Raw genomic sequence first — 44118 nt, forward strand, 5'->3', positions numbered from 1 at the left:
CGCGCGTTCGAGGCGCACGGCTTCGCCACCGTCGACCTGACCAGCGACGAGCTCTCGAAGCAGCACATCCGCTATATGGTGGGTGGGCGCTCGCCGCTCGCGCACGACGAGCGCCTCTTTCGCTTCGAGTTCCCGGAGCGCCCGGGCGCATTGATGCGTTTTTTGTCGTCGATGGCGCCGGACTGGAACATCAGCCTTTTCCACTACCGGAACCAGGGCGCGGACTACAGCTCGATCCTGGTCGGCATCCAGGTACCCGTTGCGGACAACGAGGCGTTCGTGCGCTTTTTGTCGACGCTCGGGTATCCGTATTGGGACGAGAGTAGCAACCCCGTTTATCGCCTGTTTCTGGCCTGAGCGCGCTTTCGCGTGCCGGGCACCGCGTATCGAGCATCGTCATGACTCCCGACCAATCGCCGCTGGGCAAACCGGCCGCCTATACCGAACAATACGATTCGTCGCTGTTGTTTCCGATCGCTCGCGCGCTCGCGCGCGAGGCGATCGGCATCGGCGCGCAGTTGCCGTTTTTCGGCACGGACATCTGGAACGCGTACGAGCTTTCGTGGCTCAACGCGCGCGGCAAGCCGCAGATCGCCATCGCGACGTTCCTCGTGCCGGCCGAATCGCCGAACATCGTCGAATCGAAGTCGTTCAAGCTCTATCTGGGATCGTTCGCGCAAACCCGCATCGAGTCCGCCGATGCGCTGCGCGACATGCTCAAGCGCGACGTTTCGGCGGCCTGCGGCGCGAGCGTGTCCGTGCGTCTCGCCACACCGGCGGAGTTCCACAAACTCGCGATGGACGAACTCGAGGGGCTCTCGCTGGACAGGCTCGATCTCGAAGCCGACGTCTATCATCCCGAGCCCGCGCTGCTGACGGCGGCGCATGGCGAAGCGCCGGTCGAAGAGACGCTCGTCTCGAATCTGCTGAAATCGAATTGCCCCGTCACGGGCCAGCCGGACTGGGGCAGCCTCCAGATTCATTACGTCGGACCTCAGATCGATCACGCCGGGCTCTTGCGCTACATCATCTCGTATCGCAATCACACGGGGTTTCACGAGCAGTGCGTCGAGCGCATCTTCGTCGACATCGTGCGCGAATGCCGGCCCGTCAAGCTCGCCGTCTATGCGCGCTACACGCGCCGCGGCGGGCTCGACATCAATCCGTTTCGCACCAACTACAACCAGCCGATGCCGGACAATGCGCGCACTGCGCGCCAGTGACGCGCGCGGCGCTTGAAAGGCCTGCGGCGCGCGGCGCTTAGAAGGCCTGCGGCGCGTCGTCGCCGGTCGCCCGCGGACCACGTGCGACGAAGCAGCCGGCCCGCTCCCCGGTCGGCTCGCCGCCACGATAGCTCGCAACGCCGTTGACCCAGACGGCATCGATACCGACGGCAGCCTGCTGCGGACGCTCGAACGTCGCCGCATCGAGCACGCGCGCGGGATCGAACAACACGAGATCGGCGTGCGCGCCGCGCCGCACCTCGCCGCGCCCCTCCAGGCCGAAGCGCCGAGCCGGAAGACCGGTCATCTTGCGAACGGCCTCCTCGAGCGGCAGCAGCTGCTCGTCGCGCGCGTAATGGCCGAGCACGCGCGGAAATGCGCCCCATAGACGCGGATGCGGCAGCGGATCGTTCGGCAACCCGTCCGAGCCGATCATCGTCGCGGGATGCGACAGAATCCGGCGTACGTCGTCCTCCGACATGTTGTGATACACGGCGCCCGCCGGTTGCAGGCGCGCAGCCGCTTCCCGTTCGCTGACGCCCCATTCGCGCGCGATTGCCGACACGCGCTTGCCCGCCTGCTCCGGATGCGGCGTCGACCACGTCACCGTGATCTCGATATCGCCCGTCACCTGCGCGAGGTCGAGCGTCGTGGAGCTGCGATCGTAGGGATAGCAGTCGCAACCGATCGACTGCAAGCGCCGTGCGGAGTCGAACGAAGCGAGGACTTCTTTGCTGCGGCCCCAGTTGCGCGGGCCCGCGCATTTCAGGTGCGAGATGACCACCGGCACGCGCGCATGCCGGCCGATGCGGCAGGCTTCGTCGAATGCCTCGAGGATCGCGTCGAACTCGCTGCGCATATGCGTCGTATAGATCGCGCCGGCCGCCGCGAGCGGCTCGGCGAGCGCCATCACCTCTTCGGTCGGGGCCGCATTGGCCGATCCATACGCAAGCCCCGAACTCAGGCCGAGTGCGCCATGCGCAAGCGCTTCTTCGAGCTGCGCGCGCATCGCCGCGAGCTCTTCTTGCGTGGCGGCGCGATCGAGCCGGTCCATGTGATTGTTGCGCAGCGCGGTATGACCGACCAGCGCCGCGACATTGACCGCCGGCCGCGCCGCATCGACGGCGGCGCGGTAGGCCGCGAAACTCGGATAGCAAAAGGCGTCGGCGCCGCCGAGCAGATTCATCGGGTCCGGCGGATCGCCCGCGAGCGTGACGGGCGAAGCGCTGATGCCGCAATTGCCGACGATCACCGTCGTCACGCCCTGCGTCAGCTTGGGCAGCATCTGCGGCGAGCGGATCGCGTGGATGTCGTCGTGCGTGTGCACGTCGATGAAACCGGGCGCCAGTGCGCGCCCTTCGGCCTCGACGAACTCCTCGGCAACCCAGTTCGACAGGTTGCCGATCGCGGCGACGCGGCCGTCGCGCACGGCCACGTCGCGCTCGACGGGCGGGTTGCCGGTGCCGTCGTAAAGCATCGCGCCGAGGATCAGCGTATCTGCGGCTTCTGGATGGGAATGCATGAACGAGCTCCTACGGCGGATGCGGCGCCGGCAGGGACACGGGCGCGCCATGCGCACGATCGTACTCGACCATTACGCCCGATGCACGCAATGCGCCCTTTTCCGCTGGCGGATCGCCGGCCGGCCTCGTACCATCGTCGTCTGAGCGGCGTGCCTCGAGCCATGCCAGCGCCGCGTTCGAACGCTCCACCAGGATCGCCATGAAAATCGCCTACCAAACCGCCACGATCGACCCTTACGGCAAAGGGCTGGGCTCCGTGCCGAGCGCCAGCGTGCCGCTGAACCAGGCCGTCAACCTCGAGTGGAATCTGTTGGCCGAGGACGTGAGCCTGCCCGCGGCGGTGTTGCGCGCCGACCGCATGGAGCACAACCTCAGATGGATGCAGGCCTTCATGGCCGAGTACGGCGTGAAGCTCGCGCCGCACGGCAAAACGACGATGGCGCCGCAGCTCTTTCGCCGCCAGCTCGCGGCGGGCGCCTGGGGCATTACGCTCGCCACCGCGCACCAGACGCGCGCGGCCTATGCGGCCGGTGTGCAGCGCGTGCTGATGGCGAACCAGCTGGTCGGACGACGCAACATGGCCATGATCGCCGAGCTGTTGACCGATCCGGATTTCGAGTTTTTCTGCCTCGTCGATTCAGCTGACGGTGTCGATCAGTTGGGCGCGTTCTTTCGTTCCGTGCGCAAGCCGCTCCCGGTGCTGCTGGAGCTGGGCATACCCCGCGGACGTACGGGCGTGCGTGACGACGCACAGCGCGACGCCGTATTGTCCGCGCTCGAGCGCAACGCCGACACGGTCAAGCTCGCGGGCGTCGAACTCTACGAGGGCATTCTTGCCGACGAGCAGGCCGTGCGCGCGTTCTTGCGCCGAGCGCTCGATACCACCCGCCTGCTCGCGGCGCAAGGACGGTTCGCCCGCACGCCGGCCATTCTCTCGGGCGCGGGCTCCGCATGGTACGACGTCGTGGCCGAAGAATTCGCCCACGAATCGGCCAGCGGGCGCGTCGAAGTGGTGTTGCGCCCCGGCTGCTATCTGACGCACGATGCCGGCGTCTACGCGAAAGCCCAGGCGGGTGTACTCGCGCGCAACCCGATCGCCCGCAAAATGGGGGAAGCGTTGCTGCCCGCGCTGCAACTGTGGGCCTACGTGCAATCGATTCCCGAACCGGATCGCGCGATCGTCGGCTTCGGCAAACGCGATACGGCGTTCGATGCGGGCGCCCCCGTTGCCGCGCGCCACTACCGTCCGGGAACACAGGCGCCGCGCGATATCGCGCCCGAGGAAGGCTTCGAAGTCACGAACATGATGGATCAGCATGCCTACCTGCGCATTGCGCCGGGTACCGACCTCAAAGTGGGCGACATGCTTGCATTCGACATCTCGCATCCGTGCCTGACGTTCGACAAATGGCGGCAAATCCTCGTCGTCGATGCCGACTATCGTGTGACGGAGGTCGTGGAGACCTGCTTCTGAGCCGGTTCGACGGTTTGCGCGATGCGCGTTTCGAGCTGGCACAGCGCTGACGACAATGCGGCCCGCGCATCGGCCGGTAGTGCTCCCATCGTCTCGCGCAAGAACGCGTTGCGCCGCGGCAGGCTCTCTTCGACGGCGGCGGCGCCCGCGCGCGTCAGCACGACGTTGGTGATACGGTTGTCGCGCGTATCGGTGCTGCGCGCCACCCAGCCGAGCAGTTCGAGCGCCTTCAACTGCCGCGTGAGCGCGCCCGGATCGATACGGAGTTGCTCGACGAGCCGCTTTTGCGACCACTCCCCCTCGTCCGAAGCCAGCGCGCGCAAGATGCGCCAGCGCGTCATCGGATGCCCGACTTGCGCTTCGAACGCGGACATGAATGCGCGGTAGGTCCGCCCGAATTGCTGGACGGTGGCGACGTAATCGTGTTCTTCCATGGAGCGTGGTGGCTGACTTCCAAATTCATTCTGCGGCGGGCACCGGCTCGGCGGCCCTCGTGATCTTGATGCGCGGCACGCGCCGGCACTGCCAGATCGAAAATACGGCGACCACCATTGCGACGGCGATGCCGGCATGGATGGCCGCGACGAGTGCCTCGCGCGAAGCTTCGATCAACGCGGCGCCGTCGAAGCCTCGAACGGCCAGCTCTCGCGCGAGCGCGCGCTGAGCATCGATATTCACGAGGATCTGCGGATCGCGAAATCGGGCGATCCATGCCGTGGCACGGTCCGTCGCAAGCGCGTCGCGCACGCCATGCTCGTACATCCGCGTGACGAGCGTCCCCGTAAACGCGGTGCCGATCATACCCCCGATCATGCGCAACGACTGCAAAAGCGCCGTCGCGATTCCGAGATGCTCGCGGCCCGCGGTCTGTTGCGCGAACACCGTCAGATTCGGCAGCACGAAGCCCAGGCCGAGCCCGCCGGCCATCATGAATGCCATCAGGACTGCGTGCGGCATGGTGCGCGTGGCGAGCACAGTGCCCGAACACGCCAGCGCAACGAGCGTGAAGCCGACGTAGAGCATCGTATTCGGATTGCGAACGCGCGTGACGATCCGCCCATTCACGATGCTGCCGATCGTGATGAACACGACCAACGGCGTGACGACGAGGCCGGCATCGCGCGGCGAAAGGCCGAAGCCGCCTTGCAGCAATAGCGGCGCATAGAACAGCAGCGAAAACATCGAAAAACCGCCGAGCACCGAAAGCGAGAACAGTGCGGCCAGCGAGCGATTGCGAAACATGTCGAGCGGAAGGATGGGTTGGGCGTTCGAGCGTTCCCACTTCAGCAGGCCAAACGCGCAGCCGAGGCCGACCACGGCCAGCGCAACGACGCTCGGCGTGAATCCGTCGTGCGCGACCCATTCGACGAAAAGCTGCAGCGCGCTGAGCGCCACGGCGATCAAAAGCGCCCCGACCCAGTCGAGCCGTACGCGCACGGTATGCGCGATATGCCGGAGATGCGGCAGATAACGCCACACGAAGACGAGCGAGAGCAACCCGACGGGCAGATTCACGAAGAATGCCCACCGCCATCCCCAGTACTGCGTGAGAAAACCACCGAGCGAAGGACCGATGGCATTCGCAATGCCGAAGGCCGAACTCATCATGACCTGCCAGCGCAGGCGCACGACCGAATCGGGGAAAAGATCGGCGATACAGGCGAACGCGGTGCCGACGAGCATGCCGCCGCCAATGCCCTGCAGCCCCCGCGCGAGCACGAGGAACAGCATGCTGTTGGCCGCGCCGCATAGCGCCGACGCGCCGGTGAAAAGCGCGATCGATACGAGGACGAAAGGCTTGCGCCCGTAATAGTCGCCGAGCCGGCCGAAGATCGGGACGGTAATGACCGAGGTGAGCAGATACGACGTGGCCACCCACGCGTAGAGCTCGAAGCCTTTGAGTTCGGCCACGATGGTAGGCAAAGCCGTGCCGACCACTGTCTGATCGAACGCGACGAGCATTGTCACGAAAGAGATGCCGAGCATCGCGAGCAGCGACTCACGAAACGGCAGTACCTGCGCACGTGAATGTTGAGCGGCGGTATGGACAGCCATTTTTTGTCGATACAATCGTTGATCCGTCAAAGATATCGTAATGCTAGCATGAGGCAGGCGACGGCGCTGCGAGCGCGCGGACCGCCGCTTGCGCAGGCCATCTCGTATTCGAAAGAGTTTTTCTGACGATGAAAACGATTCCAATCGCTACCACAGCGCTGACTGAAGACGACCGCGCCGCTTTGGCGCGCGCGAAGGAAGCGTTGGAGCGCCAGCCGCTTGCCATGAAGCTTGCCGCTGCCGTCGGTGCCCCGATCGAGCGGCTGATCGAGCGTCTGCCGGCGGCAGCGCACGATACGGTCGCCGCCGCGACGCGCGTTGCGCTCGAAAAATGCCTTCATGTGGCGCTCGCGAGCGTCCCCAAATCGGGGCGGAGTGCGCCCGGCCCTCTCCGGCCCGCGCGGGACATCTGGCACAAGGTGGCCGTAGCGACGACCGGCGCGGCAGGAGGCGCATTCGGGCTGATGGCGCTGCCAGCGGAACTGCCGGTGACGACGGCCCTCATGTTTCGCTCGATCTGCGACATCGCGCGCAGCGAAGGCGAAGACCTGAACTCGGCCGAAACACGGCTTCAATGCTTATCGGTTTTCGGGCTGGGCGGCGGTGCGGCGCGGCACGCCAGCACCGACGAGGATGCCGATTTCGGCTATTTCATCGCACGCGGCGCGCTCGCACAGGCGATCTCGAAAGCGTCGTCCGAGCTCGCGTCGAAAGGGGTTGCGGCGCACGGCGCGTCCGCGCTGATGAGGCTCACCAACGCCATTGCGGCGCGCTTTTCGGTGCAGGTCAGTGAACAGGTGGCGGCCAAATCGATTCCGGCCATCGGCGCAGTGCTCGGCGCACTCGTCAATACGGCCTTCATCGATCACTTTCAGCAGACCGCCCACGGTCATTTCACGGTGCGCCGCCTCGAACGGCAATACGGCTCCGATGCGGTGCGCCTCGCCTATGAGGCGATCGAGCGCTCGGCACGCGGCTGAACACGGCACGCCTTCGCGTGGCGGCACGCGAAGGCGGCGGCCCGCTCGAGCGCCGCGCGCCCCTCCGGGATGAACGGCACGAACAATTGCCAGACATGCGGCATCTTCGGCCAGATTTCGAAATCCACTTCGACCTGCACCGCGCGCGCCCGCTCGGCCACCCGCCGCGCATCATCGAGCAGCACTTCCGTGCTGCCGGCCTGGATCAGCAAGGGCGGCAGGCCCTTCAGATCGGCGTAGAGCGGCGAGGCGTAAGGATGCGTGGTGCTCGTGGTGCCGAGATAGAACCGGGCCGCGCGCGCAATGGCGGCGCCCCGGAACATCGGATCCAGACCATCGTTGCTGACGAGCGTCGCGCCCGTCGCGGCGAGGTCGGTCCACGGGGAAAACAGCAAGCCCGCCGCGGGCAACGCATCGCCGGCATCGCGCAGCGCCACGAGCAGCGCCAGCGCGAGGCCGCCGCCGGCAGAATCGCCGGCCACGACGATGGATTCCGGCGGTATGCCGTCCCGGACCAATTGCCGATAGGCTGCCAGCGCGTCGTCGAGCGCTGCCGGAAACGGGTGCTCCGGCGCCAGCCGATAGTCGAGAGAAAACGTGCGGGCGCCCGTGTGCACCGCGAGCGGAAAGACGAGCGACCGATGCGACTTGGGCGAGCAGAAGTAATAACCTCCGCCGTGCAGGTAAAGCAGTGTGCGCACCGGTGCCGCGCGGGCCATATCGGCGATCGGCTCGAGCCATTCGCCAGCAAGCGGCGCGTGGTTGCGCCCGCTGCTGTCGATGAAGCGCCACCCGGCCGGCACGCGCGGCGACCATATCCGCGCGGCCGTCCTGGCCCGCGCGCGCTCCACGCTCGCATGCGGGTTTTCGGTCTCCGGGCGAAACTGCCGCTCGAGAAGCCAGCAGGCGACCCGGCTTTGCCAGCTCAAGGATTCACCGCTCAGTGCGACGGCTGCAGTTGACCGCGGATCTCGCCACCTTTGTTCTTCGCCGTATGCACGTTGAAGTACCACTTGCCGTTTTCAAGGTCGGCGATCTGCGCATCGGTCAGCGTCTGCGTTCCGGACACGTTGCCGGATGCCGCCTCCGGCACTTTCACCGGGACCACGGGCGCTGCGTTTTGTCCGACCGCCGCCGGCCCGTGAAAGTGCGCCGCCGTCGCGGGCCCGGTCAGTCCTTCATAGCTGATCGTCCATTTGAACGCTTTTGTCGACGTGTCGAGTGTAGCGTCGACCGAACCCTTGCCCGGGCTCGTTGTCGGCGGCACCTCGGCCGAACCCGTCAGCGTCGCCTTATATGCGACTTCCTCGGCATACACGGCGCTCGTCGCCGCGGCCGAAAGCAGGACGGCCATGCTCAGTTTGCGCATAAGTCCCATCTTGTTCTCCTGTCAGTGGATGCCGCCCACGCCGGAACGACGCGCCCGCGAAGCGGTGTCCACATAGTAGGCCATACCCCGGAACATTTCTCGACGCGCTTAGGCCCTTAGACCGTCCGACGGTTCGCGCTGCGCCTCAGCAGACTTTGCGGAACATGATGTCGACGACGGTGCCGGGACCGATTGCAGTCCACTCGGGGCTGGTGGGATGGACGAAGCCTGCGGGGGTGCCGTCGGCGGCGAGATAATGCGTATCGACCGCGCGCCATCGCTTGTGGCTGCAATCGATCTGATAGCGGGTGAGCGAAACGGCGACGGGCTGAGCGGCGCCCTGCACCTTCTCCGGGACTTTCCACGTCGTCTTTCCGATGTATTCGATGTAGCCGTCGGCGTCGGTGGCGACACTATCGGTATCCACTGCATAGGAGAGATCGCGTTCGCCCGACAGGTAGCTCCACTGCGTGGCTTCCGCATGAACCATGGCGCCCATGGGCATCAGACAGACGAGCAATCGACGGAGCAATTTCATTGGTGGTTCCGATTGTGCGAAATTGGCCCAGGTACGTCGATTGAATTATTGTTTTTACTGCTTTTCGCTTATGCGCGCGGCGCACGACGTCGACCGATTCTAGCAGAGCGATCTGCCACGACATCCCGGGATACGAGAAATTCACACGAAACGCGAAGCGCGGCAATGCCACGGCGCAAAGCCGTTTTAGCGGTCGGCGCTTGCGGTTGTGGCACTCGCGCCGGCGTTCAATTCGAAATCATGCGCATGCAGGCTCACTTTGCGGGCATAAGCCGTCGAGCCGCCATAGTTCTTGAGTGCAGCGACCACATCTCCCTGAGCGGATTCGATATAGCCGCGCAGGATGGCCGAGCCCGCATCGATATTGGCGGCCGGCTGGGTGAGATCGATATGCTGCACGAGCCGACGGTGCGCCGCGGGAACGACCTGCATGAGGCCCGTCGCGCCATGCGCGCCGCGGGCCGTCTCCTTGAACCTCGATTCGATCGAGATGATCGACAGCACCAGTGCCGGAGGCAGCGAGTACTTCGAGGCCGAAGCCATGACGGCCCGAGCGATCTGCTCCGCCTTGGCTCGCGCAAGACCGAATTTGCGCACGAGCATGCCCGATAGCTTGTGCGTTTCGCTGTCGGCGGCCGAATCGCTTGCAGCGGCCGGGGCAGACGCGAGCGCATCGCCCGGTGCCTTGGGCGACGAAGCGGCGATAGCGCGAATCGTTTCGGGCTCCTCAGCAATCGCGTGCGTGAAAGAGCCGAACAAAAGCAGCGATGCGCAAAGGATTCGGAGGGTTCGGAGCATGAAACATAATATGAATGAACGCTCCGCATTATAGCGATATCGATCCTTTTGGATAGCGCGCCCTTTGCCATTCAATGCCGACATAGCGATGCGCTAAAGGACCGTTTAGATCGATTTAAGTAGTAGCTTACCTCCTGGAGGCGGCAAAAATCGATCGCCGAATTGGCGAGGGACTCGTCAGGCCGCGACAGTTTCGCGCGCGGCCGCAGCCAACGCGGGCCTTCCTTCGAGCCACGGCGCGGCGCGCTCCACGGCCAGCGCAATCCGTTGCCGCAGGGCCGTGCTCGCTATTTCGTAGTGATCGAAGTCACGCTCCGAGGCATAGACCCCGAGGGGCAGCGTAAGCGCTTGAAAGAAGGCGAAAAGCGGCCGCAGCTGATGTTCGATGACGAGCGAATGACGCTCGCTTCCGCCGGTGGCGGCAAGCAACACCGGCTTATCGACGAGTGCATCCTGGCCGACCAGATCGAACAGGTGCTTGAAAAGCCCCGTGAAAGAGCCGCGGAACACGGGACTCGCCACCACGAGCGCATCGGCCCCTTCGATCGCTTCGACATGCGCCCTCGCCTCCGGTGGCAATTGGTTGCGATACACGGTCCGTCCCAGCGCCGGAGCGATTTCGCCAAGCTCGACGAGCCGAACGTCGAGCGCGACGACCGCACTCAACGCCGCCACGATCTCTTCGACGAGCACCAGTGTGCGCGAAGGCCGCTGAAGTCCGCCGGATACGGCAACCAATTTCAATTGCTTCGTCATCGCTCATGTCCTCTTGAATGCCGGATGCAGCACACGCTGCAACACATCGTTTTCGATCGCGGCGAAAGCGGCGGCGCCGCGCGCCCGCGGTCGCGGTAGGTCGACTGCTCGCTCGAGTGCCACGCGCCCGTGCTCGATGAGCACGATGCGCTGCGCCAATGCCACCGCCTCATGAACATCGTGCGTGACGAGCAGCGCGGTGAACCCGTATTCGCGCCAAAGCCGCTCGATGAGTTCATGCATTTCGATGCGCGTCAGCGCATCGAGCGCGCCGAGCGGTTCGTCGAGTAACAGCAGGTCGGGGCGGTGAACGAGTGCGCGCGCGAGCGCCACGCGTTGACGCTGTCCGCCGGAAAGCTGCGCCGGCCAATCGTGTTCGCGCGCGCCCAGCCCGACTTCCTGGAGCGCCGCGCGCGCATCGTCGCGCGCGGCGCGAGGCAAACCGAGCATCACGTTGCCGAGCACGCTCTTCCACGGCAGCAGGCGTGCGTCCTGGTACATGATCCGGGTACGCGGCGGCGCCCCGTCCTCGTCGCGCGCCGAGTCCTGCGCGCGCGCACCGATATCGACTTCGCCGTCGTCGGCTGTGTCGAGCCCGGCCACGAGCCGCAGCAGCGTCGACTTTCCACATCCGCTACGGCCGATGACCGCTATGAAACTGCCTTTGTCGATCGTCAGATCGAGACGGTCGAGAACCGTGCGCGATCCGTAGCGCTTCGTCACCGCGCGCAACCGGACGGCGGCTTCCAGTGCGGTCGCCGTCATGCCTTCGCTCCCTTGAACGAGCCCGATGGCCGCCGGATCGCTCTCGCCCAGTGCAACACACGGCGCCGCGTGCCGGCACTGCGCGCCGATGCGGCGAATGCGGGATGCCACGGCATCAACTGCCGCTCGAGCCAACGGGCGAGCACATCGGCCAGCTTGCCCAGCACCGCGTAGAGCAGGATGCCCAATACGACGACATCGGTTTGCATGAATTCGCGCGCATTCATCGTCATGTAGCCGATACCGGACTGCGCCGAAATGGTCTCGGCGACGATCAGCATCGTCCACATGAGACCCAACGCAAACCGTACGCCGAGCAGTATCGTCGGCAACGCGCCCGGCAAAATCACGTCGCGATAGAGCGCGAATCCGTGGACATCGTAGCTCTTCGCCATTTCGACGAGATTCGCGTCGACCGAACGGATGCCGTGAAACGTATTCACGTAGATCGGAAAAAATACGCCGAGCGCGACGAGAAAAAGCTTTGCCTGCTCTTCGATGCCGAACCAGAGTATGACGAGCGGAATCATTGCCAGCGCGGGAATGTTGCGAATCATCTGGACGGTCGAATCGAGCGCCGCCTCGACCGGCTTGAAGAGTCCGCAGGCCAGGCCGCATACGAATCCGGCACCGCCGCCGATCGCAAACCCCGTGAGCGCGCGCCACGCGCTGACTTTCACGTCGGCCGATATCTCTCCGCTGCGCCAGAGCCTCCATGCCGCATCGGCCACTGCAAGCGGCTCGGGCAACACGCGCGCAGCGAGCCACCCGGCGCGTGCGCTCGCCTCCCATAGCGCAACGATCAGCGCCGGCACGATCCATGGCGCAACGCGTTTGATCAGGACTCCTTGCCATTTCACGATGCTTTCTCCCAGGTTTGCAGTTGCGGTTATCGGCCCGTCATCAGCTTTGCGAAACGTTCGGCAAATAGCTGTTACCCACCACCTCGCCGAATGGGCCGGACAATGGCGCCTCGATACGTTCCCGAACGCGCCCGGGCAACCGCGGAAAGACCAGCTCCGCGAAGCGATAGGCCTCCTCGAGATGGGGATAGCCGGACAGAATGAATGTCCCGATGCCGAGCTCGGCGTACTCGCTCATGCGTGCCGCAACTTGCTTCGCGTCTCCGACGAGTGCCGTCCCCGCTCCGCCTCGCACAAGTCCGACGCCCGCCCAGAGATTGGGATAGATCTCGAGGTCCGCCCTTGTACGCCCCTTGCCGCCATGCAGTGCCGCCATGCGGCGCTGCCCCTCGGAATCCATCTTCGAAAAGGCCGTTTGCGCGCGGCCGATCGTTTCGTCGTCCAGGCGGCTGATGAGCCTGTCGGCTGCAGCCCACGCCTCGTCGGCCGTCTCGCGCACGATCACGTGCAAGCGAATGCCGAATTGAAGATCGCGGCCTTGCTCCCGCGCCTTGGCGCGCACCTCGGCGATCTTTTTTTCGACGGCTTGCGGCGGCTCGCCCCAAGTAAGGTAAGTGTCGACGTGCGAGGCAGCGATAGTGTGAGCGGCCGGCGAGGAACCGCCGAACCAGAGCGGCGGATGCGGGCGCTGCACGCTCGGGTAGAGCAGCTTGCCGCCCTTCGAAGCGAGATGCGCGCCTCGATAGTCGACTGTGCCGCCTTCGTGGGCCGTCCGAAGCTGTTCTCGCCAGATCGTCAGAAACTCGTCCGTGATCTCGTAACGTGTGTCGTGATCGGCAAAGACACCGTCGCCCTCGAGTTCCGCCGGGTCGCCACCCGTGACGACGTTGATGAGCAATCGCCCGTTCGAGAGGCGATCGAACGTTGCCGCCATGCGCGCCGAGAGCGCCGGCGAACTCAACCCCGGCCGTATCGCGACGAGAAACTTCAGGCGCTGCGTGACCGCGATCAAGCTCGATGCGACGACCCATGCATCCTCGCAGGAGCGCCCGGTCGGCAGCAGCACGCCGTCGTAGCCGAGCGTGTCGGCCGCCACCGCGACTTGTTTGAAGTAATCGTAGGTCGCCGCCCTCGCGCCGTCGGACGTCCCCAGGTAACGCGTATCGCCATGCGTCGGAATGAACCAGAACACCCGCATCATCGTTCTCCTTCTCGTCTCACGGTTTCATGCAAGCCACTGTGCGTCATGCACGGCGATGCGCTTCGGAATCAATTTGAGTTCGCCGAACGTATCGGCGATCGTCTGCTGCGAGGCCAGCACCTGAGCGGTGACCGGCGTCGCGCCATAAGCCGCGCGGCGAGCCGCGAGTTCGACCGTGGACGCGTCCAGGCCGACGAGCGGCGCAAGCTCTCGCGCCACTTCCGCCGGGTGCGCCTTGGCCCACGCATCCGCCTTGGCGAGCTCTTCGAGGACCGCATGCACGAGCTTCGGCTCGGTCGCCGCGAACTTGCGCGCGGCGAGATAGAACTGCGTGTTGTCGACGAGGCCCGTTCCGTCCACGAGCACGCGCGCGTCGGCCTGTCGCTGGATAGCCGCAAAATACGGGTCCCAGATCACCCAGGCATCGACACTGCCTTGCGTGAAGGCCGCGCGCGCATCCGCCGGCGCCAGGTAGGCGGGCTGAATGTCGGCGTAATCGAGACCGGCATGCCGCAGCGCACGTACGAGCAGGTAGTGCACGTTGGAGCCCCGGTTCAGCGCGACTTTCTTGCCGCGTAGATCGGCAACCGTCTTGATCGGCGAATTGCGCGGGACGACGACGGCTTCGGACGTCGGAGCCGGCGGCTCGTTGGCGACATAGACGAAATCGACCCCTGCCGCTTGCGCGAAGATAGGCGGCGTTTCGCCCACCGTGCCGAAATCGATGGCTCCCGCGTTGAGGCCCTCGAGCAATTGCGGCCCGGCGGGGAACTCGAGCCATTTCACTGTGACGCCCTCGCTCGCGACGCGTTTTTCGAGCGTGCCGCGGGCTTTCAGCAGTACCAGGGTGCCGTATTTCTGATAACCGATCCGCAATGTTTTCGCGGGTTTCTGCGCGAATGCGGCGGGACCGAAGCCGATGGCAGCCGCCCCCGACGCGAGCATCGCACCGCCTACCGCCGCGGCTTTGAGCCAGCGGCGGCGGGCCGCCACGTGTTGGTCGTCGTTTTCTGAAGACATAGATTCCCCAAGGAGCGTTTTTACGCGCCAGTCAAAATATTCAGGTGTGCAAATTGATCGGAACAAGGGCACCGTTGCGAGCGCAACCGGAAGAGCCAGTCTAGAAAACGATTCGCTCGGCGTGAACGATTGATTTCAGCTTTGCTCGTGACGAATCGTCATAACCGGCGCGTGCTTATTTCTTGTTGGATTTTTATTTTGGATACTTGCACGTCGAACTTATCGAGAATCTCGGGGACCACGACATGCGCGCTTTGGACCCTCATGAACGCGACAACCGCCCGAACACAGCCAGCCCGCCCCCTGCCAGCGTTGCGGCTCGGGAACGACCGCCCTCGCCCGGCAACGGCCGCATCGATGCGCGCCTGCTGAAGGCCGTTTTCGCGACTTCGCTCCTCAATGGCCTCGAACTCTTCGACTTCACCGTATTTGCCTTTTTCGGTGCAATTATGGGAGATCGATTCTTTCCGTTCACCCAACCGATGACTTCGCTGCTACTCGCCGCGGCGACGTTCGGCGTCGGTCTTCTCGCGCGCCCGCTAGGCGGCTTGCTGCTGGGCGCCTATGCCGATCGCCGCGGACGGCAGCCGGCGCTGTTCTTGAGCTGCTGGTTCGCCACGCTCGGCACGGCGGCGATTGCCCTCTCCCCGACCTACGAGCAAATCGGCATTGCCGCGCCACTGCTCGTCGTCGTGTCGCGCGTGCTGCAGGGCCTTGCCGTTGGCGGTGAAATCGGTCCCGCCGCGGCGCTTGCGATGGAAGCGGCGCCGCCGTCGAAACGCGGCTTCGTCATCGGTTGCCAACTGGCCGGCCACGGCATTGCACCGCTCTTCGGCGCATCGCTCGGCGCGCTGCTGAGCGGCATGCTGACGCCCACCCAGCTCTTCGATTGGGGCTGGCGCGTCGCGTTCGCCATGGGACTACCGCTGATCGGCATCGCCTACTATCTGCGCCGCAAACTACGGGAAGGCGGCATCTCCGACAGGACCGCCACGGGCGACGCACGACGCCGCCCGGTCGCGCAACTCTTTCGGCATCATCGCCGCATCATTGCAATGGCGACATTGCTGATGGGCTTTCGTACCGTACCGCTTTACGCGGTCGTCTATTTCCTGCCCACGTATATGGCGCACGTCATACACCAGCCAATGGTGAACGGCTTTCTCGCATCGACACTTTCGGCCGTGCTGCTGATCGCATTGTCTCCGGCGGCCGGCATCGTCATCGACAAGCTGCCGCGGCGCAAACCTCTGCTTTTCGCCACCGCCTGCGGGACCGCGATCGGCGTCTATCTGCTCTTCGTCGCCATGACGCCCGCCGCCACTGCGGCACGGCTCTTGATAGGCATTGCTTCGATCACCGCGTTGATCGTGCTCGGCGGATGTGCCGCCACCGTATTGGTTTTGGAAGCCTTGCCGCACAACGTGCGTGCAACGGGACACGGCTCGACCTATGCGCTCGGCGCGGGGATGTTCGGTGGCACCGCGCAACTCGCCGTGGCCGCGTTGATGAAATGGACGGCCAACCCGATGTCGGTCGCCTGGTATGTCGTGCCCTGTTGCCTGCTCAGCGCGGGCGCGGCAATCGCGTTCAACGAGCGACGTGCTGAACGCTGAATATCGGAACGATGCGCCAGCATGCTCCGATGCCGACGCGCTTCCCGCAAAAACCCGCACTGCGTCGCAACGCCCGAGTGCAAATTGGAGTGCCCTGCCTCGTAAGAGGTCGCAATCGCGGTACATTTGCCTCGGACATCTCCTGAGGGGCACCCATGGCAGCGCAATTTGACGACGACACACTGATCGCCGACATCTTCCGAGAAGCCGCGCGAAAAAATCTGCCGCAAAAGGAACTGGCGTCGCGAGCACAGCTCTCCGAAAAAGCGCTATCCCGTATGAAAAAACGGGGCTCCGCGCGCCTGTCCACAGTCATGAAACTGGCGCGCGCTGCCGGCGTGCGTATCGCGATCGTCCCGGAAACGTCGGACTTGACGGCGATGTGTGCCACATCGGAAGGACCCGCGACAATTCGAAGTCCCAAACGGTTTCGCGATCGACATCCTGAACTCGTATGGTCCAATCGCGGCGCCGACGATGCCGTTTATATCCAACGCGCCTTGCTTGATCCTCGGTTCACCACGCTGCTCGACGCAGCTCAGGAATTCGGGATCGCCCGGCTCGAACAGGAATCGGACAAATTGGCGGCCTCGCCAAGCAAGGAGGTTCAACGCGCACAGCCAGCGACAAGCCGTATGTTGAGGAATATTCGCCATGGATTCGAGCAAGCTTCGCGTTGATACGCGTGTGGTCTGGGAGCAATTGGATGGTCACCCGCTTCTCCCAAATCCCGAATGCAGCAGAGCCGGTTGCCTCATCAAAGCAACCGGCTCTTGCCCGAGTGAATAGCCGGCCCCCACGGCCTCTGGCTGTGCCGTCAGTATCGATGCGGCTCGTCATCGTCGCGATGATGGCGAATGCGACGTTCGTGTTCGTGGAGCCAAGGGTCGCGATCTCGTGGGTGGTCGCGACGCCATTCGTCATGCGCCCAATAGCGGTGACCATCCCAGTACCGGTCGTTATGCACGCCAATTTCGATACTGGCACCGACCGGGATCAACCGCGCCTGACCATATGCGGATTGAAATGGTGAGTTTTGTGCGAACGCAGTTCCTGTAGTGAACGCTGCCCCTGTAGCTGCGACCGAGATCAAAGCTGAATAAATGATGGAACGTGCTTTCATGATAGAGCCCTCCCTGTTCATTTCAGCCCACCGACGCGCGCGGCCCCATCTGCAGATGGAATGCCCGTCGCCATGGCTTGCGATTCACTCTAGCGGCGATGGTTATGAGGACTTGTGCCAAGTTGTAAGGATAGATTTATCAGGTGCTTAGCCTTTGCGCATGTCTTATGTCTGCTACGTCGGAGCATAAGGGGCTACAGCCGATGCGAGAAGAGAAGTCCCACGGGCTCTGTTAATCCCCGGTTACATCCCGGTCCTTTTTTCCCAAATGGTGGGATGAAAGACATGTAAGGCGAACGTTAAAACGGCAGACATTCAGATCCGCTTTTTACCCCATGCCGGCGGACAAGCAATTGCAGCCATCCGCACGCAATTTGCAGGATTCCCTTACACGCGCAAACGTTAAAACGCAACGTTCGCGCGAATACAATTTCGTGCGGAACGAATTGTAACGGTTCACCTCGGCGCATTGTCTTGCGCTCAATAAAACGAAGTACAACAACAGGTGGGTGTGGCAATGACGATAAAAAGCAAATTAAGCTTCCTCTTTACTGGATTTCTCTTCGCCGCCGGATCCGCGCACGCACAGACGCTTGCGACGGGCGATAGCCGGGCGGTAACGGAGCCGACTTACCCTGTCGTCTGCAAGACGCTTTACGCGAATTTCTCCAGTTCGATGCGTTCATCGCCGCCGAGCACCGATGATACGAGCCGCATTCAGGACGCGTTAAGTGCATGCGCGGGTACGGGACAAAGCGTGGTGCTTGCACCGTCCGGCTCCGACGACGCCTTCTACACGGGAAGCCTGACGATCAAGGGAGCAGGCCTCGTCATCGGTTCCGGCGCAACGCTGATCGGGAACAACTATGCGAGCAAGGCTAACCTGCTGGCATTCTCGGGCACCAACGCATCGTTGATGGGACCGGGTACGGTCGATGGGCGCGGCGACATCATCTCCGGAACGCCGAGGCTCGTGCAGGCCAGCAAGATTTCTAACTTCATCGTCTATAACATCACGCTGACACAGGCCGCGCACCCGAACTTGTACGTCGAGGGCGGCAACGGGTTTACAGCGTGGGGCGTGTCTATCCGTACACCCGCGACGCGCAAGAACGCAGATGGTATCGACATCGATAGCCTGACCAACGCCACCGTGATCCATTCGACCATCGAAGCCGGCGACGACGGCATCGCCATCAAGACCAATTCCGGAAACATTTCGAACGTCACTGTATCCGACACGAGGCTGTACGGCACCCATGGTTTGTCCGTCGGCAGCATCGACAAGAACACGGTCTCGAACATTCTGTTCAAGGACAATTACGTGTACGGCTACGACTTGAATGGCACGCTGTCGACGAACGACAACGGCATCAACGTCAAGACTGGACCGTGTTCGCTGACAGTGAAGAATGTGAGCTACGTCAATACATGCATGATCCATGTCAAGCACATGATCGTCATGGATACGAACTACAACAGTTGCACGACCGGCGGTAGTCCTGCGCTGTCGAACATCTTCGTCAATGGGGCTTACTCGATCCAATCGGTGTCGGGCGCGTATACGAAGATCGCCGGGCTCAACGCGAGTTACCCGGTCGGGGCATATCTGGCCAACGTCAATCTCGATGCCACTGCGCAAAGCGGGGATCAGTATGCCAAGGTTGGTTTATATAACTCGAACGACGTTCCAGCGGGAACGGGCGTGACTACGTCGAACTTTACGACGTCGGGCAGCGTGCCGAGTTGTTCGTTCTAATGCCGTTACTGCATCGGTGACGCTTCTGCAAACGTCATGAGGCGGCGCGGCGAGACGCATCGAAGCATTGCCGCTTCTACGTCGGACTCCCACCAGATTTGGGAGTGAGCAACACGCGCCGTCGACGTCGTATTTGCCGTAGCATTCGGATTCGTAGTTCTCGAATACGGCTTCATGGCTCCCGAACAGACGAACCTGCCTGCTTCAAACGACCGCCAGGCGCTCGAACGAGCGCTTGCCGAGCTGCAAGGATCGGCCTCGCAATTCAGCGCCAGCTGCATTCGCGACGCGCAGGCGCGAATGCGCTACGCCCATGACATTGCGGCAAGCTCAACGGAATTACGCGAGGCGGTCCGCGCCGGGTAGCATATGGCGCCGATGCGGGCTTCAGCGTGCTTTACCCTCGGCCCACGCGGTGACGATAGTGCGCGAACTACTGGACACCCAACGTCGAGCACCTGTGTGGGAAGCACTCGCCGAACTATTCGTCGGCCGGGAGTTACAGGAATACGATTACGTTGCAATTGCTCAGACGCTGCGTGCGTCGGGGTACGGACGCGAAGAACTCGAACGGATACTCAGAGATGAAGTCGCGCCGGCGTTGCGGGGCAACCTCTCGCCATGGGCCGTGCCGGAGATGGAAGGCTGGTCTCAAGAGACCGTGGTAGCAGTCGTACGCGGGTATATGGAACGTCGACCTGGCGGTCTGTCGAGACTGCTGAACCGCCTGTCGGGACGTCGTGCAGTGCCACAAGTTGCCCATGCTCGATGGCTTCGTGTGCTTGCGCGGCTGATCTAAGCGAATCGCCGCTTCGCGTATTCCATTGTCATTTCCAGCGGCCCGCGCGATAAGCTGGCAGATCGCATCGCGCCAGTAATCGGCAAACGCGGGACACTCCGTCCGTAGGGTTCATCGCTGCGGTAGCGGCGCGCCTTGCGGCGAGCGCGCCGGACATACCGCCGACTCACTAGCCGATCTTCTTGCTCACCTGGTTTTCCTGCTGGTTCAGCGTGCGCCGCTCCTGTTTGGTGATGTGGCCATTGTTCTGGCTTGCCATCATCCGCTCTTCGCGACGAATTTTCCGGTCGTCCTTGTGGAGCTTGGCCGCCTGAGCGCGCGAGATGTCGCCTTCACGGACTTCATCATGGATGCGGCGATTCTGACCACGCGTCGTGAGCGTGTTGTGGAAAATACAACGGCAGTTGTGCAATCTACAACAGAGCTCGCAAAATCGGGGACGCAGGCGTTGTTGGTTTCAACGGGGGTGCCCAGGCCTCCTCAAATAGTCGTAGCCTTTCCCCTTCGATGAACCTTTCTCTGCATCCCCTATCAGGAGAATCGAAATGGCCAGCAAAAACACGATCTGTCTTTGGTACGACGGCACCGCGTTGGACGCCGCGAAGTTCTATGCCGAAACGTTCCCGGATAGCGCGGTGGGCGCAGTCCGTCGCGCTCCCGGCGACTACCCGGCTGGCACGCAGGGGGATGTATTGTTGGTCGAGTTCACGGTGATGGGCATCCCCTGCCTCGGCTTGAACGGAGGCCCGGGAATCAAGCACAACGAGGCATTCTCGTTCCAGGTTGCGACCGATGACCAGGCTGAAACGGATCGCTTATGGAATGCGATCGTTCAAAACGGTGGCCAGGAAAGCGAATGCGGCTGGTGCAAGGACAAGTGGGGAGTGTCATGGCAGATTACTCCACGCGTTCTGATGGCCGCGATCGCCGATCCTGATCGAGCGGCGGCCAAGCGCGCGTTCGACGCCATGATGGGCATGAAAAAGATCGATATAGCGACAATCGAAGCTGCTCGACGCGGCTGACGTTGCAGCCTCCAAACCGTCCGCACCCGAAGGGGTGCGGAGCAAGCAGTCGGCCAGTCGGCCAGTCAGCCGAAAGTGAAGGCAAATGCGCCGACGCCGGGATCAAGGAAACGAATGTCGAACACGTGTTCCTTCACCACGCCGGACTGGCGCACGAGCTGGTAAAGACGCGTCTGGGTAACAATGCCATTGCCTGCGGGATCGGTGTCCGAACCGTGATTTTCGCCGGGCGCATGTCCATCAATCCTGACTTTAAAACGCACTGGCGTGCGATCGGCACTGGGCCCGAGAACCAGGTGCAAGTCGCGTGCAGCGAACCGATAGGCGATGCTGCCGCCAGCCCGGTTCAGCGTCGTGCGTTCCGCGCCGACAGTCCAATTGCCACCGAGGCTCCATTCGTTCAATCCCGGATCGCTGATCGAGTACTCATAGGCAACGTCCCGCTTCAAGCCGCTACGCGAAACGAAGTTCGATGCTTGTTCGTAGCCGACATAGGTTTCCCCGGAACGCAGGTGCGCGATGTCGGGCGCGGCCTGTTCGCCGCTGGCCTGCGGGGTTGTCAATGCGCCCATCGCGTCGTGCTTGCCGGCTTCCGCCAACAACGATTGGATGATCTTCTCCGTCTTGTCATAGTTTCCTTCGCCGACGAAATGCGCCCGTATCTGTCCTTGCGCGTCGGCGATGTAGAACGCAGGCCATACGTTGTTGTGAAAGGTGTCCCAGACGCGATGCTCGGTGTCGACGGCGATCGGATAGTCGATCTTGAAACGCGCGATCGCCTTTTCGATATTCGCGGTGTCTTTCTCGAAACTGAATTCCGGCGTGTGCACGCCGATCACAACCAGACCCTGATCGCGGTATTTCTCGGCCCAGGCGCGCACATGCGGCAAAGTGCGGATGCAGTTGATGCAGGAGTAGGTCCAGAAATCGACCAATACCACCTTGCCGCGCAACTGTGCCGTATCGAGCGGCGGCGAGTTCAGCCATGTCGTCGCGCCTGCCAGCGAGGGAAGCGCGCCCAGAAAAGGCAGGCCGCTGCGATAGGCCTGGCTTGCGTTGAGACCGCCTCCGGCGGCGTCGGCTACCGGCATGTTCTGGAACGTTGCAGCACCCGCACCCAGTGCGACGAGAGTGGCACCGGCGACCCAACCAAGGCGCTCGCGAAAAAGCTTTCGGAGATAAGACATCATGATGAATTCCCTCGGACGAAGCAGACAAACCGATGCGATCGGCTCGATGACGAGTGACCCGGGGGGCGACGATCAGTGCTGCCCGCCCGCGTCATGCAGCTCCGCCGGCCACGGCTTGAATGCTCTTACTTGTTGTCAGCGGCCTCTTCGATCACCTTCGCCACCGCATCCGGGTGCGAGACCATGACCACGTGAGAGGCGCCCTGCACTTCGACGACATCCTTCGCGTGCGCGCGCTTGGCCATGAAGCGCATCGCGTCGGGCGGGATGTTTTTGTCGGCAGTGCCGTACACGAAATAGGACGGCAACTGCTTCCACGCAGAACCATTAGCCGCTTCATTGAGTGCAGCCACCGTCACCGGACGCTGGCCCGCGGCCATCAGCGCCGCACGTTGCGGCGATACATCAGCGGCAAACTGCTGCGGGAACTTGTCCTGCCGGATATAGAGGTCCTTGCCGCCGTCAGCCAGCGACACGGGATCGGCAAGCGCATCGCCAAGTGTACTGCCGGGAAACTTGCCCGCGAGGCCGGCGACGGTCTCTCCCGCGTCGGGAGCGAACGCGGCGACATAGACCAAAGCCTTCACTTCGGTATTGCCCTCGGCAGCCTTCGAAATGACCATGCCGCCATAGGAGTGGCCGACCAGCACGATCGGCCCCTTGACGGCACCGATCACGCCGGCCGTGTACTGCGCATCGTTGCCGACGCCGCGCAGCGGATTGGCGACGCTCAACACCGGATAACCTTTGGCGGTGAGGCGCTTCGCCACACCATCCCAACTGCTCGAATCGGCGAAAGCGCCGTGGATCAGCACGATGGTGGGCTTGGCAGCCGTGCCCTGGACGGCGGTGATGGGCATTTCCGCATGCGCCGCCGACGCGAGGGCGGCGAACGCTGTGGAAGTCGCGATCGACATCAGCCATTTCCCGACGTATTTCCTGACATTCATGATGGACTCCTTTCTCGCTTTGCGGTGGCGGCTTATGCCAGGCTGAGGGTCACGCCGATATTGCCGCGCGACATCTTCGAATAGGGGCAGATTTGATGCGCCGCCTCCATCAACTCTTGCGCAACATCGCGCGGCAGACCAGGCAGGCTTACGCTCAAGCGCGCCTGCAGAAGGAAGCCGCCAGCGCCGGTGCCCAGGTCGACTTCGGCATCGACGGCGACGCCGGGGGGCACGCTGATGTTCCGCTCTTTCGCGGCCCGTCCCATCGCGCCGATGAAGCAAGCCGACCACCCGGCTGCGAAGAGCTGTTCGGGATTGGTGCCGTCGCCTCGGCTGCCCGGACGAGACAGCTTGATGTCGAGACGGCCGTCGTCGCTTTTCGCCGCGCCTTCACGGCCGCCGGTGGTGTGTGTCTTGCCGGTGTAGAGGACGTTTTCGATTTTGCTCATGACGCTTCCTTTCAGACGATTGAGTGATTGATTCAGTGAGTCATGGAACGACAGAGTGCAAAGGGATGAATCGGTTGTGCGAGCGGCCCGGTAGGCGAGGCAACGCTCGCGCGCCCATCAGAGGTGATCGACTTCGATCACGGCATCAGCGAACGCGCGCGGCGCTTCCTGCGGAAGGTTGTGGCCGATGCCGCCGGTGATGAGTTCGTGCTTGTACTTGCCCGTGAAGCGCTTGGCGTAAGCTGCGGGCTCTGGATGCGGCGCACCGTTGGCGTCACCTTCCATCGTGATCGTTGGCACCGTGATGGACGGTGACTTGGCCAGGCGCGCTTCAAGCGGGTCGTACTTCGCTTCGCCCTTGGCCAGGCCGAGCCTCCAACGGTAGTTATGGATGGTGATGGCGGTCTGGTCCGGATTGTCGAGCGCGGCGGCGCTGCGCTCGTAGGTGGCATCGTCGAAGTGCCACCGCGGCGACGCGGTTTGCCAGATCAATTTGGCGAAATCGTGGTGGTTCTTTTCGTAGCCGGCGCGGCCACGCTCGGTAGCGAAGTAGAACTGGTACCACCACTGCAGTTCGGCGCTCGGCGGCAACGGTTGCTTGCCCGCATCCTGGCTGCCGATCAGATAGCCGCTCACGGAGACGAGACCCTTGACCCGCTCCGGCCACAGTGCCGCAACGATGTCCGCCGTACGTGCGCCCCAGTCATAGCCGGCGAGGATGGCCTTGTCGATCTTGAGCGCATCCATCAGCGCGACCACATCGGAAGCGAGCGCCGCGGGCTCGCCGTTACGCACGGCATTGGCATCGAGGAAGCGCGTCGTGCCGTAGCCGCGCAGGTACGGAACGATCACGCGATAGCCGGCCTTCGTCAGCATGGGCACGACGTCAACGAAGCTGTGGATGTCGTACGGCCAGCCGTGCAGCAGGATGACGACGGGGCCATCGGCCGGGCCTTCATCGACGTAGCCGACGTTGAGCACACCGGCGTCGATCTGCTTGATCGACTTGAAGGTCGCCCCCCCCTGGTTTGCCGGTACGGTCGCGCTCGGCGGGGCGCTTGCCGGTTGGGCTTGGGCCGTTCCCAGCAGGCCGAATTGCGTGCCCGCGAGGGCGAGGACGGCCGCAGCCAGGCGACTGACGGTGGTGTGCTTGCTCATTTGCTTTCCCTTGTGATGAGAGGTGGTGGTCGAGTGGTGTGGAACGATCGGAGCCATTTCTTATCGCGATAATCATTGTTGCGATAACTGTACACCGCCTCGCAGCCGTTTTCAAGTACGATAATCATTACTTCGATAACTATTTTTGGGGCGACCAGATGAGCACTCGATCCGACGCTCGCAAGCACACGGCCAAGCTCGGCGACTTCATGTGCTTTGCGATCTACTCGACCAACCTCGCGTACTCACGCGTCTACAAGTCCGTGCTGGAGGAGCTCGGCCTCACCTATCCGCAGTACGTCACCATCATTTGCCTGTGGGAAGAGGACAACCAGACGGTCAAGCACCTGAGCGAGAACCTTTTTCTGGAGCCGAGCACGATGACGCCCATGCTGAAGCGCTTGGAGGCGATGGGGTATGTGCACCGCGAGCGCGACACGGAGGACGAGCGCAGCGTGCGGGTGTCGTTGACGGAGGCCGGTCGTCAGTTGCGGGAAAAGGCGTTCGACTATCGCGAGGTGACGGCCAAGGCGGCGGGCCTGTCGCCGGAAGAATTTCGTGTGCTGCAAAAAGCCATCGTGAATCTGCGCACCAATCTATTGAATGCTGCGGCGTCGACCAACACCTAGGGGACTTCGCGAAGCCTGGCGCGCTCAAAGGACGGGCATTGAACGCGTTTGTATGCGATCGCCGGAGCAAACGCTTGCGACGGCTTGCACTAGGCAACGGGACCAAAGGTGAAGAAAATCGAGTGCTGAAACGCAAGTCTTATTGCAGCGGCGGGCGAGAACGGCTCGGGCAAGGGTATGAGGATTGGGGACTGAAGATTTTCCCAGCACTAGAAAGCGAAAAGCCCCGGTGAGACTCACCGAGGCCTAAGACGCCGACCGGGAACTCCCAGTCCACTTGGCTATCATTAGGGGGGTATCGAGCGCGGCTGACAAGCTCCTTGATCGTGCCGCCTGCCAACAACCCTGCGGGCCAAACCTCGCAGGCTCGCAGCCGGCCTCATGACCCATCTTTACGCCACAGGACGACGTTCCGCCTAGAACGGAATATCGTCGTCCATCTCATCCAACCCACCGCCGGCCGGCGCACTAGGACGACTTGCGCCCCCGCCGCTGCGCGCACCGCCACCACCGGCACCACCACCCGAACGCCCACCGCCTCGCTCATTGCTCTCGCGGCTGTATCCACCGTCATCGCCCATCCCACCGCTGCCGCCGCCCGCGCCACCGCGGCCACCCAGCATCTGCATCTGGTCAGCGACGATTTCCGTCGAATACCGATCCTGTCCATCGGTGCCCTGCCACTTGCGCGTACGCAAGCGACCTTCGACATACACGGCCGATCCTTTCTTCAGATATTCATTGACGATCTCGGCCAAGCGCCCAAAAAACACCACACGGTGCCATTCGGTGGCCTCCTTCATTTCGCCGCTCGTCTTGTCCTTGTAGCGATCGGTCGTTGCCAGCCTGATGTTCGCGATGGCGTCCCCGCTCGGCAGATAACGCACTTCCGGGTCGGCGCCCAGGTTACCGACGAGAATGACCTTGTTCACGGATGCCATGTGTTTCTCCAGTTAACTCACGCTTCGCCGCGGCCTGCGGCTTGTACCTTGCGCGGCGGCGTCTTCATATTGGCGGCGATTATAAGCCACCCAAGTACCAGCCCCGAGCACGCAAAGAAGACGGCGTTCGGCCCCGCCGACTTCATGAGCCATCCCCCCACGACACCCCCGAGCGCAAGCCCGATCGATTGCGTGGTGTTATAGACGCCCGCTGCCGCCCCCTTGCGCGTGCCCGGTGCCAGCTTCGACACGAGCGACGGCTGAGATGCCTCGAGAATATTGAAGCCGAGGAAGTAGACGAAGAGTATCGCCGCCACAGTCAGAATCGTATGCGGCGCGGCACCGAGCAGCAATTGGCCGATCAGGATAAGACCGATGGCACCCACGAGTACCGGCTTCATCTTGCCGCGCTTCTCGGCCGCGATGATGGCAGGCACCATCATGACGAACGACAGGCCCATCACCGGCAGATACACCTTCCAGTGCGATGCGACCGGCAGGCCACCGCCCTCGAGAATCCGGGGCACAACGAGGAACAGCGCCGTTTGCGTCGCATGCAGCACCAGCACGCCGAAGTTCAGGCGCAAAAGCTCGACGTTGCGCAGCACCTCCGCAAACGGTGCACGAACGTGCACGGGTTTCGGCGCATCGGGCACGATCCACAGCACCACGCCCACCGCAAGCACAGACAGCACGCCGACGAGCATAAACAGCCCGCTCATCCCCACCAAATGAAAGACGATAGGCGCGCCGACGATCGCAACGGCGAACGAGATGCCAATGCTGCCACCCACCATGGCCATGGCTTTCGTCCGATGTTCCTCGGCCGTGAGATCCGCGATGAATGCGATGACGGCCGACGACACGGCGCCCATGCCCTGAATCACGCGGCCCACGATGATCCAGGCCATCGAATGTCCGATCGCCGCGACGAAACTGCCGATCGCGAAAATCAGCAAACCGGCTGCAATGACAGGCTTACGCCCGAGCTTGTCCGATGCCCATCCATAAAAGATGTAGAGCATCGATTGCGTCACGCCGTATGCACCGAGCGCAATGCCGACGAGCAGCACGTTGTCGCCACCGGGAATCGTCTTCGCGTAGACGGAGAAGACCGGCATGATCATGAAAAGACCAAGCATGCGCAGCGCGAAAATGCCCGCGAGCGCCGCGGTCGCGCGCAACTCGGGCGCGCTCATGCGTGAGGAGGTAACGGAAGCGTTCGACATCGAAGGCGAGCCGGAGATCTGCAGGGGGTCTTGTCTGGGATTCGCCGAAAGCGACGGCATTCACGCCCGCCGGTAACACCTTCTCGCGCGCTGTAAGGACACCGTAACGGCGGTCTGGAAAAGTCGTTATAGTAGCAGGTTTGGCCTTCTCCCTCGCCAGGTTATGGAACAGATTCGCATCCGTGGAGCCCGCACCCACAACCTGAAAAACGTCAATCTCGACCTGCCGCGCCATCAGCTCATCGTGATCACGGGTTTGTCGGGTTCCGGCAAATCATCGCTCGCCTTCGATACGCTATACGCCGAAGGCCAGCGCCGCTACGTCGAGAGCCTGTCGGCCTACGCACGGCAGTTCCTGCAGCTGATGGAGAAGCCCGATGTCGATCTCATCGAGGGGCTGTCGCCCGCGATCTCGATCGAGCAGAAGGCGACCTCGCACAACCCGCGCTCGACGGTCGGCACGGTCACCGAAATCCACGACTACCTGCGCCTGCTTTATGCACGTGTCGGCACGCCCTACTGCCCCGATCACCATATCGCGCTCGAAGCGCAAAGCGTCTCGCAGATGGTCGACGCCGCCCTCGCACTGCCCGAGGAAACGAAGCTGATGATCCTCGCGCCCGTCGTGGCGAACCGCAAGGGCGAACATGCCGAGCTCTTCGAGCAGATGCAGGCGCAAGGCTTCATCCGCTTTCGGATCCGCTCGGGCGGCGGCACCGCCAACGAAGGCACCGCCACGATCTGCGATGTCGATTCCCTGCCAAAGCTGAAGAAGAACGACAAGCATTCGATCGACGTGGTCGTGGACCGCCTGAAAGTGCGCGCCGATATGAAGCAGCGCCTCGCGGAATCGTTCGAAACGGCGCTGCGGCTCGCCGACGGCCGTGCGGTCGTCCTCGAAATGGATACGGGACAAGAGCATATGTTCAGCTCGAAGTTCGCGTGTCCCGTCTGCTCGTATTCGTTGCCCGAACTGGAACCGCGTCTTTTCTCGTTCAACAATCCGATGGGCGCGTGCCCGGATTGTGACGGGCTCGGCCAGATCACATTCTTCGATCCGAAGCGCGTGGTGGCCTACCCGTCGATTTCGCTCGCGGCGGGTGCCGTCAAAGGCTGGGACCGTCGCAACCAGTTTTATTTTCAGATGCTGCAAAGCCTCGCGGCCTATTACGACTTCGATATCGATACGGCGTTCGAAGACTTGCCCGAGAAGACCAAGAAACTGATTCTTTTCGGCTCGGGCAAGGAGACGATCCCGTTCTCGTACATCAACGAGCGCGGCCGCGCGACCGTGCGCGAACACGTCTTCGAAGGCATCATCCCGAACCTGGAGCGGCGCTACCGCGAAACAGATTCGGCCGCGGTGCGCGAAGAGCTTGCCAAGTATCAGAACAATCAGCCGTGCCCGTCTTGCGACGGTTCGCGGCTGCGACGAGAGGCGCGATTCGTGCGGCTCGGCGCGGATGGCCAGGCACGCGCCATCTACGAAATCAGCGGCTCGCCGTTGCGCGATGCGCTCGGCTATTTCCAGACCCTCTCGCTCGAAGGCGCGAAACGCGAGATCGGCGAAAAGGTCATCAAGGAAATCGTCGCCCGGCTCATGTTTCTCAACAACGTCGGGCTCGACTACCTCTCGCTGGAACGCAGCGCGGATACGCTCTCGGGCGGCGAGGCACAGCGCATCCGCCTCGCGTCGCAGATCGGCTCGGGCCTCACGGGCGTCATGTACGTGCTCGACGAGCCGTCGATCGGCCTGCACCAGCGCGATAACGACCGGCTCATCGCGACGCTGAAGCATCTGCGCGATCTCGGCAACTCGGTCATCGTCGTCGAGCACGACGAGGATATGATCCGCATGGCCGACTATGTCGTGGACATGGGCCCCGGCGCGGGCGAGCACGGCGGCATGATCATCTCGCAGGGCACGCCCGACGAGGTGCAGGACGACGCGGCTTCGATGACGGGTCAATATCTCGCGGGTGCGCGCCGCATCGAATTCCCCGATGAACGCAAGGATCCGGACGAGCGGCACCTGCGCATCGTCGAAGCGCACGGCAACAATCTCAAGCAGGTGACGCTCGACCTGCCGGTCGGCCTGCTCACCTGCGTGACGGGCGTGTCGGGCTCCGGCAAATCGACGCTCATCAACGATACGCTCTACAACGCCGTCGCCCAGCATCTGTACGGATCGACGACAGAGCCCGCGCCTTACGAATCGATCGAGGGGCTCGAGCATTTCGACAAGGTCATCAACGTAGACCAATCGCCGATCGGCCGAACGCCGCGCTCGAACCCGGCCACTTACACGGGCGTTTTCACGCCGATCCGCGAGCTTTTTGCCGGCGTGCCTGCCGCCAAGGAACGCGGCTACGACCCGGGACGATTCTCATTCAACGTCAAAGGCGGACGGTGCGAAGCCTGCCAAGGCGACGGCGTGCTGAAGGTGGAGATGCACTTTCTGCCGGATGTCTACGTGCCGTGCGATGTGTGCCACGGCAAGCGCTACAACCGCGAAACGCTCGAAGTCCAATACAAGGGCAAAAACATCAGCGAAGTGCTCGATATGACGGTGGAGCACGCGCACGAGTTCTTCAACGCGGTTCCTGTCATTTCGCGCAAGCTGAAGACGCTGCTCGATGTGGGCCTCGGGTATATCCGCCTGGGGCAATCGGCCACCACGCTATCGGGCGGCGAAGCGCAACGCGTCAAACTATCGCTTGAACTTTCGAAGCGCGATACCGGACGAACGCTTTATATCCTTGACGAACCGACGACGGGCCTGCATTTTCATGACATTGCCTTGCTACTGGAAGTCATTCACCGGTTACGCGATCATGGCAATACTGTCGTAATCATCGAGCATAATCTCGATGTCATAAAAACCGCGGACTGGGTCATCGATCTCGGTCCCGAAGGCGGAGCGGGAGGCGGGCAGATCATCGCGCAGGGTACGCCCGAACAGATTGCGAGATCGAAAGCGAGCTTCACGGGGAAATATCTTGCGCCGCTGCTCGCACGCCGCTAGCGCGGCGTGTTGCGCTGCAACGCACAAGAAATAGGCATCGCGGCCTGAACTGGCTGGAGACGAAAGGCGTCATGGTCAAGCGCAACGAAGCACACGAAGACTTGCCCGTACGGGAGCAGCCGCCGCGTCATGTGCGGCTTACGAGCGACATGAGCCTGCCGAGGCTGTCGGCGGTGGAAATCGGCAGCTACGCCGTCGTGCTGTTCGGCATGTGGGCGGTGATCGAATGGAAGCTGCTGGGCGCGCTGCTCGCCGGCATGCTGGTGTACCAACTCGTGCACACCATCGCACCGGCGATCGAGCGGCATATGTCGAGCCAGCGGGCGCGCTGGCTGGCGGTCGTCATCCTCGCAGTGGTCGTCGTGGGCGGCCTGACGAGCCTGGCGATCGGCATGATCGAGCACTTCGAGCATACGGTGCCCAATATCCAGACTTTGCTCGATCAGGTGATGCAGATCGTGGAGCAGGCCCGCGGGCGCGCTCCCGAATGGATCTCGGCGATGCTGCCGGTCGATGCGGCGCAAATGAAGGAAAAGGCCGGCATGCTCGTGCATACGCACATGGGCCAGCTCCAGCAGGGCGGGAAAAGCGTCGCCCGCGGGTTCGGACATGTTCTCTTCGGCATGATCATCGGCGCGATGATCGCGATCACGACCGAGCGCCACGTTCAGCGGCTGCCGCTCGCGCGGGCGTTCGCGACACGCGTCGCCCGCTTTGCGGATGCCTTCAGACGCATCGTCTTCGCGCAGATCAAGATCTCGGCCATTAATGCCGTGTTCACGGCGCTTTACCTGCTGCTCGCCCTGCCCATCTTTCATCAACGGCTGCCGCTGTCGAAAACGCTTGTCCTCATTACGTTCATCGCGGGGCTTTTGCCCGTCGTCGGCAATCTGATCTCCAATACGCTGATCGTGGCTGTCTCGCTCTCCGTGAGCCTGCCGACGGCTATCGCCTCGCTCGGCTTTCTCGTGGCGATCCACAAGCTCGAGTACTTCCTGAACGCGCGCATCGTCGGCGGACAGATCGAAGCCCGCGCCTGGGAGTTGCTGCTCGCCATGCTGATCATGGAAGCCGCGTTCGGCATACCGGGGCTTGTCGCCGCGCCCATCTTCTATGCCTACATCAAGCGCGAGCTCATCTATTTGCGGCTGATCTGAGACGCTGGCAGCCGCTCACCGGAACACCACGGTCTTCGTCCCGTTGAGCACGATGCGGTGCTCGACATGCCACTTCACCGCACGCGCGAGCGTCACGCACTCCACGTCCCGTCCGATTGCCGTCAACTGGTCGGGCGTCATGCTGTGATCGACTCGCTCGACTTCCTGCTCGATGATCGGGCCTTCGTCGAGATCGGTCGTCACGTAATGCGCCGTCGCACCGATCAGCTTCACGCCACGGTCGAACGCCTGGTAATAAGGCTTCGCGCCTTTGAAGCTCGGCAGGAACGAATGATGGATGTTGATCGCGCGACCCGCGAGCTTCTCGCATAGCGCCGGCGAAAGAATCTGCATGTAGCGCGCGAGCACGACGAGATCGACGTCGCTTCGCTCGATCACTTCATAGACGCGCGCTTCCTGTGCGGCTTTCGCGGCGTCCGTCGATTCGGTCAACGGGAAATGATGAAACGGAATGTCGTAGCTCGCGGCCAGTTGATAAAAGTCCCGATGGTTCGAAATGATCGCGGGGATTTCGATCGGCAGTTGACCCGTGCGATAGCGAAACAGCAAATCGTTCAGGCAATGGCCGATCTTCGACACCATGATGACGACGCGCGGCTTCACCGTCGCATCGTGCACCTCCCAACGCATCGAAAACTGCTCGGCCAGTTCCGAGAAAGCGGTGCGCAGCGCGTCGAGCGCCGGGCCACCGCCCACCTGCTGGAAATGCACGCGCATGAAGAACTCGCCGGTATGGCTATCGCCGAACTGCGCCGAATCGAGGATATTGCTGCCGCGCTCGAACAGGAATCCGGAAACGGCGTGAACGATGCCGGGCCGGTCGGGGCAGGACAGTTTGAGGATGAAGCTGTGTTCGGTCGACATGACCTGCGAACTCCTTTGTTGATCCGATAGCGCGCAGCGCTAAACCGATGAGAGCGGCGGCACGACGAAGAGCGCGTCGATGCCCGCGCAGCTCTCTTCGTCGATCCAGCGGTGCCGCAAGAAACATTCGAGGCTGGCAAGGCTCGCATCCACCGTCATTGCACCTTCCTCGATCCACCGCGCGACTTCATCGACACGCGCGAGACGGTGCTCGCTGACTTCCCCGTCCTGATTGCGCGGCGAGAAGTCCAGCGGCAGCGTCAGGTCGTAGACGAAAATCTGCTCCGACTGCGTGCCCTCGGGAATCGTCTGCAGCACATGTACGCTGCGCCCCGCGACGGCGCGCGAGGCGAGCGCCTCGCCAATGCCGGCCTCTTCCCAGCACTCCTTGGCGAGCGTCGCCTCGATGCCGAGCCCCCACGCAATGCCGCCCGCGACCACGTTATCGAGCAGCCCGGGATCGGTCGCCTTGGTGTCGCTGCGGCGCGCGATCCAAAGCTGCGGCGCGCGATCCGGGTATTTTACGATGCCGTTCAGATGCACCGCATACGTCATCGTGCCGAAAAAGCGCGCGGCGGCGCGTTCGATATAGGCGAGCGGCGGCTCGTCGAACATGTTGCGCACTGCGTAAATCTCGTCGCGCCAGCCTACGATCCGGCCGGCGGCCGCCAGCGCACCGATGACGGCCCCGAGCGCAGCCGAACGCGTATCGGCGTTTTCGTCGAAGCGCGGGGCAAGCGTGACGCGCGCCGCGTCGAGCGCGAAAACGTCCGGCCAGCGCGCGAGCAGCGAGACGTCAGACTCGCGAATCCATCCGACCTGCCGCCCGGCGAGCCAGAACGGTCGATGAGCGCGCGCATCGAAACACCGCGCGGCGGCAATACAAGGCAAGCTCATGGTTCCTCCGTTGCCGCTCAATCGCGCAACGCGACGCGCAAGCCGAGCGCGACGAAAGTCGCACCGGCCAGCCGGTCGAGCCAGACGCCGATGCCAGGCCGGCGCTTGAGCCATGCGCCGATCGCCCCGGCCGATAGCCCGAAAAGCGAAAAGATCACAACCGTCTCGAGCATGAAAACGAGACCGAGCCCGATCATCTGCACGGCCACGCTCGTCGCCGCGCCAGGATCGACGAATTGCGGCAAAAACACGATGAAAAAGAGCGTGACCTTCGGATTGAGCATGTTGCCGAGCACGCTTTGCCGAAAGACGGTCGAAAGCCGCTGCGGCGGCCTCGTATGTGCCTCGCTCAGGCCGCGGCTCGTCAGCGCTTTGACGCCGATCCAGATCAGATATGCGCCGCCCGCAAGCTTGACGAGATGGAACGCGAACGGGGAGGCGCGCAGGAGCGCGGCAATGCCGAACGCGGCAAGCGTCGTATGGAAAACGACGCCGGCCGCAAAACCGAGCGCGGCAACCAACCCGGCCGCCCGCCCCTGCGAGACGCCGCGCGCAATGACTTGCAGATTGTCGGGGCCGGGCGCGACGGTGATGGCGGCCGAAGCCGCGGCAAAAAGCGCGATCTGGTTCATCCGTTGGCTTCCTGTCTAGGTGGAACAGTCGACGGGCGAAGCTGCGGCAGCACACGAGCTCGTGCGCCGAAGCCACGCCGCGCCGGCTCAATGGCCCGAGAATTCGGCAATCGTATAGAGCGGCAGCCCGTTATCGCGCAACAGCTTCGAGCCGCCGAGATCGGGCAGATCGATGATCGCGGCGCCTTCGATCACGTGCGCGCCAAGCCGCTCGAGCAGATTCTTGCCAGCCATCATCGTGCCGCCTGTTGCGATGAGATCGTCGACGATGACGACGCGATCGCCGGCCTTGCAGGCATCCTCGTGAATTTCCACGGTGGCCGTGCCGTATTCGAGCGAATACGATTCGGACACCGTACGAAACGGCAGCTTGCCGATCTTGCGGATCGGAATGAACCCCAGGTTGAGCTCATAGGCGACGATCGGCGCAATGATGAAGCCGCGTGCGTCGAGCCCGGCGATGTAGTCGAGCTTCGCTTCGACATAGCGCTCGATGAAGAGATCGATCAGCACGCGCAGCGTTTTCGGGCGCTGCAAAAGCGGCGTGATATCGCGGAACTGGACCCCGGGCATCGGCCAGTCGGGGATCGTGCGGATCTGGCTTTTGATGAACGCGGCAGCGTCGTGCGGCTCTTGCTCGGGCGGGTTGGACATGGAAACTCTCCGAAGGACGGCCCGCCTCGCCCGGCAGGCCTGATCGATCTAAAAACGAAAACGCGCTCGCCGGCGCCGCGCGTCAGGCGGTCGCCGCGCCGGCGCGGCGGTTCTTCGAGAGCCGCGCCTCGGCCAGCGCGAGCGCCTCGGGCACCCCTCGCAGCACGACGATGTCGGCCTCGCGCAGCTTGGTCTCGGGACCCGGCTCGACACCGCGAATGCCATGCCGCCGAATGGCCGTCACCTCGACGCCGAGCTCGCTCAAGCCAAGTTCCTCGAGCGTGCGGCCGACCGCCTCGGCGTTGCCGTCGACGGGCACCGATTGTAGCCGCACCTGCTCATGGCCGTCGTCATCGCCGGGATCGTCGGCGCCGCGGAAATAGCCGCGCAACAGGCTGTACCGCGCATCGCGCATTTCCTCGACGCGCCGCACGACGCGCCGCATCGGCACGCCCATCAGCACGAGCGTGTGCGAGGCGAGCATGAGGCTGCCCTCGACGATCTCGGGGATGACCTCCGTCGCGCCGGCGGCGAGCAGCCGTTCGAGGTCGGCGTCGTCGACGGTACGCACGATGATCGACAGCGCCGGCTCGAGCTCGTGCACGTTATGCAGTACACGCAGCGCGGACGATGTATTGGCGTAGGTGATCGCAACGGCCGCCGCGCGGTGAATTCCGGCCGCAACGAGCGATTCGCGGCGCGCGGCATCGCCGAACACGACCGACTCGCCCGCCGCGGCGGCGGCGTTCACACGATCGGGATCGAGATCGAGCGCGACATACGACAGCCCTTCGTGCTCGAGCATGCGTGCCAGGTTCTGCCCTGAGCGGCCGTATCCGCAGATGATGACATGGCCTTGCTGCCGCAGGCTTTGCGTCGCGATACGGGTCATCTGCAGCGACTGCTGCATCCATTCCGTCGACGAAAGCCGCAGGACGATACGGTCGGCGTTCTGGATGATGAGCGGCGCCGCAAGCATCGACAGCAGCATCGAAGCGAGAATCACCTGCAGCAGCACCGGATCGACGAGGTGCTTATCCTCGATCAGGTTCAGCAGCACGAAGCCGAATTCGCCGGCCTGCGCGAGGCCGAGCCCGGTGCGCATCGCCACGCCCGGTGTCGCGCCGAAAAGCCGCGTGAGCCCGGTCACCATGACCGCTTTGAGCAGCACCGGTCCGACGAGCAACGCCAGCACCAGCAAGGGATGCGAAATGAGCACACGCGGATTGAGCAGCATACCCGTCGTCACGAAGAACAAGCCGAGCAGCACATCGCGAAACGGCTTGATGTCTTCTTCCACCTGGTGCCGATAGGGCGTCTCCGCAATCAGCATGCCGGCGATGAACGCCCCGAGCGCAAGCGAGAGCCCGAACTTGTCGGTGATGAACGCAGCGCCGAGCGTCACGAGCAGCAGGTTCAGAACGAAAAGCTCCTGCGAGCGCCGGCGCGCCACCAGATCGAACCAGCGCGTCATGAACCGCTGCCCGACCATGAGCAAAACCGCGAGCGCGACCACGATCTTGAGCGCGGCCACGCCGAGCGTCACCGCAAGATCGCGGGAATCGCCGCCGAGCGCCGCGATGATGATGAGCAGCGGCACCACGGCGAGATCCTGAAAGAGCAGTACGCCGAAGATGTTGCGCCCATGCTCGGTCTCGATCTCTAGCCGCTCGGCGAGCATCTTGCTGACGATGGCCGTCGACGACATCGCAAGCGCGCCGCCGAGCGCAATACACCCTTGCCAGGGTACGTGCATCCAGCGCTCGAGTGCGAGCCCGCCCAGCAACGCAAGCGCGACCGTGCCGATCACCTGCAGCAGCCCCAGCCCGAAAACGAGCGTCTTCATCGCGCGCAGCTTCGTCAGCGAGAATTCGAGCCCGATCGAGAACATCAAGAACACGATGCCGAATTCGGCGAGATTCTGGGCCCGCTCCGTATTCGGTGCGATGCCGAGCGCATGGGGCCCGACGACGATGCCGACGGCCAGATAGCCGAGCATCGGAGGCATATTGAGATAGCGAAACAGCACGACTCCTGCCACGGATGCCAGGAGCAGCAAAAGCGTCATCTCGAGCGGGGATATCACGTGCGATGCGTCCTCTGGGTCTGCGGATGAGCGCCGCGCGTTGAGAAGGGCGTACCTGCGCCTCAGGACGGCCCACCCGCGTGCCGAGGTTCGCGCAGGCTGGCCGGGCGCGGCGAACGCCTTTGTTATACTCCGCGAATGATAGCGAAAATCAATGGCAACCGGGCATTGGCGCTCGCCCGGGAGGTGCTCGAGATCGAGGCTGACGCCGTACGCGCCTTGCGCGATCGCATCGACGAAAGCTTCGTCACTGCGATCGATCTGCTTCTGAGCTGCCGCGGCCGTGTCGTGGTCTCGGGTATCGGCAAATCGGGGCATGTGGCTCGCAAGCTCGCGGCCACGCTCGCGAGCACGGGCACGCCGGCGTTTTTCGTGCATCCGGCCGAAGCGAGCCACGGTGACCTCGGCATGATCGCGGCCGACGATGTCTTCATCGCGCTGTCGAACTCGGGGGAATCGGAGGAGCTCGTTGCCATCCTGCCGCTCGTGAAGCGCATCGGTGCCAAGCTCATCGCCATGACGGGCCGTCCCGAATCGAGCCTCGCCCGCCTCGCGGACGTTCACCTCAACGCGGGTGTCGCGAAGGAAGCGTGCCCGCTCAATCTCGCGCCGACGGCGAGCACGACGGCCGCGCTCGCGCTCGGCGACGCGCTCGCGGTGGCCGTGCTCGATGCGCGCGGCTTCGGCGCCGACGACTTCGCGCGTTCGCACCCGGGCGGTGCCCTGGGCCGGCGGCTGCTCACCTACGTGCGCGATGTCATGCGTACCGGCGACCAGGTGCCGAAGGTTCCGACAGCCGCGACCGTGCGCGACGCCCTGTTCCAGCTCACGGCCAAGCGCATGGGGATGACGGCGATCGTGGACGAAGACGACCGCGTCGCGGGCATCTTCACCGACGGCGATTTGCGCCGTGTGCTCGAACGCACGGGCGACTTCCGCGAGCTGCCGATCGCCGATGTCATGACCCGCTCGCCGCGCGCGATCGGTGCGGACCGCCTGGCCGTGGAAGCCGTGGAACTGATGGAGCGCCACCGCATCAATCAGATGCTCGTGATCGACGACGCCGGCAAGCTGATCGGCGCGCTCAACATGCACGACCTCTTTTCGAAGAAGGTGATCTGATGACCGCAACACCGCTGAGCGCTACCGAACGCGCGAGCCGCGTGAAGCTGATGGTGTTCGACGTGGACGGCGTACTGACCGACGGCGCCTTGCACTTCACGGCCGAAGGCGACTACATGAAGTCGTTCAATTCGATGGATGGCCATGGGCTGAAGCTGCTGCGCGAAGCCGGCGTCGCAACGGCCATCATTACGGGACGGCGCTCGGAAATCGTGGCACGGCGCGCTGAAGAACTGCGCATTTCGCATCTTTACCAAGGGGTCGGCGAAAAGGCCGCGGTGCTCGCCGAACTGCTGCGGACAACGGGGGTTTCGGCCGACGCTTGCGGCTATATGGGCGACGATTGGCCCGACCTCGCGGCCATGCTCCAATGCGGCTTCGCGGCCGCTCCGGCCAACGCGCATCCCGAGGTGATCGCCCGCGCACATTGGATCTCGAAGGCGCGCGGCGGCTACGGTGCCGCCCGCGAACTCTGCGAGACGATCCTGCGCGCACAGCACCGCTACGACGCGCTGCTCGCAGCGGCATGCGGAGCGCGCGGCGCATGAATGCTTCACGCTTCACGTCGATGGTTTCACTCGTCGCGATGGCGGCACTGGCCGGCGGCACTTACTGGCTGCTGCAGGCAACCCGCCCGCCCGACGCGGCCGGGACCGCGGCTCCGAAGACCCATTCGCCCGACTATTTCGCCGATAACTTCTCGGTATCCGAGCTCGATAACTCGGGCTTGACACAGTACCGGCTCACCGCCACGCGCATGGTGCACTACGAGGACGACGAAAACAGCGACCTCACGCACCCCGCGATCCGCGCCTTCCAGCCCGGCAAGCCCGTCGTGACGGCGACGGGCGAGCGCGGCACCGTGAACGCCGATGCCTCGGTCGTCGATCTTTACGACAACGCGCGGATTCTGCGCGCGGCCGGCATGGGCGACCCGGAAATGCAGGCCGATTCGTCGCACTTTCGCGTGCTCGTGAACGACGATGTGATCGAGACGGAAAAGCCGGTTAAACTGCGGCGCGGCCAGTCCGTCATGACGGCCAGCGCGATGAAGTACAACAACGTCACCCGGTTCATGCAGCTCTTCGGCAACGTACGCGGCGCCATCGCCCCGTCGGAACAGTCCGGCAGCGCGCCGAAATGACCGGTTGATCCCAAACGTAGCGTGACCGCATGAACCCATCGTTCTTTTTTTCCGAGTACCGCCGCGCGCGCGCCTTTCTCAAGGCCGTGCTGCTGGCCGCCGTCTGCGGCGTCGGCCTCGGCGGCGCGCCGCTCGCACATGCCGAGCGCGCCGATCGCGACAAGCCGCTCAATATCGAAGCGGACAACATGACCTACGACGACCTCAAGCAGGTCAACATTTTTACGGGTCACGTGGTTGCCACGAAGGGCACGATCATCATCAAGGCCGACCGCGTCGAAGTGAAGCAGGACCCGCAAGGTTACCAATATGCGACGGGCACGATGACGGGCCACGGGCTCGCTTATTTCCGCCAAAAACGGGATGGCGTCGACGAATACGTCGACGGCACCGCTGAACGCATCGACTATGACGGCAAGCAGGACTTGACGACACTGACGACGAATGCGACGGTAAGGCGCTTGCAGGGCCTCTCGACGGTGATGGATCAGGTGCATGGCAGCGTCATCACCTATGACGGCCAGAAAGAGTTCTATACCGCGCGCGCGGGCAAGGACGTCGCGGGACCGGGCAATCCGACCGGACGCGTGCGCGCGATGCTCTCGCCGCGCAACGGCGCGCCGGGGCCGCTCAACGGCAGCCCCGCCACGCTCGCGCCGGCCACGGGAATTCAAGGGACACCGCAGCAGTGAATACGCTTTCCACTACCGAGGCAGGGGCGAATGCCGCCGCGCACGCCACCGCGCCCGCAAAAACGAGCTCGCTCGTCGTGCGCAACCTCAGGAAACGCTACGGTTCGCGCACCGTCGTGAAAGACGTCTCGCTCGATGTGAAAAGCGGCGAGGTGGTGGGGCTGCTCGGCCCCAACGGCGCGGGCAAGACCACATCGTTTTACATGATCGTCGGTCTCGTGCCGCTCGACGCGGGCGACATCATGCTCGACGGCAACCCGATCAGCTTCATGCCGATCCACAAGCGCGCGGCGCTCGGTCTTTCCTATCTGCCGCAGGAAGCGTCGGTGTTTCGCAAGCTGACCGTGGAACAGAATATCCGCGCCGTGCTCGAACTGCTGCATGACGAGAACGGCAAGCGGCTCGGGAAACAAGCCATCGAGGCCCGCACCGAGGCGCTGCTCGACGAGCTGCAGATCGGCCATCTGCGCGAAAACCCGGCGCTCTCGCTGTCCGGCGGCGAACGCCGGCGCGTGGAGATCGCGCGCGCGCTCGCGACGAATCCGAGCTTCATTCTGCTCGACGAGCCGTTTGCCGGCGTCGACCCGATCGCAGTGCTCGAAATCCAGAAAATCGTCAAATTCCTCAAGCAACGCAACATCGGCGTGCTGATCACCGATCACAACGTGCGTGAAACGCTCGGTATCTGCGATCACGCCTACATCATCAGCGATGGCAGCGTGCTCGCCGCCGGCGCGCCGCGCGAAATCATCGAAAACGAGAGCGTGCGGCGCGTCTATCTCGGCGAGCATTTCCGCATGTAACGCGTTCGGGCCGGGGCGCAGCACCCTGTCGGCCCGATCGGCCAGGCCCTGTCCGTCCGCCTGCAATTTTTACCCCCTCCCGCGCCCCGGCGCGCGCGGCCCGGCCTCCATCGGGAAAAACCGCGCGCGGCGAGGTTTCGCGCTTGTGGCAAAGTCTCTACAATGAAACCCAACTTGCCATGAAAGCCAGCCTTCAACTTCGCCTGTCGCAGCATCTTGCGCTGACCCCTCAACTGCAACAGTCCATTCGGCTGCTGCAGCTGTCCACGCTCGAACTGCAGCAGGAAGTGGCGATGGCCGTCGCGCAAAACCCCTTGCTCGAGAGCGAGGAAGAATGGATCGCGAGTCCGTTGCGCGTGGCGGGCGACGGCTCGGTGATCGCCCAGACGCCCGGGCCGAGCGCGCCGGAGCCGATGAGCGGCAACGCCTCGGACGGCGCGTCGGAGCGCGCGGGAACGAGCGACTCGGGTCCCTCGGACGAGTACAACGGCATGTCCTCGTCGGACAGCGGCGATGCGTCGCAGTGGAACCTCGACGACTACGGCCGCTCGTCGACACCGTCGGATGACGACGATCTGCCGCCGCTGCAGATCCACGAGCCGACCACAACCCTGCGCGACCATCTGATGGCCCAGTTGCGCGTCACGCAGGCAGGCCTGCGCGACCGGGCACTGATCACCTTCCTGATCGAATCGCTCGATGACGATGGCTACCTCACCGCGTCGCTCGACGAAGTGATCGCCGATCTGCCCGAAGAGCTGGAAGTCGATCTCGACGAGCTGAACGCCGCGCTCGCGCTGTTGCACAGCTTCGATCCGGCCGGCGTCGGTGCGCGCTCCGCCTCCGAATGCCTGCGGCTGCAGTTGCTGCGGCTGCCCGATACACCGACACGCAAGCTGGCCCTCGAGATCGTGGGGCAGCATCTCGAGTTGCTGGCCGCGCGCGATTTCACGCGTTTGAAGAAACAGCTGAAGACGACCGATGACGCGCTGCGCGAAGCGCACGCGCTGATCCGCTCGCTCGAGCCGTTCCCCGGCGCGGCCTACGGCAAAGCCGAAGCCGATTATGTGGTGCCGGATATCATCGTGAGAAAGACCGGCCAGGGATGGCAGGCCGAGCTGAACCCGGAAGTGGTTCCCCGGCTGCGGATCAACCACCTCTACGCGAACATCCTGCGCAACAACCGGGGCGACCCGGGCAGCGGCTCGTTGCGCCAGCAACTGCAGGAAGCCCGTTGGCTCATCAAGAACATCCAGCAGCGCTTCGAAACGATCCTGCGCGTCGCGCAGGCCATCGTCGAGCGTCAGAAGAGCTTTTTCGTGCACGGCGAAATCGCCATGCGCCCCTTGGTTTTGCGGGAAATAGCTGATACGCTGGGCTTACACGAATCGACGGTCTCGCGCGTCACTACCGGCAAGTACATGCTCACCCCATTCGGGACGCTGGAATTCAAGTACTTTTTCGGGTCGCACGTCTCGACCGACACAGGGGGGGCCGCCTCATCCACGGCCATTCGCGCGCTCATCAAGCAACTGATAGGAGCAGAAGACTCGAAAACGCCTCTTTCAGACAGCCGCATAGCCGAACTGCTGGCCGAACAGGGCTTCGTGGTAGCGCGTAGAACCGTCGCCAAATACCGCGAAGCGCTGAAGATCCCGGCAGTCAACCTGCGCAAGTCTCTGTAGCTTTCCGCGTTTACGCGGAAGGCATTTTCCGGCCGCGATGCCATTGGCGCGAAGGCCGTCCGAGACGACCCGCCGCTCGTCAGTCACGCGGGGTGATGTTCGAGCGGGCCGCTTTCCGACCGGTTACGCCGCGCCCATGCGCGTGAGAAGGCCATTTGTTTGGAGAGCACTATGAATCTGAAGATCAGTGGACGCCATCTCGAAGTAACGCCGGCACTGCGCGAATATGTGGTTACCAAGCTGGACAAGGTGCTACGACACTTCGATCAGGTGATTGATGGCAACGTGGTCCTCTCGGTCGACAATCAGAAGGAAAAGGACAAGCGGCAAAAAGTGGAAATCAATCTCCACCTAAAGGGCAAAGACATCTTCATCGAAAGCGCCAACGGCGATCTGTACGCCGCTATCGATCTCATGATCGACCGGCTCGATCGGCAGGTCATGCGCCACAAGGAGCGCATCCAGGAACATCAACACGACGCCATCAAGCACCAGGAGGCGCCGCTGGGCGAACAGCCGCAGCCCTGAGTCGAGCGGGCGGCACGCAGGACGCGCGCCGCTCACCCCGCGAAGCCGCCCTGAAACGGGCGGTTTTTTCATGCGTACGCCGCACCGCCCGGACCGCTCGAATTGCGCGTTCGTCCGCACGTTTGCGCAGTGCAACACCCTATCCGGCTGATTTATAATGTGCCGGTCATTTGCGGGGCAGCCGGCCAAGTCGCCGTTCGAGGCACGGGCCACGAATCCGACCGGCCCGGTCGAAACCGACAACCCGTCAGTTGCCGCGAGGAGCGCCCAGGCGACGCGTTAGCCTGCCAACATGAATCGTTTAGCCAAATTCCTTCCCCTCGAAAACGTCGTCATCGAACTATCCGTCACGAGCAAGAAGCGCGTATTCGAGCAAGCGGGGCTGATTTTCGAAAACCAGAACGGAATCGCACGCAGCGCAGTGACGGACAACCTGTTCGCGCGCGAACGCCTCGGCTCGACAGGTCTCGGCGAAGGTGTCGCCATTCCGCACGGCCGGATCAAAGGCCTCAAGCAGCCGCTCGCCGCCTTCGTGCGCCTGGAGCAGCCGATTCCATTCGAAGCCCCGGACGGCCAGCCCGTTTCGCTCCTGATCTTCCTGCTCGTACCCGAGCAGGCCACGCAGCAGCACCTCGAAATCCTGTCCGAGATCGCCCAGTTGCTCTCCGATCGCGAAACGCGCGAACGACTGCATACGGAAGCAAGCCACGAGGAGTTGCATCGGCTGCTCACCCAGTGGCACCCTTGACACTATCGTGAACTCGCCCGGGAGGGCATTCGCACAAGGCCCGGACGCGCAGCCAGTCGATCGGCGGCGCGCGTCGACGGCCGGCGGGTTGTAGCAGTCTATTTGGACGGAGTCAGGGATTCATGGATACTTCCAGCATCAACGCCCAGAGCATCTTCGACGACAACGCAGCCTCGCTCAAATTGAGCTGGCTGACGGGGCATGAAGGCTGGGAACGCGGCTTTTCGGCGGAGACCGTCGCCAATGCAACCTCGAGCGCGGATCTCGTCGGCCACCTGAACCTCATCCATCCGAACCGGATCCAGGTGCTGGGCGATGCCGAGGTCAATTACTATCAGCGGCAAACGGACGAGGACCGCTCGCGCCATATGTCGGAGCTGATCGCACTCGAGCCGCCGTTTCTCGTCGTGGCAGGGGGAGTTGCCGCGCCGCCCGAACTCGTGCTGCGCTGTACGCGCTCGTCGACGCCGCTTTTCATGACGCCGGTGTCGGCCGCCGCCGTCATCGACAATCTGCGCCTTTACATGTCGCGCATTCTTGCTCCGCGCGCGACACTGCATGGCGTATTTCTCGACATCCTGGGCATGGGCGTATTGCTGACCGGCGACTCCGGTCTCGGCAAAAGCG

The 44118-nt window shown here is 63.3% G+C and carries 46 protein-coding genes and 1 pseudogene (1 of these 47 running past the window's edge); 21 read left to right on the top strand and 26 right to left on the bottom strand.

Annotation, left to right across the window (positions count from 1 at the left end):
- Both ilvA and queF read left to right on the top strand, forming a co-directional pair.
- Positions 1-357 carry the 3' portion of a threonine ammonia-lyase, biosynthetic gene (ilvA, locus tag ACO1XS_RS19505; protein ID WP_331569627.1) on the top strand. Its footprint begins 1173 nt before the window's first position, so only the last 357 of its 1530 coding nucleotides appear in the window; its start codon lies off the left edge, out of view; its stop codon occupies positions 355-357.
- A gap of 41 nt (positions 358-398) precedes the next feature.
- Positions 399-1223 carry an NADPH-dependent 7-cyano-7-deazaguanine reductase QueF gene (gene queF, locus ACO1XS_RS19510; protein WP_486391453.1) on the top strand — a complete coding sequence of 275 codons (825 nt, stop codon included), beginning with the start codon at positions 399-401 and terminating at the stop codon, positions 1221-1223.
- Between the two features lie 37 nt (positions 1224-1260).
- On the opposite strand, the gene ACO1XS_RS19515 is transcribed toward queF, so the two are convergent.
- Both ACO1XS_RS19515 and ACO1XS_RS19520 read right to left on the bottom strand, forming a co-directional pair.
- On the bottom strand, positions 1261-2745 hold the full coding sequence (locus tag ACO1XS_RS19515) for an N-acyl-D-amino-acid deacylase family protein (RefSeq protein ID WP_486391454.1): 1485 nt from the start codon (positions 2743-2745) through the stop codon (positions 1261-1263).
- A 10-nt stretch (positions 2746-2755) separates the two neighbouring features.
- On the bottom strand, positions 2756-2947 hold the full coding sequence (locus tag ACO1XS_RS19520; protein WP_331569633.1) for a hypothetical protein: 192 nt from the start codon (positions 2945-2947) through the stop codon (positions 2756-2758).
- On the opposite strand from ACO1XS_RS19520, the gene ACO1XS_RS19525 reads away from it, so the two are divergent.
- Entirely contained in the window at positions 2946-4220 is a 1275-nt protein-coding gene (locus ACO1XS_RS19525; RefSeq protein WP_331569635.1) for an amino acid deaminase, read from the top strand. The two genes, ACO1XS_RS19520 and ACO1XS_RS19525, sit on opposite strands and share 2 nt — an antisense overlap.
- Here the strand turns inward: ACO1XS_RS19525 and ACO1XS_RS19530 are convergent.
- Both ACO1XS_RS19530 and ACO1XS_RS19535 read right to left on the bottom strand, forming a co-directional pair.
- On the bottom strand, positions 4184-4654 hold the full coding sequence (locus ACO1XS_RS19530; protein ID WP_331569637.1) for a MarR family winged helix-turn-helix transcriptional regulator: 471 nt from the start codon (positions 4652-4654) through the stop codon (positions 4184-4186). The genes ACO1XS_RS19525 and ACO1XS_RS19530 overlap by 37 nt on opposite strands.
- A gap of 25 nt (positions 4655-4679) precedes the next feature.
- The gene (locus ACO1XS_RS19535) at positions 4680-6275 is read right to left on the bottom strand and encodes an MFS transporter (protein WP_331569639.1); all 1596 of its coding nucleotides are present in this window, start codon (positions 6273-6275) and stop codon (positions 4680-4682) included.
- Positions 6276-6403: 128 nt separating this feature from the next.
- On the opposite strand from ACO1XS_RS19535, the gene ACO1XS_RS19540 reads away from it, so the two are divergent.
- Positions 6404-7255, top strand: a complete 852-nt coding sequence (locus ACO1XS_RS19540; RefSeq protein WP_486391455.1) for an EcsC family protein — start codon at positions 6404-6406, stop codon at positions 7253-7255.
- Here ACO1XS_RS19540 and ACO1XS_RS19545 read toward each other — a convergent pair.
- The 9 genes from ACO1XS_RS19545 to ACO1XS_RS19585 form a co-directional block, all read right to left on the bottom strand.
- Positions 7222-8184, bottom strand: a complete 963-nt coding sequence (locus tag ACO1XS_RS19545; protein WP_481582288.1) for an alpha/beta hydrolase fold domain-containing protein — start codon at positions 8182-8184, stop codon at positions 7222-7224. The two genes, ACO1XS_RS19540 and ACO1XS_RS19545, sit on opposite strands and share 34 nt — an antisense overlap.
- Positions 8185-8195: 11 nt before the next feature.
- Positions 8196-8633 (bottom strand): CHRD domain-containing protein, encoded by a 438-nt coding sequence (locus ACO1XS_RS19550; RefSeq protein ID WP_331569645.1) that lies wholly within the window; start codon positions 8631-8633, stop codon positions 8196-8198.
- A 136-nt stretch (positions 8634-8769) separates the two neighbouring features.
- Positions 8770-9162 (bottom strand): surface-adhesin E family protein, encoded by a 393-nt coding sequence (locus tag ACO1XS_RS19555; RefSeq protein WP_331569647.1) that lies wholly within the window; start codon positions 9160-9162, stop codon positions 8770-8772.
- 186 nt (positions 9163-9348) lie between these two features.
- On the bottom strand, positions 9349-9960 hold the full coding sequence (locus tag ACO1XS_RS19560; RefSeq protein ID WP_331569649.1) for a lytic transglycosylase domain-containing protein: 612 nt from the start codon (positions 9958-9960) through the stop codon (positions 9349-9351).
- A gap of 177 nt (positions 9961-10137) precedes the next feature.
- On the bottom strand, positions 10138-10716 hold the full coding sequence (gene msuE / locus ACO1XS_RS19565) for an FMN reductase (RefSeq protein WP_331569651.1): 579 nt from the start codon (positions 10714-10716) through the stop codon (positions 10138-10140).
- Between the two features lie 3 nt (positions 10717-10719).
- Positions 10720-11592, bottom strand: a complete 873-nt coding sequence (locus tag ACO1XS_RS19570) for an ATP-binding cassette domain-containing protein (protein ID WP_486391456.1) — start codon at positions 11590-11592, stop codon at positions 10720-10722.
- A complete protein-coding gene (gene ssuC, locus ACO1XS_RS19575) occupies positions 11478-12341 on the bottom strand; it encodes an aliphatic sulfonate ABC transporter permease SsuC (protein ID WP_486391457.1) in 864 nt (287 codons plus the stop codon). Before ssuC ends, ACO1XS_RS19570 begins: the two co-directional genes overlap by 115 nt.
- Before the next feature lie 43 nt (positions 12342-12384).
- A complete protein-coding gene (gene ssuD / locus ACO1XS_RS19580) occupies positions 12385-13542 on the bottom strand; it encodes an FMNH2-dependent alkanesulfonate monooxygenase (RefSeq protein WP_486391468.1) in 1158 nt (385 codons plus the stop codon).
- Between the two features lie 27 nt (positions 13543-13569).
- Positions 13570-14565, bottom strand: coding sequence for a sulfonate ABC transporter substrate-binding protein (locus ACO1XS_RS19585; RefSeq protein ID WP_331569657.1), 996 nt, complete (start codon positions 14563-14565; stop codon positions 13570-13572).
- A gap of 245 nt (positions 14566-14810) precedes the next feature.
- Between ACO1XS_RS19585 and ACO1XS_RS19590 the strand changes: the two genes are divergently transcribed.
- A complete protein-coding gene (locus tag ACO1XS_RS19590; RefSeq protein ID WP_486391458.1) occupies positions 14811-16181 on the top strand; it encodes an MFS transporter in 1371 nt (456 codons plus the stop codon).
- Between the two features lie 155 nt (positions 16182-16336).
- Positions 16337-16861, top strand: a complete 525-nt coding sequence (locus ACO1XS_RS19595) for a helix-turn-helix domain-containing protein (protein WP_486391459.1) — start codon at positions 16337-16339, stop codon at positions 16859-16861.
- A 137-nt stretch (positions 16862-16998) separates the two neighbouring features.
- On the opposite strand, the gene ACO1XS_RS19600 is transcribed toward ACO1XS_RS19595, so the two are convergent.
- A complete protein-coding gene (locus ACO1XS_RS19600) occupies positions 16999-17304 on the bottom strand; it encodes a hypothetical protein (RefSeq protein WP_486391460.1) in 306 nt (101 codons plus the stop codon).
- A 517-nt stretch (positions 17305-17821) separates the two neighbouring features.
- Here ACO1XS_RS19600 and ACO1XS_RS19605 point away from each other — a divergent pair.
- The gene (locus ACO1XS_RS19605; protein WP_331569224.1) at positions 17822-19063 is read left to right on the top strand and encodes a glycosyl hydrolase family 28 protein; all 1242 of its coding nucleotides are present in this window, start codon (positions 17822-17824) and stop codon (positions 19061-19063) included.
- Positions 19064-19376: 313 nt separating this feature from the next.
- A complete protein-coding gene (locus ACO1XS_RS19610) occupies positions 19377-19862 on the top strand; it encodes a DUF7079 family protein (RefSeq protein ID WP_422664590.1) in 486 nt (161 codons plus the stop codon).
- Positions 19863-20031: 169 nt separating this feature from the next.
- Here the strand turns inward: ACO1XS_RS19610 and ACO1XS_RS19615 are convergent, their stop codons facing one another.
- Positions 20032-20307: a hypothetical protein gene (locus tag ACO1XS_RS19615; RefSeq protein WP_486391469.1), complete on the bottom strand. Its 276-nt coding sequence runs from the start codon at positions 20305-20307 to the stop codon at positions 20032-20034.
- Between the two features lie 100 nt (positions 20308-20407).
- On the opposite strand from ACO1XS_RS19615, the gene ACO1XS_RS19620 reads away from it, so the two are divergent.
- On the top strand, positions 20408-20887 hold the full coding sequence (locus ACO1XS_RS19620; protein ID WP_331569228.1) for a VOC family protein: 480 nt from the start codon (positions 20408-20410) through the stop codon (positions 20885-20887).
- 65 nt (positions 20888-20952) lie between these two features.
- Here ACO1XS_RS19620 and ACO1XS_RS19625 read toward each other — a convergent pair whose 3' ends face one another.
- The 4 genes from ACO1XS_RS19625 to ACO1XS_RS19640 form a co-directional block, all read right to left on the bottom strand.
- Positions 20953-22077: a thioredoxin family protein gene (locus tag ACO1XS_RS19625; RefSeq protein WP_331569230.1), complete on the bottom strand. Its 1125-nt coding sequence runs from the start codon at positions 22075-22077 to the stop codon at positions 20953-20955.
- Between the two features lie 125 nt (positions 22078-22202).
- Complete coding sequence (locus tag ACO1XS_RS19630) at positions 22203-23027, bottom strand: alpha/beta fold hydrolase (protein ID WP_486391461.1); 825 nt, start codon at positions 23025-23027, stop codon at positions 22203-22205.
- A 32-nt stretch (positions 23028-23059) separates the two neighbouring features.
- A complete protein-coding gene (locus ACO1XS_RS19635) occupies positions 23060-23476 on the bottom strand; it encodes an organic hydroperoxide resistance protein (RefSeq protein ID WP_331569234.1) in 417 nt (138 codons plus the stop codon).
- A gap of 117 nt (positions 23477-23593) precedes the next feature.
- Positions 23594-24634 (bottom strand): alpha/beta fold hydrolase, encoded by a 1041-nt coding sequence (locus ACO1XS_RS19640; protein ID WP_331569236.1) that lies wholly within the window; start codon positions 24632-24634, stop codon positions 23594-23596.
- A 158-nt stretch (positions 24635-24792) separates the two neighbouring features.
- Here ACO1XS_RS19640 and ACO1XS_RS19645 point away from each other — a divergent pair, with 158 nt between their 5' ends.
- On the top strand, positions 24793-25263 hold the full coding sequence (locus tag ACO1XS_RS19645; protein WP_331569238.1) for a MarR family winged helix-turn-helix transcriptional regulator: 471 nt from the start codon (positions 24793-24795) through the stop codon (positions 25261-25263).
- Between the two features lie 416 nt (positions 25264-25679).
- On the opposite strand, the gene ACO1XS_RS19650 is transcribed toward ACO1XS_RS19645, so the two are convergent.
- Both ACO1XS_RS19650 and ACO1XS_RS19655 read right to left on the bottom strand, forming a co-directional pair.
- Positions 25680-26204, bottom strand: coding sequence for a single-stranded DNA-binding protein (locus tag ACO1XS_RS19650; protein WP_331569240.1), 525 nt, complete (start codon positions 26202-26204; stop codon positions 25680-25682).
- A 17-nt stretch (positions 26205-26221) separates the two neighbouring features.
- Positions 26222-27433, bottom strand: a complete 1212-nt coding sequence (locus ACO1XS_RS19655) for an MFS transporter (RefSeq protein WP_331569242.1) — start codon at positions 27431-27433, stop codon at positions 26222-26224.
- Positions 27434-27596: 163 nt separating this feature from the next.
- On the opposite strand from ACO1XS_RS19655, the gene uvrA reads away from it, so the two are divergent.
- Positions 27597-30458, top strand: a complete 2862-nt coding sequence (uvrA, locus tag ACO1XS_RS19660) for an excinuclease ABC subunit UvrA (RefSeq protein WP_331569244.1) — start codon at positions 27597-27599, stop codon at positions 30456-30458.
- A gap of 71 nt (positions 30459-30529) precedes the next feature.
- The gene (locus ACO1XS_RS19665) at positions 30530-31615 is read left to right on the top strand and encodes an AI-2E family transporter (protein WP_331569246.1); all 1086 of its coding nucleotides are present in this window, start codon (positions 30530-30532) and stop codon (positions 31613-31615) included.
- 15 nt (positions 31616-31630) lie between these two features.
- Here the strand turns inward: ACO1XS_RS19665 and purU are convergent, their stop codons facing one another.
- The 5 genes from purU to ACO1XS_RS19690 form a co-directional block, all read right to left on the bottom strand.
- Positions 31631-32500: a formyltetrahydrofolate deformylase gene (gene purU, locus ACO1XS_RS19670; RefSeq protein ID WP_331569248.1), complete on the bottom strand. Its 870-nt coding sequence runs from the start codon at positions 32498-32500 to the stop codon at positions 31631-31633.
- 39 nt (positions 32501-32539) lie between these two features.
- Positions 32540-33397 carry an NUDIX hydrolase gene (locus ACO1XS_RS19675; protein WP_331569250.1) on the bottom strand — a complete coding sequence of 286 codons (858 nt, stop codon included), beginning with the start codon at positions 33395-33397 and terminating at the stop codon, positions 32540-32542.
- A 17-nt stretch (positions 33398-33414) separates the two neighbouring features.
- Positions 33415-34029 (bottom strand): LysE family translocator, encoded by a 615-nt coding sequence (locus ACO1XS_RS19680; RefSeq protein ID WP_331569252.1) that lies wholly within the window; start codon positions 34027-34029, stop codon positions 33415-33417.
- Positions 34030-34116: 87 nt separating this feature from the next.
- A complete protein-coding gene (locus ACO1XS_RS19685; RefSeq protein WP_331569254.1) occupies positions 34117-34683 on the bottom strand; it encodes an adenine phosphoribosyltransferase in 567 nt (188 codons plus the stop codon).
- An 82-nt stretch (positions 34684-34765) separates the two neighbouring features.
- Positions 34766-36769, bottom strand: a complete 2004-nt coding sequence (locus tag ACO1XS_RS19690; RefSeq protein WP_331569256.1) for a monovalent cation:proton antiporter family protein — start codon at positions 36767-36769, stop codon at positions 34766-34768.
- Positions 36770-36907: 138 nt separating this feature from the next.
- On the opposite strand from ACO1XS_RS19690, the gene kdsD reads away from it, so the two are divergent.
- The 9 genes and pseudogenes from kdsD to ACO1XS_RS19735 form a co-directional block, all read left to right on the top strand.
- Complete coding sequence (gene kdsD, locus ACO1XS_RS19695; protein WP_331569258.1) at positions 36908-37891, top strand: arabinose 5-phosphate isomerase KdsD; 984 nt, start codon at positions 36908-36910, stop codon at positions 37889-37891.
- Entirely contained in the window at positions 37891-38439 is a 549-nt protein-coding gene (locus tag ACO1XS_RS19700; protein ID WP_486391462.1) for a KdsC family phosphatase, read from the top strand. The genes kdsD and ACO1XS_RS19700 overlap by 1 nt, the downstream gene beginning before the upstream one ends.
- Entirely contained in the window at positions 38436-39035 is a 600-nt protein-coding gene (gene lptC, locus ACO1XS_RS19705; protein ID WP_331569261.1) for an LPS export ABC transporter periplasmic protein LptC, read from the top strand. The genes ACO1XS_RS19700 and lptC overlap by 4 nt, the downstream gene beginning before the upstream one ends.
- A gap of 29 nt (positions 39036-39064) precedes the next feature.
- A complete protein-coding gene (lptA, locus tag ACO1XS_RS19710; RefSeq protein WP_331569263.1) occupies positions 39065-39727 on the top strand; it encodes a lipopolysaccharide transport periplasmic protein LptA in 663 nt (220 codons plus the stop codon).
- A gap of 77 nt (positions 39728-39804) precedes the next feature.
- Positions 39805-40530, top strand: a complete 726-nt coding sequence (gene lptB, locus ACO1XS_RS19715) for an LPS export ABC transporter ATP-binding protein (RefSeq protein ID WP_173255154.1) — start codon at positions 39805-39807, stop codon at positions 40528-40530.
- A 179-nt stretch (positions 40531-40709) separates the two neighbouring features.
- The gene (locus ACO1XS_RS19720; protein ID WP_331569265.1) at positions 40710-42215 is read left to right on the top strand and encodes an RNA polymerase factor sigma-54; all 1506 of its coding nucleotides are present in this window, start codon (positions 40710-40712) and stop codon (positions 42213-42215) included.
- Between the two features lie 171 nt (positions 42216-42386).
- The gene (gene hpf / locus ACO1XS_RS19725; RefSeq protein WP_173255078.1) at positions 42387-42743 is read left to right on the top strand and encodes a ribosome hibernation-promoting factor, HPF/YfiA family; all 357 of its coding nucleotides are present in this window, start codon (positions 42387-42389) and stop codon (positions 42741-42743) included.
- A gap of 292 nt (positions 42744-43035) precedes the next feature.
- A complete protein-coding gene (gene ptsN, locus ACO1XS_RS19730) occupies positions 43036-43491 on the top strand; it encodes a PTS IIA-like nitrogen regulatory protein PtsN (protein ID WP_331569267.1) in 456 nt (151 codons plus the stop codon).
- Between the two features lie 122 nt (positions 43492-43613).
- Positions 43614-44118: pseudogene (locus ACO1XS_RS19735) on the top strand (HPr(Ser) kinase/phosphatase); the annotation flags it as partial.

Source organism: Trinickia sp., assembly GCF_057351765.1.

What these genes read in the sequence shown, in the direction of transcription:
- queF (WP_486391453.1), top strand. Translation starts at nt 399, where the DNA reads ATGACTCCCGACCAATCGCCGCTGGGCAAACCGGCCGCCTATACCGAA.
- ACO1XS_RS19515 (WP_486391454.1), bottom strand. Translation starts at nt 2,745, where the DNA reads ATGCATTCCCATCCAGAAGCCGCAGATACGCTGATCCTCGGCGCGATG.
- ACO1XS_RS19525 (WP_331569635.1), top strand. Translation starts at nt 2,946, where the DNA reads ATGAAAATCGCCTACCAAACCGCCACGATCGACCCTTACGGCAAAGGG.
- ACO1XS_RS19520 (WP_331569633.1), bottom strand. Translation starts at nt 2,947, where the DNA reads ATGGCGATCCTGGTGGAGCGTTCGAACGCGGCGCTGGCATGGCTCGAG.
- ACO1XS_RS19530 (WP_331569637.1), bottom strand. Translation starts at nt 4,654, where the DNA reads ATGGAAGAACACGATTACGTCGCCACCGTCCAGCAATTCGGGCGGACC.
- ACO1XS_RS19535 (WP_331569639.1), bottom strand. Translation starts at nt 6,275, where the DNA reads ATGGCTGTCCATACCGCCGCTCAACATTCACGTGCGCAGGTACTGCCG.
- ACO1XS_RS19540 (WP_486391455.1), top strand. Translation starts at nt 6,404, where the DNA reads ATGAAAACGATTCCAATCGCTACCACAGCGCTGACTGAAGACGACCGC.
- ACO1XS_RS19550 (WP_331569645.1), bottom strand. Translation starts at nt 8,633, where the DNA reads ATGGGACTTATGCGCAAACTGAGCATGGCCGTCCTGCTTTCGGCCGCG.
- ACO1XS_RS19555 (WP_331569647.1), bottom strand. Translation starts at nt 9,162, where the DNA reads ATGAAATTGCTCCGTCGATTGCTCGTCTGTCTGATGCCCATGGGCGCC.
- ACO1XS_RS19560 (WP_331569649.1), bottom strand. Translation starts at nt 9,960, where the DNA reads ATGCTCCGAACCCTCCGAATCCTTTGCGCATCGCTGCTTTTGTTCGGC.
- msuE (WP_331569651.1), bottom strand. Translation starts at nt 10,716, where the DNA reads ATGACGAAGCAATTGAAATTGGTTGCCGTATCCGGCGGACTTCAGCGG.
- ssuD (WP_486391468.1), bottom strand. Translation starts at nt 13,542, where the DNA reads ATGCGGGTGTTCTGGTTCATTCCGACGCATGGCGATACGCGTTACCTG.
- ACO1XS_RS19585 (WP_331569657.1), bottom strand. Translation starts at nt 14,565, where the DNA reads ATGTCTTCAGAAAACGACGACCAACACGTGGCGGCCCGCCGCCGCTGG.
- ACO1XS_RS19590 (WP_486391458.1), top strand. Translation starts at nt 14,811, where the DNA reads ATGCGCGCTTTGGACCCTCATGAACGCGACAACCGCCCGAACACAGCC.
- ACO1XS_RS19595 (WP_486391459.1), top strand. Translation starts at nt 16,337, where the DNA reads ATGGCAGCGCAATTTGACGACGACACACTGATCGCCGACATCTTCCGA.
- ACO1XS_RS19600 (WP_486391460.1), bottom strand. Translation starts at nt 17,304, where the DNA reads ATGAAAGCACGTTCCATCATTTATTCAGCTTTGATCTCGGTCGCAGCT.
- ACO1XS_RS19605 (WP_331569224.1), top strand. Translation starts at nt 17,822, where the DNA reads ATGACGATAAAAAGCAAATTAAGCTTCCTCTTTACTGGATTTCTCTTC.
- ACO1XS_RS19610 (WP_422664590.1), top strand. Translation starts at nt 19,377, where the DNA reads ATGACATTGCGGCAAGCTCAACGGAATTACGCGAGGCGGTCCGCGCCG.
- ACO1XS_RS19620 (WP_331569228.1), top strand. Translation starts at nt 20,408, where the DNA reads ATGGCCAGCAAAAACACGATCTGTCTTTGGTACGACGGCACCGCGTTG.
- ACO1XS_RS19625 (WP_331569230.1), bottom strand. Translation starts at nt 22,077, where the DNA reads ATGATGTCTTATCTCCGAAAGCTTTTTCGCGAGCGCCTTGGTTGGGTC.
- ACO1XS_RS19630 (WP_486391461.1), bottom strand. Translation starts at nt 23,027, where the DNA reads ATGAATGTCAGGAAATACGTCGGGAAATGGCTGATGTCGATCGCGACT.
- ACO1XS_RS19635 (WP_331569234.1), bottom strand. Translation starts at nt 23,476, where the DNA reads ATGAGCAAAATCGAAAACGTCCTCTACACCGGCAAGACACACACCACC.
- ACO1XS_RS19640 (WP_331569236.1), bottom strand. Translation starts at nt 24,634, where the DNA reads ATGAGCAAGCACACCACCGTCAGTCGCCTGGCTGCGGCCGTCCTCGCC.
- ACO1XS_RS19645 (WP_331569238.1), top strand. Translation starts at nt 24,793, where the DNA reads ATGAGCACTCGATCCGACGCTCGCAAGCACACGGCCAAGCTCGGCGAC.
- ACO1XS_RS19650 (WP_331569240.1), bottom strand. Translation starts at nt 26,204, where the DNA reads ATGGCATCCGTGAACAAGGTCATTCTCGTCGGTAACCTGGGCGCCGAC.
- ACO1XS_RS19655 (WP_331569242.1), bottom strand. Translation starts at nt 27,433, where the DNA reads ATGTCGAACGCTTCCGTTACCTCCTCACGCATGAGCGCGCCCGAGTTG.
- uvrA (WP_331569244.1), top strand. Translation starts at nt 27,597, where the DNA reads ATGGAACAGATTCGCATCCGTGGAGCCCGCACCCACAACCTGAAAAAC.
- ACO1XS_RS19665 (WP_331569246.1), top strand. Translation starts at nt 30,530, where the DNA reads ATGGTCAAGCGCAACGAAGCACACGAAGACTTGCCCGTACGGGAGCAG.
- purU (WP_331569248.1), bottom strand. Translation starts at nt 32,500, where the DNA reads ATGTCGACCGAACACAGCTTCATCCTCAAACTGTCCTGCCCCGACCGG.
- ACO1XS_RS19675 (WP_331569250.1), bottom strand. Translation starts at nt 33,397, where the DNA reads ATGAGCTTGCCTTGTATTGCCGCCGCGCGGTGTTTCGATGCGCGCGCT.
- ACO1XS_RS19680 (WP_331569252.1), bottom strand. Translation starts at nt 34,029, where the DNA reads ATGAACCAGATCGCGCTTTTTGCCGCGGCTTCGGCCGCCATCACCGTC.
- ACO1XS_RS19685 (WP_331569254.1), bottom strand. Translation starts at nt 34,683, where the DNA reads ATGTCCAACCCGCCCGAGCAAGAGCCGCACGACGCTGCCGCGTTCATC.
- kdsD (WP_331569258.1), top strand. Translation starts at nt 36,908, where the DNA reads ATGATAGCGAAAATCAATGGCAACCGGGCATTGGCGCTCGCCCGGGAG.
- ACO1XS_RS19700 (WP_486391462.1), top strand. Translation starts at nt 37,891, where the DNA reads ATGACCGCAACACCGCTGAGCGCTACCGAACGCGCGAGCCGCGTGAAG.
- lptC (WP_331569261.1), top strand. Translation starts at nt 38,436, where the DNA reads ATGAATGCTTCACGCTTCACGTCGATGGTTTCACTCGTCGCGATGGCG.
- lptA (WP_331569263.1), top strand. Translation starts at nt 39,065, where the DNA reads ATGAACCCATCGTTCTTTTTTTCCGAGTACCGCCGCGCGCGCGCCTTT.
- ACO1XS_RS19720 (WP_331569265.1), top strand. Translation starts at nt 40,710, where the DNA reads ATGAAAGCCAGCCTTCAACTTCGCCTGTCGCAGCATCTTGCGCTGACC.
- hpf (WP_173255078.1), top strand. Translation starts at nt 42,387, where the DNA reads ATGAATCTGAAGATCAGTGGACGCCATCTCGAAGTAACGCCGGCACTG.
- ptsN (WP_331569267.1), top strand. Translation starts at nt 43,036, where the DNA reads ATGAATCGTTTAGCCAAATTCCTTCCCCTCGAAAACGTCGTCATCGAA.